The organism is Pseudoalteromonas luteoviolacea (assembly GCF_001696455.1).
Taxonomy (GTDB): Bacteria; Pseudomonadota; Gammaproteobacteria; order Enterobacterales; family Alteromonadaceae; genus Pseudoalteromonas; species Pseudoalteromonas luteoviolacea_C.
This window is the reverse complement of the sequence record NZ_MAUJ01000008.1, coordinates 2,501-59,993: the sequence shown is the minus strand read 5'-3', so window position 1 is coordinate 59,993 and position 57,493 is coordinate 2,501. Positions and strand designations below refer to the sequence as shown.

The 57,493-nt window shown below is 43.4% G+C and carries 60 protein-coding genes (2 of these 60 cut by a window edge); 46 read left to right on the top strand and 14 right to left on the bottom strand.

Features of this window, described 5'->3' with window-relative positions:
* The 6 genes from A7985_RS19640 to A7985_RS19615 form a co-directional block, all read left to right on the top strand.
* A protein-coding gene (locus tag A7985_RS19640) for an alpha/beta hydrolase (protein WP_065792192.1) crosses the window boundary here: on the top strand, positions 1-689 show its 3' portion. It extends 136 nt beyond the left edge of the window; 689 of the gene's 825 nt are visible here — the last part of the coding sequence; the start codon falls outside the window, past its left edge; its stop codon occupies positions 687-689.
* Positions 690-714: 25 nt separating this feature from the next.
* Entirely contained in the window at positions 715-1,935 is a 1,221-nt protein-coding gene (locus A7985_RS19635; RefSeq protein WP_081310646.1) for a serine hydrolase domain-containing protein, read from the top strand.
* 732 nt (positions 1,936-2,667) lie between these two features.
* On the top strand, positions 2,668-3,807 hold the full coding sequence (coxB, locus tag A7985_RS19630) for a cytochrome c oxidase subunit II (RefSeq protein WP_065792191.1): 1,140 nt from the start codon (positions 2,668-2,670) through the stop codon (positions 3,805-3,807).
* Positions 3,807-5,396, top strand: coding sequence for a cytochrome c oxidase subunit I (gene ctaD, locus A7985_RS19625; RefSeq protein WP_065792190.1), 1,590 nt, complete (start codon positions 3,807-3,809; stop codon positions 5,394-5,396). The genes coxB and ctaD overlap by 1 nt, the downstream gene beginning before the upstream one ends.
* Positions 5,396-5,995 (top strand): cytochrome c oxidase assembly protein, encoded by a 600-nt coding sequence (locus A7985_RS19620; RefSeq protein ID WP_081310645.1) that lies wholly within the window; start codon positions 5,396-5,398, stop codon positions 5,993-5,995. Before ctaD ends, A7985_RS19620 begins: the two co-directional genes overlap by 1 nt.
* The gene (locus tag A7985_RS19615; protein ID WP_065792189.1) at positions 5,988-6,863 is read left to right on the top strand and encodes a cytochrome c oxidase subunit 3; all 876 of its coding nucleotides are present in this window, start codon (positions 5,988-5,990) and stop codon (positions 6,861-6,863) included. Before A7985_RS19620 ends, A7985_RS19615 begins: the two co-directional genes overlap by 8 nt.
* Here A7985_RS19615 and A7985_RS25850 read toward each other — a convergent pair.
* A complete protein-coding gene (locus A7985_RS25850) occupies positions 6,769-7,071 on the bottom strand; it encodes a DUF2909 domain-containing protein (protein ID WP_081310644.1) in 303 nt (100 codons plus the stop codon). The two genes, A7985_RS19615 and A7985_RS25850, sit on opposite strands and share 95 nt — an antisense overlap.
* 60 nt (positions 7,072-7,131) lie before the next feature.
* Between A7985_RS25850 and A7985_RS19610 the strand changes: the two genes are divergently transcribed.
* From A7985_RS19610 to A7985_RS19550, 13 genes are all read left to right on the top strand, one after another.
* The gene (locus A7985_RS19610) at positions 7,132-7,812 is read left to right on the top strand and encodes an SURF1 family protein (RefSeq protein ID WP_256096815.1); all 681 of its coding nucleotides are present in this window, start codon (positions 7,132-7,134) and stop codon (positions 7,810-7,812) included.
* Positions 7,805-8,281 carry a hypothetical protein gene (locus tag A7985_RS19605; protein WP_065792187.1) on the top strand — a complete coding sequence of 159 codons (477 nt, stop codon included), beginning with the start codon at positions 7,805-7,807 and terminating at the stop codon, positions 8,279-8,281. Before A7985_RS19610 ends, A7985_RS19605 begins: the two co-directional genes overlap by 8 nt.
* A 9-nt stretch (positions 8,282-8,290) precedes the next feature.
* Positions 8,291-9,286, top strand: a complete 996-nt coding sequence (locus tag A7985_RS19600; protein ID WP_065792186.1) for a COX15/CtaA family protein — start codon at positions 8,291-8,293, stop codon at positions 9,284-9,286.
* Positions 9,283-10,188, top strand: a complete 906-nt coding sequence (gene cyoE, locus A7985_RS19595; protein ID WP_065792185.1) for a heme o synthase — start codon at positions 9,283-9,285, stop codon at positions 10,186-10,188. Before A7985_RS19600 ends, cyoE begins: the two co-directional genes overlap by 4 nt.
* Positions 10,188-10,790: an SCO family protein gene (locus tag A7985_RS19590; RefSeq protein WP_065792184.1), complete on the top strand. Its 603-nt coding sequence runs from the start codon at positions 10,188-10,190 to the stop codon at positions 10,788-10,790. The genes cyoE and A7985_RS19590 overlap by 1 nt, the downstream gene beginning before the upstream one ends.
* Before the next feature lie 131 nt (positions 10,791-10,921).
* On the top strand, positions 10,922-11,194 hold the full coding sequence (locus A7985_RS19585; RefSeq protein WP_065792183.1) for an STAS domain-containing protein: 273 nt from the start codon (positions 10,922-10,924) through the stop codon (positions 11,192-11,194).
* Between the two features lie 9 nt (positions 11,195-11,203).
* Positions 11,204-11,566, top strand: coding sequence for a response regulator (locus A7985_RS19580; RefSeq protein ID WP_039607675.1), 363 nt, complete (start codon positions 11,204-11,206; stop codon positions 11,564-11,566).
* Between the two features lie 18 nt (positions 11,567-11,584).
* A complete protein-coding gene (locus A7985_RS19575) occupies positions 11,585-13,762 on the top strand; it encodes a chemotaxis protein CheA (RefSeq protein WP_065792182.1) in 2,178 nt (725 codons plus the stop codon).
* Positions 13,759-14,265, top strand: a complete 507-nt coding sequence (locus tag A7985_RS19570; protein WP_063373349.1) for a chemotaxis protein CheW — start codon at positions 13,759-13,761, stop codon at positions 14,263-14,265. The genes A7985_RS19575 and A7985_RS19570 overlap by 4 nt, the downstream gene beginning before the upstream one ends.
* A 12-nt stretch (positions 14,266-14,277) precedes the next feature.
* A complete protein-coding gene (locus A7985_RS19565) occupies positions 14,278-17,001 on the top strand; it encodes a methyl-accepting chemotaxis protein (RefSeq protein ID WP_065792181.1) in 2,724 nt (907 codons plus the stop codon).
* 114 nt (positions 17,002-17,115) lie between these two features.
* Positions 17,116-17,940, top strand: a complete 825-nt coding sequence (locus tag A7985_RS19560; RefSeq protein WP_065792180.1) for a CheR family methyltransferase — start codon at positions 17,116-17,118, stop codon at positions 17,938-17,940.
* Positions 17,937-18,560: a chemoreceptor glutamine deamidase CheD gene (cheD, locus tag A7985_RS19555; RefSeq protein WP_065792179.1), complete on the top strand. Its 624-nt coding sequence runs from the start codon at positions 17,937-17,939 to the stop codon at positions 18,558-18,560. The genes A7985_RS19560 and cheD overlap by 4 nt, the downstream gene beginning before the upstream one ends.
* An 11-nt stretch (positions 18,561-18,571) precedes the next feature.
* Entirely contained in the window at positions 18,572-19,600 is a 1,029-nt protein-coding gene (locus A7985_RS19550; RefSeq protein ID WP_065792178.1) for a protein-glutamate methylesterase/protein-glutamine glutaminase, read from the top strand.
* 9 nt (positions 19,601-19,609) lie between these two features.
* On the opposite strand, the gene A7985_RS19545 is transcribed toward A7985_RS19550, so the two are convergent.
* A complete protein-coding gene (locus tag A7985_RS19545) occupies positions 19,610-20,650 on the bottom strand; it encodes a polysaccharide deacetylase family protein (RefSeq protein ID WP_065792177.1) in 1,041 nt (346 codons plus the stop codon).
* Between A7985_RS19545 and dinF the strand changes: the two genes are divergently transcribed.
* On the top strand, positions 20,615-21,946 hold the full coding sequence (gene dinF, locus A7985_RS19540) for an MATE family efflux transporter DinF (RefSeq protein WP_081310643.1): 1,332 nt from the start codon (positions 20,615-20,617) through the stop codon (positions 21,944-21,946). The two genes, A7985_RS19545 and dinF, sit on opposite strands and share 36 nt — an antisense overlap.
* Here the strand turns inward: dinF and A7985_RS19535 are convergent.
* Positions 21,891-22,166 carry a hypothetical protein gene (locus A7985_RS19535; RefSeq protein ID WP_065792176.1) on the bottom strand — a complete coding sequence of 92 codons (276 nt, stop codon included), beginning with the start codon at positions 22,164-22,166 and terminating at the stop codon, positions 21,891-21,893. The genes dinF and A7985_RS19535 overlap by 56 nt on opposite strands.
* A gap of 9 nt (positions 22,167-22,175) precedes the next feature.
* Positions 22,176-22,751, bottom strand: a complete 576-nt coding sequence (gene nfuA / locus A7985_RS19530; RefSeq protein ID WP_065792175.1) for a Fe-S biogenesis protein NfuA — start codon at positions 22,749-22,751, stop codon at positions 22,176-22,178.
* Positions 22,752-22,895: 144 nt separating this feature from the next.
* Between nfuA and A7985_RS19525 the strand changes: the two genes are divergently transcribed.
* A complete protein-coding gene (locus A7985_RS19525; RefSeq protein WP_065792174.1) occupies positions 22,896-25,430 on the top strand; it encodes a M14 family zinc carboxypeptidase in 2,535 nt (844 codons plus the stop codon).
* Positions 25,431-25,432: 2 nt separating this feature from the next.
* Here the strand turns inward: A7985_RS19525 and A7985_RS19520 are convergent, their stop codons facing one another.
* A complete protein-coding gene (locus A7985_RS19520) occupies positions 25,433-26,110 on the bottom strand; it encodes a ComF family protein (protein ID WP_065792320.1) in 678 nt (225 codons plus the stop codon).
* Between the two features lie 57 nt (positions 26,111-26,167).
* On the opposite strand from A7985_RS19520, the gene bioH reads away from it, so the two are divergent.
* The 3 genes from bioH (at position 26,168) to A7985_RS19505 (ending at position 28,231) form a co-directional block, all read left to right on the top strand.
* Entirely contained in the window at positions 26,168-26,905 is a 738-nt protein-coding gene (gene bioH, locus A7985_RS19515; RefSeq protein ID WP_065792173.1) for a pimeloyl-ACP methyl ester esterase BioH, read from the top strand.
* A gap of 103 nt (positions 26,906-27,008) precedes the next feature.
* The gene (locus A7985_RS19510) at positions 27,009-27,317 is read left to right on the top strand and encodes a hypothetical protein (protein WP_065792172.1); all 309 of its coding nucleotides are present in this window, start codon (positions 27,009-27,011) and stop codon (positions 27,315-27,317) included.
* 2 nt (positions 27,318-27,319) lie between these two features.
* A complete protein-coding gene (locus tag A7985_RS19505; protein WP_065792171.1) occupies positions 27,320-28,231 on the top strand; it encodes a putative metalloprotease CJM1_0395 family protein in 912 nt (303 codons plus the stop codon).
* 51 nt (positions 28,232-28,282) lie between these two features.
* On the opposite strand, the gene A7985_RS19500 is transcribed toward A7985_RS19505, so the two are convergent.
* Positions 28,283-30,616 (bottom strand): Tex family protein, encoded by a 2,334-nt coding sequence (locus A7985_RS19500; RefSeq protein WP_065792170.1) that lies wholly within the window; start codon positions 30,614-30,616, stop codon positions 28,283-28,285.
* Between the two features lie 86 nt (positions 30,617-30,702).
* Positions 30,703-31,176, bottom strand: a complete 474-nt coding sequence (gene greB, locus A7985_RS19495) for a transcription elongation factor GreB (protein ID WP_065792169.1) — start codon at positions 31,174-31,176, stop codon at positions 30,703-30,705.
* Between the two features lie 149 nt (positions 31,177-31,325).
* Here greB and ompR point away from each other — a divergent pair, with 149 nt between their 5' ends.
* From ompR to A7985_RS19480, 3 genes are all read left to right on the top strand, one after another.
* On the top strand, positions 31,326-32,045 hold the full coding sequence (ompR, locus tag A7985_RS19490) for an osmolarity response regulator transcription factor OmpR (RefSeq protein ID WP_063373335.1): 720 nt from the start codon (positions 31,326-31,328) through the stop codon (positions 32,043-32,045).
* A complete protein-coding gene (gene envZ / locus A7985_RS19485) occupies positions 32,045-33,346 on the top strand; it encodes a two-component system sensor histidine kinase EnvZ (RefSeq protein WP_065792168.1) in 1,302 nt (433 codons plus the stop codon). The genes ompR and envZ overlap by 1 nt, the downstream gene beginning before the upstream one ends.
* Positions 33,347-33,607: 261 nt before the next feature.
* On the top strand, positions 33,608-33,976 hold the full coding sequence (locus A7985_RS19480) for a hypothetical protein (protein ID WP_065792167.1): 369 nt from the start codon (positions 33,608-33,610) through the stop codon (positions 33,974-33,976).
* A 130-nt stretch (positions 33,977-34,106) separates the two neighbouring features.
* Here the strand turns inward: A7985_RS19480 and A7985_RS19475 are convergent, their stop codons facing one another.
* The 3 genes from A7985_RS19475 to hslR all read right to left on the bottom strand — a co-directional run bounded on the left by A7985_RS19475 (position 34,107) and on the right by hslR (position 37,173).
* Complete coding sequence (locus tag A7985_RS19475) at positions 34,107-35,645, bottom strand: phosphoenolpyruvate carboxykinase (protein WP_065792166.1); 1,539 nt, start codon at positions 35,643-35,645, stop codon at positions 34,107-34,109.
* Between the two features lie 261 nt (positions 35,646-35,906).
* The gene (gene hslO, locus A7985_RS19470) at positions 35,907-36,752 is read right to left on the bottom strand and encodes an Hsp33 family molecular chaperone HslO (protein WP_065792165.1); all 846 of its coding nucleotides are present in this window, start codon (positions 36,750-36,752) and stop codon (positions 35,907-35,909) included.
* Between the two features lie 10 nt (positions 36,753-36,762).
* Positions 36,763-37,173 (bottom strand): ribosome-associated heat shock protein Hsp15, encoded by a 411-nt coding sequence (hslR, locus tag A7985_RS19465; protein ID WP_065792164.1) that lies wholly within the window; start codon positions 37,171-37,173, stop codon positions 36,763-36,765.
* A 264-nt stretch (positions 37,174-37,437) separates the two neighbouring features.
* Here hslR and gspC point away from each other — a divergent pair, with 264 nt between their 5' ends.
* From gspC to A7985_RS19400, 13 genes are all read left to right on the top strand, one after another.
* Positions 37,438-38,334 (top strand): type II secretion system protein GspC, encoded by an 897-nt coding sequence (gspC, locus tag A7985_RS19460; RefSeq protein WP_065792163.1) that lies wholly within the window; start codon positions 37,438-37,440, stop codon positions 38,332-38,334.
* 28 nt (positions 38,335-38,362) lie between these two features.
* The gene (gene gspD, locus A7985_RS19455) at positions 38,363-40,423 is read left to right on the top strand and encodes a type II secretion system secretin GspD (protein WP_065792162.1); all 2,061 of its coding nucleotides are present in this window, start codon (positions 38,363-38,365) and stop codon (positions 40,421-40,423) included.
* Complete coding sequence (gene gspE, locus A7985_RS19450) at positions 40,416-41,972, top strand: type II secretion system ATPase GspE (RefSeq protein WP_141685405.1); 1,557 nt, start codon at positions 40,416-40,418, stop codon at positions 41,970-41,972. The genes gspD and gspE overlap by 8 nt, the downstream gene beginning before the upstream one ends.
* Complete coding sequence (gene gspF / locus A7985_RS19445) at positions 41,972-43,198, top strand: type II secretion system inner membrane protein GspF (RefSeq protein WP_065792161.1); 1,227 nt, start codon at positions 41,972-41,974, stop codon at positions 43,196-43,198. Before gspE ends, gspF begins: the two co-directional genes overlap by 1 nt.
* Positions 43,199-43,276: 78 nt before the next feature.
* Positions 43,277-43,702 (top strand): type II secretion system major pseudopilin GspG, encoded by a 426-nt coding sequence (gene gspG, locus A7985_RS19440; RefSeq protein ID WP_063359140.1) that lies wholly within the window; start codon positions 43,277-43,279, stop codon positions 43,700-43,702.
* Entirely contained in the window at positions 43,702-44,298 is a 597-nt protein-coding gene (gene gspH / locus A7985_RS19435) for a type II secretion system minor pseudopilin GspH (RefSeq protein WP_065792160.1), read from the top strand. The genes gspG and gspH overlap by 1 nt, the downstream gene beginning before the upstream one ends.
* On the top strand, positions 44,295-44,684 hold the full coding sequence (gspI, locus tag A7985_RS19430) for a type II secretion system minor pseudopilin GspI (RefSeq protein ID WP_065792158.1): 390 nt from the start codon (positions 44,295-44,297) through the stop codon (positions 44,682-44,684). The genes gspH and gspI overlap by 4 nt, the downstream gene beginning before the upstream one ends.
* Positions 44,684-45,448 carry a type II secretion system minor pseudopilin GspJ gene (gene gspJ / locus A7985_RS19425; protein WP_065792156.1) on the top strand — a complete coding sequence of 255 codons (765 nt, stop codon included), beginning with the start codon at positions 44,684-44,686 and terminating at the stop codon, positions 45,446-45,448. Before gspI ends, gspJ begins: the two co-directional genes overlap by 1 nt.
* The gene (gene gspK / locus A7985_RS19420; RefSeq protein WP_065792154.1) at positions 45,445-46,431 is read left to right on the top strand and encodes a type II secretion system minor pseudopilin GspK; all 987 of its coding nucleotides are present in this window, start codon (positions 45,445-45,447) and stop codon (positions 46,429-46,431) included. Before gspJ ends, gspK begins: the two co-directional genes overlap by 4 nt.
* Positions 46,428-47,636, top strand: coding sequence for a type II secretion system protein GspL (gene gspL / locus A7985_RS19415; protein WP_065792152.1), 1,209 nt, complete (start codon positions 46,428-46,430; stop codon positions 47,634-47,636). The genes gspK and gspL overlap by 4 nt, the downstream gene beginning before the upstream one ends.
* Positions 47,633-48,109, top strand: a complete 477-nt coding sequence (gene gspM / locus A7985_RS19410; protein ID WP_065792150.1) for a type II secretion system protein GspM — start codon at positions 47,633-47,635, stop codon at positions 48,107-48,109. The genes gspL and gspM overlap by 4 nt, the downstream gene beginning before the upstream one ends.
* A gap of 2 nt (positions 48,110-48,111) precedes the next feature.
* A complete protein-coding gene (locus A7985_RS19405) occupies positions 48,112-48,870 on the top strand; it encodes a type II secretion system protein N (RefSeq protein ID WP_065792149.1) in 759 nt (252 codons plus the stop codon).
* Positions 48,871-48,873: 3 nt separating this feature from the next.
* Positions 48,874-49,455, top strand: coding sequence for a YecA/YgfB family protein (locus A7985_RS19400; RefSeq protein ID WP_065792147.1), 582 nt, complete (start codon positions 48,874-48,876; stop codon positions 49,453-49,455).
* A gap of 41 nt (positions 49,456-49,496) precedes the next feature.
* On the opposite strand, the gene A7985_RS19395 is transcribed toward A7985_RS19400, so the two are convergent.
* Both A7985_RS19395 and A7985_RS19390 read right to left on the bottom strand, forming a co-directional pair.
* Positions 49,497-49,700, bottom strand: a complete 204-nt coding sequence (locus A7985_RS19395; RefSeq protein WP_065792145.1) for a hypothetical protein — start codon at positions 49,698-49,700, stop codon at positions 49,497-49,499.
* Positions 49,700-50,056: a hypothetical protein gene (locus A7985_RS19390; RefSeq protein ID WP_065792144.1), complete on the bottom strand. Its 357-nt coding sequence runs from the start codon at positions 50,054-50,056 to the stop codon at positions 49,700-49,702. Before A7985_RS19390 ends, A7985_RS19395 begins: the two co-directional genes overlap by 1 nt.
* A gap of 215 nt (positions 50,057-50,271) precedes the next feature.
* On the opposite strand from A7985_RS19390, the gene ccoG reads away from it, so the two are divergent.
* The 4 genes from ccoG (at position 50,272) to A7985_RS19370 (ending at position 54,122) form a co-directional block, all read left to right on the top strand.
* Complete coding sequence (gene ccoG / locus A7985_RS19385; protein WP_065792142.1) at positions 50,272-51,699, top strand: cytochrome c oxidase accessory protein CcoG; 1,428 nt, start codon at positions 50,272-50,274, stop codon at positions 51,697-51,699.
* A 157-nt stretch (positions 51,700-51,856) separates the two neighbouring features.
* Positions 51,857-52,831 (top strand): serine/threonine protein kinase, encoded by a 975-nt coding sequence (locus A7985_RS19380; RefSeq protein WP_065792140.1) that lies wholly within the window; start codon positions 51,857-51,859, stop codon positions 52,829-52,831.
* Between the two features lie 18 nt (positions 52,832-52,849).
* A complete protein-coding gene (locus A7985_RS19375) occupies positions 52,850-53,476 on the top strand; it encodes a thiol:disulfide interchange protein DsbA/DsbL (protein ID WP_063373314.1) in 627 nt (208 codons plus the stop codon).
* A gap of 13 nt (positions 53,477-53,489) precedes the next feature.
* Positions 53,490-54,122 (top strand): thiol:disulfide interchange protein DsbA/DsbL, encoded by a 633-nt coding sequence (locus A7985_RS19370; RefSeq protein ID WP_065792138.1) that lies wholly within the window; start codon positions 53,490-53,492, stop codon positions 54,120-54,122.
* A 58-nt stretch (positions 54,123-54,180) separates the two neighbouring features.
* Here A7985_RS19370 and trmA read toward each other — a convergent pair whose 3' ends face one another.
* A complete protein-coding gene (trmA, locus tag A7985_RS19365; protein WP_065792136.1) occupies positions 54,181-55,278 on the bottom strand; it encodes a tRNA (uridine(54)-C5)-methyltransferase TrmA in 1,098 nt (365 codons plus the stop codon).
* Positions 55,279-55,439: 161 nt separating this feature from the next.
* Here trmA and A7985_RS19360 point away from each other — a divergent pair, with 161 nt between their 5' ends.
* Together A7985_RS19360 and murI are read left to right on the top strand one after the other, a co-directional pair.
* On the top strand, positions 55,440-56,552 hold the full coding sequence (locus A7985_RS19360; protein WP_065792134.1) for a DUF5610 domain-containing protein: 1,113 nt from the start codon (positions 55,440-55,442) through the stop codon (positions 56,550-56,552).
* Between the two features lie 74 nt (positions 56,553-56,626).
* On the top strand, positions 56,627-57,400 hold the full coding sequence (gene murI, locus A7985_RS19355) for a glutamate racemase (protein ID WP_065792132.1): 774 nt from the start codon (positions 56,627-56,629) through the stop codon (positions 57,398-57,400).
* On the opposite strand, the gene A7985_RS19350 is transcribed toward murI, so the two are convergent.
* Positions 57,384-57,493, bottom strand: partial view of an RNA recognition motif domain-containing protein gene (locus A7985_RS19350; protein WP_065792130.1) — the end only. Its footprint extends 364 nt past the window's final position; 110 of the gene's 474 nt are visible here — the last part of the coding sequence; its start codon lies off the right edge, out of view; it ends in the stop codon at positions 57,384-57,386. The two genes, murI and A7985_RS19350, sit on opposite strands and share 17 nt — an antisense overlap.

Genomic DNA, 57,493 nt, shown 5'->3' with positions numbered 1-57,493 from the left:
AATTACTAGTTAAACTGCCTGAAGGGTATGTAGATAATCCTAAGCAGCACTACCCCGTGATTTATTATACTGATGCGGTGTGGCAGATTGACCTGTTGTCAGCAGCGACCACGTTTCTTATGGAAGATGTCATTTTAGTTGGGATCTCTTGGCAAAAAGACATGGGCAAGCTCAAGGGATCGAGTGCGCATATCAGCCGCTTTCGAGACTATACCGTAACCCCTTCTAAAGATGAAAAACGTCAAGCTAAGTACCAATTTGGTAAAGCGAGTGAGCATTTGGCATTCATCCGCCAAGACGTCATTAAGTTAGTAGAGACGCGCTACCGTACAGTGCCAGAGCAGCGTGCATATTTTGGCTACTCTTTGGGGGGGCAATTTGGTTTGTATGCCTTACTTGCACATCCTGACACTTTTAAAAACTATATTTTGGGTAGTCCAGCCATTGGTGGCAGTATTGATTACTTGAGCGCACTTTTAGCAAAGAAAAACACCATCAATGCCAATGTATTTATCTCATATGGCGATAATGAAGCTCGCTTGAGCAAGAATGTGGACACCTTTCTCAAGGTGCTTAAATCACATCAGAAAAGTCAATTAGCACTGACTCATGAAGTGATGAAAGGTGATCACTCTCAAGCGGTTCCGATGACTGCTGCACGCGGCGTTGCTTGGTTATCGCAGCTCTAAACATGCACCATGCGAGGAAAGTGAGATGCTAAATGACATCAATGATATGTTAAGAAGTGCAGCATTGATAATGTGCTGTATATGCTTTTATACACATGCCCATTCTAGTTTGGTCGATTACTCTGACAATGCGCCCTACGCATCAGAGGCTGAAAAAAGCATGCCGTTTGGGGAACTCCCTTACTTGAAAAAGCCATTTATAGATTTATCACCTGAGAGTAAAAACGATTTAATTACGATTGGAGAATTTGGCAAAGATGGGGGAGATCCTAAGAAGTTACAGAAGTTGATTAATGGGTTGGAGAAGCAAGCGCTGGGTCGTTATGACAGTATGTTGATTGCTCACCATGGCAAACTGGTTTTTGAATCATATTATTTGCGAGGACGTGCAGATCTACCACATCGACAAGCGTCAACAACAAAAGCCTATTTGAGCTTTGCTGTTGGTCGTGCGATTCAGTTAGGCTATTTGAATATGTCGGATTTAAATAAGCCTATTGCAAGCTTCTTTAAAGGGTTGAAGCCAGCTAAATTCGCAGCAGGGGTTGAAAATATTACATTACATTTGGCAATGACGATGCGTTCAGGTTTGCGAATTAGCAAAGAGCAAATGACTTCATTGAAAAGTAATCCCATTAATTTGAAAGGAAAAAATCAGGTTCAAGCGTTTTTTGAGACTACGGCACCTATTTCTAATCAGCAGCAAACCTTTCATTATCAAAGTCTTGACCCAATCCTCGTGATGCAGGTGTTAAATGTGGTTACGCCGAACGGTGCTAGGGCATTTATACGATCTGAATTACTAAATAAGTTGGGCATAGTAAATTTTGAGTGGAGAGACGATATCAGTGGGTTGCCTATGGGGGCATATGCTTCAAGTATGCTTTCTCGTGACATGTTGAAGTTCGCTTTGCTCACTGTAAATAATGGAATGTGGCAAGGAGTGCAATTGATCCCGAAAGCGTTTGTTGAGAAGGCAACGCAAAAAATTGTGCCACAAAAAGACAGAGACATATTCTTTACTGGAGACACGGTCTCGAATGCAAGTTATGGATATTACTGGTGGCAAGCTGACATGAAAGTTGGCAATAAATCTTACTCAACTCGCTCGGCTCAAGGTGGTGGAGGGCAATATGTTGTGTTGATTGATGAGCTCGATTTAATTGTTGTCACAACGGCACATGAACGAAATGATCAAACAATGAAAGTCATCGCCGAAAAAGTGTTACCAATATTTAGCTCGTGATGAAAATAATAATTTAATACAAGCATTTAAATCTATGTAAGCAGAATTTTAGTGAGTTAGATAGACTTGCTCATTCCATGGCCAATTACGCAGATTTAAATGCTGTTTAATGACGGGGTGTTGAGTTTTTACCTAAATTTGCGGTCTTTATGATTTCAAAAGAGGGTATTAAAGCGCAGTTTTAATTGCAATCGCCGTGTCATACAAACTCAAGGTGCTCAAATATGGTTTGGTGGTGTGCGCCTTGGCCGTCAAGTTTTAAAGTTGCCCAAGAGGGGGCTTTGGCGAAATATCCGCTTCACATCACTGTTATTTGAGCGCACTTTATTCGATGTACACTATGCGTGATAAGTGTTTAGACTCCTTGTTAAAAAAATGTTTTTTCGTCCCGTTTATGTTCGGGAAAAACACGCCTCTGATTTTAAAGATTACTAAATATTCTAAATTTGCAATTAATATATATTGTTTTGATTAATCAATATGATATGCACCATGCTACCCCTTCTATATCGATCTTAGTATCAAACAGGTGGGTTTTTTGTCCCCTAATGGGAACGGAATATTTTACCTAAATAAAACGCAATATTTACAGTGATAAAACTTGCAAGCTGGTTATTTCTTGACTAGTTGTTAAAGGAGTCATGCGGTAATGGCAATAAATTATGCCTTTTGACAGTCACCCAATAATAAAAATCCTTTGAGCACAGCTTGATAGGAAAGCGGAGACGCCACATGCATCTTTCTAAATTACAAGTTTTTGTTTATTCATTGTTTTTCAGTGTAAGTGCGATAGCCAGTGACTACAACTTGCGTCAGGGTGTGACTGATGTGAGTCATGAGGTCTACGAGCTTCACATGACCATTTTCCTGATATGTTGCGTTATCGGCGTAATCGTGTTTTCTGTGATGTTTTGGGCTTTGATACATCATCGAAAATCTAAAGGCGTCGAACCTGCACAGTTTCATGAGAGTACCAAGGTTGAGATATTCTGGACTGCGGTGCCTTTTCTTATTTTGGTGGTTATGGCAATTCCTGCGACGAAAACACTCATCGCCATGGAAGACACCAGTAAGTCTGATTTGACTATCAAAGTAACCGGATCTCAGTGGAAATGGCATTACGAGTATATGGGTCATGATGTCGACTTTTTCTCAGTTTTGTCCACGCCAAGAGAGCAAATCCAAAACCTCGAAGCCAAGCAAGAGCACTATCTACTAGAGGTAGATAAGCCACTCGTTATTCCCACTGATCGTAAGGTCCGGTTTTTACTGACATCTGATGATGTTATTCACTCTTGGTGGGTGCCAGACTTTGCGGTGAAAAAAGACGCAAACCCCGGGTTTATAAACGAAGCTTGGACACGGGTTAACGAAGAAGGTATTTACCGGGGTCAATGCGCTGAGTTGTGTGGCAAAGATCACGGCTTTATGCCGGTTGTGGTGGATGCGCGTAACCCGGAAGAGTTTGATGTATGGCTTGCCCAAGCGAAACAGGCTAAACAGCAAGCCGCGGCAGCTGAAGCGGCTTCTGCCAGTGCGACCTTGTCAAAAGATGAATTAATGGCTGAAGGAGAAAGGGTGTACATGGCCTATTGTGCGGCATGTCATCAGCCAACTGGCATGGGACTACCTGGTGTTTTTCCTGCGATGAAAGGAAGCCCGGTCGTAAAGGGTGAGTTAAATGCACACATTGATATTCTAATTAATGGTCGGCCTGGTACTGCTATGCAAGCATTTGGCAAGCAGCTTACTTTGACAGAAATCGCGGGGGTTATTACCTACAAGAGAAATAGTTGGGGAAATGATACTGGGGAAGTAATTCAACCAGGACAAATTCAAGCCTTTATCGATGCGACTGAGGAGAAAGAGTAATGTCTATTGCTGCAGAAGAACAACAAGCATCGCACGAGCATTCTCACGGCGCTCCTTCGGGATTAAAGCGTTGGTTATATACCACAAACCACAAAGATATTGGATCACTCTATTTGCTGTTTTCGCTGTTGATGTTTTTAACTGGCGGAGCCATGGCAATGGTGATACGTGCGGAGCTGTTTCAACCGGGCATGCAATTAGTCGATCCGCATTTTTTCAATCAAATGACAACAGTACATGGCCTTGTCATGGTATTTGGTGCTGTCATGCCTGCGTTTACAGGTTTAGCAAACTGGATGATCCCGATGATGATTGGTGCGCCTGATATGGCGTTGCCAAGAATGAATAACTGGAGCTTTTGGATCTTACCTTTTGCGTTCGCGATTTTATTGATGTCGTTATTTATGGAAGGTGGTGGCCCTGCATTTGGATGGACGTTCTATGCACCGCTTTCCACAACCTACAGTAATGACAATACGGCACTTTTTGTTTTTGCCGTACATATCATGGGGATCAGCTCTATCATGGGTGCGATTAATGTCATTGTGACTATCGTGAATATGCGCGCACCGGGTATGACATGGATGAAGCTGCCACTTTTTGTTTGGACATGGCTAATCACAGCGTTTCTACTGATTGCCGTGATGCCAGTGTTGGCGGGCGCAGTCACCATGGTGTTAACTGATAAATATTTTGGCACCAGTTTTTTTGACGCCGCCGGTGGTGGTGATCCTGTGATGTTCCAACATATTTTCTGGTTCTTCGGTCACCCTGAAGTGTACATCATGATTCTTCCTGCATTTGGTATTATCTCTACAATTGTTCCAACATTCTCCCGCAAAAAGCTATTTGGTTATGCGTCTATGGTTTACGCGACGTCGTCAATCGCCTTGCTGTCTTTTGTTGTGTGGGCTCACCATATGTTTACGACAGGGATGCCGCTAGCAGGCGAACTCTTCTTTATGTATGCCACGATGTTGATTTCAGTGCCTACTGGCGTAAAAGTGTTTAACTGGGTTGCCACAATGTGGCGCGGCGCCATCAGTTTTGAAATTCCAATGATGTTTGCTATTGCATTCATTGTCCTATTTACTTTAGGTGGCTTTTCCGGACTCATGTTGGCGATCACGCCCGCTGACTTTCAGTATCACGATACTTACTTTGTCGTTGCTCATTTTCACTATGTACTCGTCACTGGCGCTGTGTTTTCTATTATGGCAGCTGCCTATTATTGGTTACCTAAATGGACGGGCAATATGTACAGCGAAAAGCTAGCGCAGTGGCATTTTTGGATGTCACTCATTAGTGTGAATGTGCTGTTCTTTCCTATGCACTTTGTTGGCTTAGCTGGCATGCCAAGGCGTATTCCCGATTATGCATTACAGTTCGCTGATTTTAACGCCATCATAAGCGTAGGTGGGTTTGTATTTGGACTGTCTCAACTTCTATTTGTCGCCGTTGTATTCAAGTGCATTCGCGGTGGTGAGTCTGTACCCAATAAAGTCTGGGATGGCGCTGAAGGTTTAGAGTGGGAGGTTGCCTCACCCGCGCCATATCACACGTTTTCTAAGCCACCTAAGGTAGACTAATGCATACGCCATTAATTAAAAAACTCGTCTTAGCGGTACTTGGTATGTTTGCCTTTGCGTTTGCGCTGGTACCGCTATATGACGTGTTTTGTGATATCACTGGGCTGAATGGCAAAGTTGATCTGGTTGTTGCTGAACAAAGCGAAAGCGTCGATGCGTCTAGAGTCGTCGATGTCAGTTTTACAACACATGCTAAAAGTAGTGCGCCATTTAGTGTTGAAGCTCAGCAGTATTCTGTCACTGTGCAACCGGGCAAGTTATCAGAAGTAGAGTTTGTCGCCCGCAATCTGAGCGATAGTGCTCGAATTATGCAAGCCATTCCCTCCGTCTCTCCTGGCCAAGCGGCAAAATACTTACATAAGCTAGCCTGTTTCTGCTTCGATCAACAAAGTTTACAGGCAAATCAAACGGTGAAGTTTACGCTGCGCTTTTATGTCGATACAGAACTGCCTGCGGACGTACAAGAGTTAACGTTGTCCTACACTTTGTATGACATTACAGACAGCATAGCCACTTCAAATCTAAAGCAAAAAAATGCGCCTGATCAGCTGGTGCACATAGCTGAACACGTTTACCTGCGAGGTCACGAAAATGGATAAGAGTTATCAAACTTATTATGTGCCAGAGCAAAGCCCATGGCCAATTGTAGGCGCTATCGCCATGTTTCTTATTGCGGTAGGGGCAGGCCTTACTGTCATGCAGTTAAATAGTGAATCCAGTTATGGCGCTTGGGTATTATTTGCCGGTATTGGGGTACTCATAGCAATGATTGTCGGGTGGTTTAGGCATGTAATTGATGAGTCTATGAGTGGTTTATACTCCGAACAGATGGACCGCTCGTTTAGACAGGGGATGGGGTGGTTTATATTCTCCGAAGTGATGTTTTTTGCGGCATTCTTTGGTGCGCTGTTTTACGTTCGAATGTTTGCGGTACCTTGGCTTGGCGGCAGTAGTAACAATTTAATGACCAACGAAGTTTTATGGCCCAGTTTTGAAGCTGTTTGGCCGTTATTGGTTACGCCAAACGGCGATGTCACTCAGGCCATGCCTTGGCATGGTCTACCGCTGATCAACACGATCATTCTACTCACTTCTTCTGTCACCTTGCACTTTGCACACACTGCTATTGAGCGCGATGAGCGCACTAAACTGACAGTATTTTTGGGCGTTACGATTTTGTTAGGCTTCATCTTTCTTGGCTTGCAAGTCGAAGAGTATATTCATGCTTATCAGGAATTAGGGCTCAAACTCAACTCCGGAATTTATGGTAATACCTTCTTTATGCTGACTGGCTTTCATGGCATGCATGTGACACTTGGCGCAATAATTTTGTTGATCGTTTGGCTACGCATTATCAGAGGCCATTTAGACTCTAATCAACACTTTGCGTTTCAGGCTGCTGCTTGGTACTGGCATTTTGTTGATGTGGTATGGCTGTGTTTGTTTGTGTTTGTGTACGTATTGTAGAGGAGTCGAAGCGGTTGGGTTTTATCAGTCCAAATTGGCTGGATAGTGAGATGAATAAAACAACCGCTAATGAAAAGAGTACGCGCTTGCCAAGCATTTTTGACATGTTTTTGGAGGTTTCTTGCCCTTTTAGCATGGCGAAAAGGGCTCTAAATAAGTGGTAGAGAATAATAAGAAGTAGTGCAGTAATAATCCATTTTATTAGCATGAGGGTTCTGTCATCCGCCTGTTTAAAAAAAAGACTAGTACAGTTCTGACTATTTTGGCAGTGACAATTGTGGTTTCTGTGTGTTTTAGGTTGTCATATTGGCAATGGCAGCGAGCTCAGGAAAAACAGGGATATTTGACACAAATTGCCATGCGTAGTGACAGCCAGTGGTGGGGAGCAGCTACTGAACCAGAATTGTTGCAAGGCGCTAATGCCACGGTAAGTGGGCATATTGATAGCACAAGATGGTGGCTATTAGACAACCAAGTGGTTGAAGGCAAAGTGGGTTACGATCTGATTGTATTATTTTTACCCGAAGGGCGTACTGAGTTTCACGCGCTTAACTTGGGCTTTATCGCAGGCGGTCAAGACCGTAAGCAGTTACCTGTTTTTGAATTACCTACAGGCAAAATCACGGTAAATGTAGAGTTTAAAATAGGTGAGTGGTCAGGCTTTACGCTGGCGACGACACCAAATCAAAGCGCACATCATGACAATGTTTTGCAGTATCTAGATCATGCATTTTTTAGTCTAGATGCAGGGTATCAGATTTCTCCGTTGCTAATGATTGCAAAGCAAGCCGTTTTCTCGGCCGTGGAGCCACATTACCAAGCGGTTGTAATGAGTCCTGATAAACATCGAGCCTATGCATTGCAATGGTTACTGATTGGCATTTCAGCTGGTGTAATCGCATTTTTTGCTTGTCGACATAAAAATCTGGGGAGTAGTCATTATGAATAAAACATTAGGGTTGTTTATAGGGTGCTTTCTCTTACCTGTAGCTGCCGCAATTGCTGTCTTGAAATTTGATTTAGCGCCTACGTCAACGACTAATCACGGCCGCTTTTTGGAGCAAGAAGTCGTACTGCCTATCAAAGCAGACGATAAAATGTGGAGTATTGTGCTTAATTTACCTGAACAGTGCGATACCTCTTGTGAGGTACAAAGAAAAAATGCGGAGCAATTGAAAGTCGCCTTGGGTAAACACAGCCAAAAAGTATCCGTTGTCCTGTTCGAAAATGAAGCCGCGCCTTCAAAACACCATGGTAGGCAGTCCAAGTTAGTGCCTGCTGCTTTTTACTTAGTTGATAAACATGGCCTTGTTGTCCTTGAGTATCTATATCAACCGGATCCTGAATCAAATCGTTTGGTACTTAAGGGTTTGCTAAAGGATATGAAGAAACTTCTTAACTATGCACGTTCAAAATAAGGAGGGAGTATGTCGCATGTATTTCACCGCGCGATCACATTTGCCTGCATATTGGCGATGTGTGTTGTTGTTCTAGGAGCTTATACTCGGTTGAGTAATGCTGGACTTGGCTGTCCAGATTGGCCCGGTTGCTATGGCTTTTTAACTGTTCCTAATGAGTTACACGAGATAACAGCAGCGAAAATCGAGTTTCCAAGCAGTAATCTCGAGCCAAGAAAAGCATGGATAGAAATGATCCATCGCTATTTTGCAGGGGGGTTAGCCCTTGTTGTGTTATTCATCTTCGTCGTGATTGTCCGCTCGAATCAGCGTCATGCTCCCAAATTACTGGCTGCAAGCTTGTTACTCATGATTTGCTTTCAAGCGCTTTTGGGCATGTGGACAGTCACATTAAACTTGCAACCCTTCGTGGTGATGGGGCACCTCCTAGGGGGGTTTACAATTTTGTCCCTACTGACATTAATCTATCTAAGGACTGAAAGGAAAGACATTGGCTATGAAAACACTGCCCCGACTTGTTTAAAAGCTGGGATTGCCTGTTTATGTGTGCTGATTTTTCAAATTGCCTTGGGAGGGTGGCTTGCTGCAAATTATGCAGCACCACATTGCACAGGGTTACCACTTTGCTCAAACGGCGAGTTATTCTCTTGGAGCAGCTTATTGAAAATACCAGAGCCGGCGAGTACGTACGAATATGGAGTGTTGCCTTTTGAAACGCGCTTGTCTATTCATCTGGTGCATCGTATTTGGGCTGCGGTCACTGTTTTGGCAATTGTCATGTTTGCGTTTTTAGTCCACGTAAAGATACAACAATTGATGATTCGTCGCGCAGCGAACCTAGTTATGGCGTTGGTACTGATACAAGTGGCTATTGGTGCCATTATTGTTCATTTTAAATTTCCCATTCTTTTAACTTTATTTCATAACTTAATGGCAGCATTGCTGTTACTTGCGTTAGTTCGAGTTTGCTATTTTCTTGGTCGAGCGAAAAAGGTGTTGTTATGAGCATTCAGGGGGAGAAATATTTCACTTTGGTATCCGAACTGCCTAAGAGTATCGAAGCTTACTTAGGTATTTGTAAACTGAAAGTCGTGTTTATGCTGGTACTGACAGCATGGGTGGGCATTATCTTAGCGCCCGATGCAGGGCGTACTGCCGTCACTCAATTTTTTAGTTTGCTCGGAATTGGACTCGTTTCTGCGGCGGCAGCAGCAATTAACCATGTTGTTGACCAAGAGCGAGATCAGAAAATGGCACGAACGCGGCATCGGCCTCTGGTGCAACAGCAATTAACCTCATTTCAAGCGTCTATCTTTGCCGCATGTATTGGCCTGAGTGGGGTTGGTCTATTACTTATATTTAGCAACTGGTTATGTGCAGCGCTGACAGTCAGCGCATTATTTGGATATGCGGTAGTTTATTCAGTGTTTTTAAAACACATGACACCGCAAAATATTGTTATTGGTGGGTTGGCGGGCGCAATGCCGCCTTTACTTGGCTGGGTAAGTGAATCAGGTGTCATGAGCGCAGAACCGTGGTTGTTGGTGATGATTATATTCACATGGACCCCCCCACATTTTTGGGCGCTTGCGATAGCCAGGAAAAAAGACTACGAGCGAGCGCACATTCCAATGTTACCTGTCACCCATGGCGTGAAGTTTACTAAGCTATGTATGCTCATTTATGCAGCTTTGTTAATGCTAGTGTGTTTACTGCCGTTTTTAATAGGTATGTCTAGCTGGGTATATTTGATTATATCTAGTTTGTTAAATGTATTTTTTGTGCAAAAAATAATCTACTTATATTTTGAATCAAAGTCAGAGTCTGCAATGCAAGTTTTTCGTTTTTCGATTACCTATTTACTGTTACTCTTTGTTGTATTATTCGTCGATAAGCTGGTTTTGTAATGCGTTTGATATTACTGTTTATTCTCGTTGGTATATTGGCGGCTTGTAGGTCTGAGGAAGCGGTTTCGGAATTGACGGTCCACTACCCAGAGCCGAAGATACTTAAGCCGTTTGAACTGCTTGACCAGCACGATAGAATCGTTTCCAACAAGGATTTGTTAGGGCGCTGGAACCTACTGTTTCTCGGCTACACCAGCTGCCCAGATATCTGTCCAATGACACTTTCAAAACTTACCCATATAAATACTAAAATCAGTGAATTGGCAGATTCTCAGGTGTGGTTTGTATCCGTGGATCCACATCGAGATACCAGCGAAAAGCGTCTGGATTATGTCAGTTATTTTGACAAGGCTTTTATAGCCGCAACTCAACAGCATAAGCAGCTATTTCCGTTTGTCAGGGATATCGGGCTAATCTATGCGATCAATGACCGAGGAGGTGCGGATTATTACGTTGATCATAGTGCTTCAATCGCATTAATTAATCCATTAGGAAAGCTCGAAGCTATATTTAAACCAGAGTTTAAACAAGGCCAGGTACCGAATATCAACGCTGAGAAAATGGTGCAAGACTTTAAAATAATATTGGAACAAAGCAAGTAATTACACAGAAACGCAAGATCCTATTCTAAATACATAATCTTTTTATTTCTTTTGCTAAGATTTTTGGCAATTTCATCATCAACGACTAATCTATTCTTATCTATAACTTTTACAGGGAATGTGCCAAGCGCATGATTAAACTTCCTTCAGAGTTAGCAATTAACAAAGTTGAAGAACTGCATCAGCAGTTTGTTCAAGAGTTAGAAACGGGGCAGCCAATTTGTATCGACATCAATGATGTCAGCAAAGTAGATACAGCGACTATTCAAATGCTATGTGCGCTGCAAAAACGTTTAATTAATTCAGATCAACAGATAACTTGGCATGGTGAAAGCCCGGTCTTATTTGAGTCTGTTGAGCAACTTGGTTTAACCGATATTTTATCCTTTAGCAGTAAGATTTAAGAGGTCAATATGAAAAAGATTTTAGCTGTGGATGATTCTGCTTCGATGAGACAAATGGTTGGGTTTACTCTTAAAAAAGCAGGGTTTGATGTCACAGAGGCAAAGGACGGTAGCGAAGCGCTAAACCTTGCAAAGCAGCAAGGATTCGACGCCGTGATCTCAGATGTAAACATGCCTGTGATGGATGGGATTACCCTAATAAGAGAGCTGCGTAACCTACCAAACTACAAATTTACGCCTTTGCTAATGTTAACGACCGAATCAGGTCTTGATAAAAAAAGCGAAGGGAAAGCCGCTGGTGCAACTGGTTGGATAGTGAAACCCTTCAACCCGGATCAATTATTAGCTGTATTGAAAAAAGTCATCCGCTAGTACCAAAGAGGTATAGGCATGAGTATAGATTTAAGTCAGTTTTTTGATGTGTTCTTCGAAGAGAGCTTTGAAGGCTTGGATGCCATGGAGGCAGAACTTCTTAATCTTGAACCAGGTAAAGAAGACTCTGAAACCATTAACACCATATTTAGAGCTGCTCACTCTATCAAAGGCGGCAGTGGAACATTTGGGTTTGTGTCTGTTTCTGATTTTACTCATGTACTAGAAACACTACTTGACCAAATTCGTGATGGGCAGAGAGTTTTAACGGCTGAGCACGTTAATTTGTTACTTAAATCGGTAGATTGTGTACGTGGTCTGCTCAGTGCTTTGCAAGCAGAAGAGGAGCCTGATTTAAGTGAATCACATGAACTCAAAGCACGGTTTGAAGCGATATTAGGGGGAGAAGAATCTCCTGTTGAAGAGGTGGCCGCCACGGTAGTTGAAAGTGAGGCATTGCAGAGTACAACCTATCAGATTGAGTTCAAGCCAGAGCCTCATTTATTCAAAACCGGAAATGAGCCACTTTACATGTTTTCAGAGTTGGCTGAATTGGGCGAACTAGAAGTCAGTGCGTTCCATGATGCAATTCCTGATTTCTTGGAGTTCGACCCTGAAGACTGTTTCCTGCATTGGCGTTTCTTTTTAACAACTACTCGAGAAGAGCAGGCGATAGCCGAGATTTTTGAATGGGTTGAAGATGATGCTGAAATCAAAATAGAAGCTTGTGGCGGTTTGTTCGATGACGAACCCGTGCAAACACCTGCTGCTCAACACGGAAGTAATGAAGGCAACTCGAGCCAAAATGACAGTTCGGCCGAAATCGCTGGTGAAAGTTCTGGCGCTACTGAAGTAACAAAGCCCGATGCTGAGGCGGAAAAAGCGCAACAAACATTGGCCTCAGTTCAACAAAAAGTTGAAACCGTTAAAAGTACCAAGGCTGAGAGCAGAAAGTCGAGTGATTCTGGCGCAACTTCCATAAGGGTGGGAATTGATAAGGTCGACTCACTAATAAATATGGTGGGTGAGTTAGTAATTACGCAAGCGATGTTAAGCCAAATTGGCGATCAAGATATTACTGAATCCAGTATTGCGGCATTACAGGAAGGACTTACCCAGCTGGCCCATAACACGCGCGATCTGCAAGAGAATGTAATGCGGATCAGGATGCTTCCGATAAGCTTCGTATTTAGCCGCTTCCCTCGTTTGGTGAGAGACACATCCCAAAAATTAAATAAGCAAGTCGAACTAAAACTTGTCGGGGAGCAAACTGAGCTGGATAAAACCGTTATGGAAAAGCTCTCGGATCCTATGGTGCACTTGGTGAGAAACTCGCTCGATCATGGACTCGAAACCCCCGAAGATAGAATTGCCAATGGCAAAGATCCGGTAGGGACCGTGACACTTAATGCATTTCATCAAGGCGGAAATATTGTCATAGAAATCATGGATGACGGAAAAGGGTTAGATACAGATAAAATTCGTAGCAAGGCGATTGCGAACGGGTTAATTCAAGAGTCCGATGAGCTCAGCGTAGAAGAAATTAATGAGCTCATTTTTATGCCTGGCTTTTCGACCGCCGACAGTGTTAGTGATATTTCAGGTCGTGGTGTAGGAATGGATGTTGTAAGGCGAAACATCCAAGCATTGAACGGTTCTGTTGAAGTGACATCCAAGCAAGGCGTCGGCTCCACATTTACTATTCGCTTGCCATTAACACTCGCTATATTAGATGGCCAATTGGTTCAAGTGGCTGCGCATACTTATATTATTCCGCTGATTTCTATTGTCGAATCGCTGCAAATTGATATTTCAAAGGTGAGTAAAGTCGGCAAAGGATTAGAAGTGTTACGGCTACGGGATGAATACATCCCTATTCTGCGATTGTACGATATTTTTAGTCATCAAGGCGCGAGAGAAGAGTTAGATAAAACGCTGTTAGTTGTTGTTGAAAGTGATAATTACAAAATTGGCTTATTGGTTGACGACCTATTGGCACAGCAGCAAGTGGTTATTAAGAGTTTAGAGGCAAATTATCAGAAAGTTGATGGCATTTCTGGTGCAACTATTTTGGGAGACGGCACCGTTTCTCTGATCATTGATATTAGTGGCTTAATCAAGTTAAGTGGATTGCGCCGCCCGGGATCTACAGAGCTGTTAGTGGATTTGAAAGGCGAGGAGGCTGAACCTGCATGATTGATCAAGTAGGCGTAAATCAACAGTTGATGTTCGATGGAGAGTCGGACGAAAAGCAGTTTTTAACTTTTATGATGCATGATGAAGAGTACGGCATGGACATACTAGCCGTGCAAGAAATAAGGGGCTGGGAACCAGTTACTACGATCCCCAACTCCCCTAACTTTGTGCGTGGTGCAATGAATTTACGAGGCACCATAGTGCCGATCATTGATTTGCGCATGCGGTTTGGCATTGACGCGATTGAGTATGGACCGCTCACCGTCGTGATTGTCGTTTCGGTGCAAATAAAAGATCAGCAAAAAATAATGGGGCTAGTAGTGGATGCTGTATCAGATGTATATAGCATTGCCGAAGAGAAAGCGAAGGATGTACCCGACTTTCAAGATTCTGACAATGCATACTTTGTTCATGGTCTAGTCAATGTAGGGCAAAAAATGGTTGTGCTTTTAAATCTAGAAAAGGTTTTAGATTTGAGTGATAAGAGTGGACTCAAAGGCTAATTGGGGGTCGAAATGAGTGAACAGAGTATCCAAAGCAGTATTAATAACAAGATCTTAATTACCGGGGTCATACTGGTTGTTAGTGTCATTCTTGGTGCTCAGCTGGGACAGGCTGAATCCGAACAAATGCGTATGTTATCTTTCGTTGTGCCTTTGCTAGGCATTGCAGCGGCGTTGATATTTATGAAACAAGGGTTGTCTGCCTTTACTCTGCAATTAGCTACTGTTTACAGTGCTTTACCCATCATTCAGGCTCGCAGTGAAGAGCAGCTCGGGCAAGTGGATTTTTCGGGGTTTCCGCAACTATTTAGAGCTTTGTCTACTCGTGAAAGCGAGGAAGTTCATCAAGATGATCATACCCAGAGTTTGTTGCTGGCGTTAAAAGGGTGTCAAGCCAATATTATGGTTGCGGACAGTGAGCATAATATTGTTTATATGAATGACTCGGTGACCAGCATGCTTCGGAAGAACGAACATCAACTCCGTCAAGAGTTACCAAACTTCAATGTGGCAACCACAATTGGTACTAACATCGACATGTTCCATGCGAACCCAAGTCACCAACGCAATTTGTTAGCTAATTTGCGCGATGTGTACAAGACACAAATCACGGTCGCTGGGCTAACTTTTGATCTTATCGCCACACCGGTATTTGACGAAGATAATAATCGTATCGCAACGCTGGTTGAGTGGGGAGACCTGACTCAGCAACTCGCCATTGAGAAAAAGCAAAAAGATGAAGCTGCGAAAAATGCACGTATCTCCAGTGCATTGAATGTATGCCAAGCTAACGTCATGTTGGCGGACGATGATTATAACATCGTCTACATAAATGAATCTGTTACCCAGATGCTCAGAAAAAATCAGGCCAAGCTGCAAGAGGCCCTCCCGCGTTTTAATGTGGATGATCTCATTGGTCAAAATATCGATATATTCCATGCAAACCCCGCACATCAAAGAAATTTACTTAACAGCATGACTGGTACGTACAATACCGATATTCAAGTCGCTGGATTTACTTTTGGATTAATTGCTACGCCGGTGCAAGACTCTGAGGGCCGTCGTATAGGGACAGTGGTTGAATGGGAAGATAAAACCGAGCGGTTAGAACGGGAGCGAGAAGCGCAGTCAGCTGCCAACGAAAACCTCAGAGTACGTAGAGCTTTAGACAACGTGGCAACCAATACCATGATTGCTGACTCGCACTTCAATATCGTCTATATGAATGAATCTGTTGTAGAGATGATGAAAAATGCGGAACGAGACATTCGTCAGGACTTGCCTAACTTTGATTGCGGCAAGCTGATGGGGGCGAACATTGATGTGTTCCACAAAAACCCCGCGCATCAACGCAATATGGTGACCAATTTAACCAGTACCTATAAGACAGAGATTCAAGTGGGTGGCCGTACCTTTGGCTTGGTTGCTAACCCGATTATCGCTGCAGATGGTGAGCGTATTGGTACGGTTGTGGAGTGGGAAGATAGAACCGATGAAGTGGCCATTGAATCTGAGGTGAATGAGCTCGTAGAGTCTGCTCGTTCAGGTAATTTATCAGCAAGATTGAACGAAAATGATAAAGAAGGATTTTATTTACGCTTAGCCCAAGGGTTAAATGGCCTTGTGTCTATTGTTGACGATGCTGTGTCAGACACCGTAAATATGCTTGACGCCCTAGCGAATGGCGATTTAACGCAGCGTATTAATGCAAACTACAACGGTGCATTTGATAAGCTCAAACAAGATGCGAATACCACTGCTGATAAGCTAACTGAGGTGCTAAACCGGATCAGTTCTTCGGCTGCTATGGTTGCCAGTGGTGCTGAGGAGATTTCTCAAGGCAATGCTGACTTGAGCCAAAGAACAGAAGAGCAGGCGTCGTCACTTGAAGAAACAGCTTCAAGTATGGAAGAAATGACAAGCACAGTAAGGCAAAATGCAGACAATGCGAAAGTCGCCAATGAACTGGCCTCAGAGACCAGTGAAAAAGCTGTGGCTGGAGGCGAGGTTGTTAACCGAGCTGTTGCAAGCATGTCTGAGATCAATGAATCAAGTAAGAAAATAGCCGATATTATTAGTGTCATTGATGAAATTGCATTTCAAACTAACCTACTTGCGCTCAATGCTGCTGTTGAGGCTGCAAGAGCGGGCGAGCAAGGTCGAGGTTTTGCCGTTGTAGCAGGTGAGGTACGGAATTTGGCGCAGCGCTCAGCGGGTGCGGCAAAAGAAATCAAAGACTTGATCAGAGACAGTGTGGGCAAAGTAGAAGATGGCACATTATTGGTTAATGAATCTGGCTCGACACTAAAAGAAATTGTCGAAGCGGTAAAACGTGTGACGGAGATGATTTCGGATATAGCAGAGGCGTCTGAAGAGCAGAGCTCGGGTATTGAGCAAGTGAATAAAGCGGTTGCTCAAATGGATGAAATGACTCAGCAAAATGCAGCATTAGTAGAAGAGGCTTCTGCGGCTGGGGAGTCTATGGCCGAGCAAGCGAATGATATGAGAAGGCTGTTGAATTTCTTCAATGTGGGTGAATCTAGTGGCAGTAGTGGACTTTCTGAAGTGGCGAGTATATCCACTGAGCGCTTAAGTAAACCGCAACCGCCATCTAGCAATACTGCGAGCATTAAGCTGCCGAGTGCCTCGTCTAATGGCGCAGTAGATATGGGTCGTAGCAAGTCAGAAGCCGCGAATCGTTTTGCGGATGATTCAGATGAATGGGAAGAGTTCTAGAGTCCACATATAAAGTGATGAGAGAGGGAAGTGCTCACTTCCCTTTAACTTTGCAGTTAAGCGCTCGTTATCAATTCCTGATTATAAAGTGAACTATTTTAAAAGTGTGCTCGTATGAAAGAATTTCCATTCACGGATAAGGACTTTCAGAATATTTCTGACAGAGTTTATAACGCCTGCGGTATTGTCCTTGGGCCCCACAAGCGAGAAATGGTGTATTCGCGCTTAGCTAGGCGCATAAGAGCAAACGGACTACGCACCTTTGAAGAATATTTAAGTTATTTAGATAATAGTGGCGAGCAAGAGTTCAGTCACTTTATTAATGCAATTACAACTAACCTTACGTCATTCTTTAGAGAGGCCCACCATTTCGAATTTTTAAAGACTGGGTTGGTCGAGCGCATAAAGTCTGACAATCGGATGTCAAAGCGTGTCAGAATTTGGTCAGCAGGCTGCTCTACAGGGGAGGAGCCTTATAGTATAGCAATGACAATTGCGGATGAATTCCCGAGTGATTGGGATGTTAAGGTACTCGCCACAGACTTAGACTCGAATGTGTTGCAAAAAGCGTCGGAAGGCACATACAACAGCACGTCGGTCACCGGGTTAGAAGAGAGTCACTTAAGAAAGTGGTTTTTAAAAAGCAGTGATGGCAGCCAATATCGTGTGAAAGACAAATTAAAAGAAATTATTTATTTCAAGCGCTTAAATTTACTAGAGCCTTGGCCAATGCGAGGCCCTTTTGATTTGATATTTTGTAGAAATGTGCTGATTTATTTCGATAAAGAAACGAAAGATAACCTTTTCAAGGGATACCACGATTTACTCGATAAAACACATGGGCACCTTTTTATCGGCCACTCAGAAACAATGAGTAAAGAGCGGACTGATTTTAAGAATTTAGGCAAAACAATGTATAAGAGGATCGATGCAGCATGAATCAGTTTAGACCGGTGATCCGGGGCTTTGAGCATGTTAAACGGTTTTGGGATGCAGGTCGTAGCAAAGTAGTCGCAAAAGTGCTGCCAGGTGAGTTTTACGTGTCTAAAAACGATGAGCTTATTTCTACTGTATTGGGGTCGTGTATTGCAGCCTGTGTGTACGATGAAAAACTGGGTATTGGCGGCATGAACCATTTTATGTTGCCAGGTGCACAAAATATGAAGGAAATAACAAACGTACATACTGATGACTTTAATTGCCGATATGGGAACTGGGCAATGGAGTATTTGATAAACGAAGTTCTGAAAAATGGGGCGAGTAGAGACAACCTAAAGGTCAAGCTATTCGGCGGTGGGAAGATAATCAGCGCGATGACTGACATTGGCGTTGGTAATATCCGTTTTGCTCACGCTTATGTAGAAGAAGAAAATCTGAACTTAGTCTCTCATGATGTTGGCGGGCCTTGGCCTCGCAAGGTCGTTTTTCACCCTCAATCGGGCACCGCCAAAGTGAAAAAGCTACGGCAAATGCACAATGATACAATTGAAAAGCGCGAAGTTAAGTACCTCCATGACATCGAAATGCAAGATGCCCAAACTGACATTGAATTATTTTAGAGTAATGGCACATGATTAAGGTACTTATCGTCGATGATTCTCCTTTACTGCGAGCGGTGCTTAAAGCCGTGTTAGAACAAGCAGGAGATATACAAGTTGTAGGGGCTGCAAAAGATCCCTACGAAGCGAGAGATATGATTAAAGTGACTCAACCCGATGTGTTGACGCTTGATATCGAAATGCCAAAAATGAATGGCTTAAGCTTCCTAAAGAACTTAATGAGGTTAAGGCCAATGCCAGTCGTGATGTTGTCGACGCTCACTCAAAAAGGCTCGCCTGAAACACTTGAGGCTTTAGAGGTTGGGGCCGTTGACTTTATTGCAAAGCCCATGACAAATGTTGCCGAGCAACTCGAAGCCTATGCGGATATTTTATACCAAAAAATCCGCACGGCGAGTCGTGCCCGAGTCAGAGCATTTAAACCTGCTAAAGAGAATGCCGAAAAAGCGGCCAGTGGAGACACTAAATACAAAAGCAATAATATCATTGCGATAGGAGCCTCTACTGGGGGCACTGAAGCATTACGAGAAGTGCTCACAAAGATGCCTAGCAACTGTCCGCCAGTGGTGATCACTCAGCATATCCCCCCCGTATTTAGCGCATCCTTTGCACAGCGAATGGACAGGTGTTGCTCAGTGTCTGTGAAAGAAGCTGAAGATGGAGATGTGCTTGGTGAAGGAAGAGTGTTTATTGCGCCCGGGGATAAGCATTTACTTGTTGCTCAACAAGGTGGCAAGTTAGTATGCCAGCTGAATGATGGGGACAAAGTTAATCGTCATAAGCCAGCAGTAGATGTACTATTTGATTCTCTGTTGCCTGTAGCAAAACAGGTGCATGCGGCGCTACTCACAGGTATGGGCAGCGATGGTGCACAAGGTCTTCTGAGACTAAAAGAAGGCGGTGCTAACACCTTTGCGCAAGACGAGGCATCTTGCGTAGTGTGGGGAATGCCTCGTGCTGCGGTTGAATTGAATGCAGCCAACAAAGTGGTGTCTTTGGATAATATGGCAATTAACTTGCTGAAATCAGCAAGCCGTTGACCTGCTATGTTATTGAATGACCCAAGGCTGTGAAAACCAGTAAAAGTGGCCCTTATGGGTTTTGGATGGTGCTGTACAGTTATACCTAGAGCGTCCATTGGGCAACGCCTTTGGGGAGGTCACTTGTACTTCTGTTTTGTTCTTCCAAGTTAGCGTCGCTCTACCCACACCTGAAACAAAACATGCAAACTGACTTTGATAGAAATCCATCTCTTTGAATGAGAGAGTAAATGATGGTGTGCGTTCGGTTGTGACCGAGTTTATATAACTCAATTTATCAATCGCAAAAGGCAGTGATTTAATTTTCACCTTCAAGGTCTTTAAATTGCTATAAATGCCAGATGCAGGAAAGCGCGGTACACGCGTAAAGTCAGTGGTTACACCTACTGCACCAGAGTGCTGTCCAATACCAACTAACCCCAATTCTTTAACAAGTGCCTGTACCGAGTTGTCGAATTCTCCATATGGATATGCGATATAGGGGTAGTTATGACCGACTTCAGCAGCAATTCGCTGTTGTGACCAGGTTAGATCCGTTTTAACTCTCTCTTTCCATTGTGCTTGTGATTCGCCTTGTTGGCGAAGGTGCAAGTAATCATGTTTAGCACTGTGGTTGGCAATGAGTGCCCCTCGTTTTGACAGGGCTCTGAGTTCAGCCCAAGTCATTACATAATTTTGCCCCTCATCAATGAGTTTAGGATTAACAAAAATCGTATAGGGGAAATTATAAGCTTCAAGAAGCGGCGCGGCGGCCTCAATATTGTTGTCATAGCCATCATCAAAGGTGATAGCAACGGTGTTAATGGGTAAAGGTTTACCGGCTCTTAATTGTTCAATAAATTTGTCTAGCGCAATGACGTTATAGTTGCCTGATTTTAAATACTCCAAATGAGATTTAAATGTATCGGCGCTGACACTTGTCACCGGTGGGAGTTTCTCACTGACGTGATGATACTGTAATATAGTCGCACTTTGCGCCGAGGCGCTGACTAACCCAATTAACAGAACTAAATTATGAAGCTTTTTCATTACCTGCGTACACCTTATCATATTCCACTACTTACTCTCGCAGCGCCGATGATTTTATCAAATATTTCGGTTCCACTGTTAGGGTTAGTTGATACTGCTGTTATTGGACACTTAAGTCACGCTCATTTTCTCGCTGGTATTGCTCTTGGTTCTGGGAGTATCGCACTGTTATTCTGGCTCGCGAGCTTTTTACGCATGAGTACGACAGGAGAAATTGCCCAAGCTTATGGTGAAAGAAATCAGACAAGGGCATTACAATCGTTGTTTGCAAGTCTTACTCTCGCGCTGATTTTCGCGTTAACTCTCGTTGTCTTATCTCCCTTACTATTGCAGCTTATAGAGCAATTGGCTAACCCAACACCGCAAGTAATGGAGCAAGCGAGCATTTACTTTTCGACTCGAATCTACAGTGCACCAGCGGCAATGATGAATCTGGTATTGTTGGGGTTTATGTTGGGTCTACAATACGGCAAAGGACCATTTTATGTTGTTTTGTTTACCAACTTAGTCAACATTGTGCTGGATTTAATTTTTGTGATTGGCTTCGAGTGGGGAGTGGCTGGGGCCGCTTGGGCCTCGGTTATTGCCGATTACAGTGCGCTCATATTGGCATGTGTACTGACTTTACAATTGCTTCGACGAAAAGGCTGGCAATTTTCAATATTAACCCCAGATCGAACGCAGGTTTTGCATTTGCTGTCACTGAACAAAGATATTTTTATTCGCTCTTTGGTTTTGCAACTCTGCTTTAGCTTTATGACGTTTTATGGTGCGCGGTTGGGTGACAATACATTGGCCGCTAACGCAGTTCTACTTAACTTTTTAATGCTAGTGAGCTTTGCTTTGGATGGTATCGCGTATGCTGCTGAAGCAAAAGTGGGTCAATCCAAAGGCGAGAAAAATGTCACTAAACTTAAGGCATGGGTTAATGTAAGTGTATTTTGGGGAAGTGTATTTGCGCTACTTTACTGCGTGATTTTCGCAGTATTTGGAGAGTTAATAATTACTTCATTGACGAGTATCCCGAGTGTGATCGAAACGGCGACCAGCTATCTACCTTGGCTTGTTGTCTTGCCCATTATTGCGATGAGTTGCTTCTTGTTTGATGGCGTTTTTGTCGGACTAACAAGAGCAAGAGAAATGCGCAATAGCATGATAATCTCAGCGGTATGCGGGTTTTTCTTGCCCTTTTTAATCATGAAAGATCTTGGTAATCACGCGTTGTGGCTGTCTATGACCTGTTTTATGGCGTTGCGTGGTATTACTTTGATTTATCGTTATCGAAAGCTCGTCGGGCAGCAAGCCTTGCTGAAATAACTTGCGAAAAGCGATTTGCAAAGATACCGAGATAACCATATCCAGCGATGCCTAATGCCGGAAATAGCACAGCTAAACCAGCCATTCGCCAAGCTGGATCATGGTAATTACTCAGCGCAAATAGCCCCATTGCACATACAAAAAGACCAATGCCGGTGAAAAAAAACTTCAGGCTGCGCTTGGGGTTTGAGCCCAAGCGATAAACTAATTGTGTGAACATCTCAAAATCTTAATAATAAGAGTGGTCGCCACGCGCGTGCTCAGTGATATCACGTACGCCAGTAATTTCTTCAAACTTGGCAACCATTTCTTTTTCGATGCCTTCTTTTAGCGTGACGTCGATCATTGAGCAGCCGTTACAACCCCCACCAAACTGCAGTACTGCGATGCCCTCATCCGTGATTTCTACAAGACTTACCTGACCACCATGGTTTGCCAGTTGTGGATTGACATCAGTCACTAGCATGTGTTCAACACGCTCTTCTAGTGAAGCATCATCTTTAAGTTTTTTCGCTTTTGCATTCGGTGCCTTCAAAGTCAGTTGGCTACCCATTTTGTCCGTTACAAAATCGATTTCAGCTTCATCTAAAAATGGTGCGCTCTCTTCGTCAACAATGGCATCAAATCCATTAAAGTTAAATCTAAGATCTGTGTCTTCAACCGCATCGGCAGGGCAATACGATACGCCACACTCAGCTTGTGCAGTTCCTGGGTTGACAACAAATACTCGAATACTGGTGCCCTCAGCTTGATCGCTGAGAAGTTTCGCAAAATGTGTTTGTGCGGTTTCTGAAATTGTGATCATAATCTGGCTATACTTGACTAAATTACTCGGTTACTCCCTATGATACCCCCCTCATCTTATTGTAGCTAGTGTTGGGCGTAAAAATTTGCTGCTAAACAGTGCGTCTTGGTAGCGTAAGGGTAAGATTAAAAAGACGGAGTTGATATGAGAATCACCTTGTTCTTACTTGGGTTTTTGATATTTCAAAGCCAAGCTAAGCCACTAAGTTACTATTTTTCTGCGGACATCGAATTTGATCAAAGCATCACAAAACCGAGTGAAGTACTTGGGTATGAAGTGGGTGAATGGCATGTTAGGCATGATCAGCTGGTAAGTTACCTGACATTGCTTGCACAACAAAGTCCTAGAATGAGCATTTCAACAATTGGCTTTAGCCATGAACGTCGACCTTTGCTATTACTTGCTGTCACCACTGCTAAAAACCAAGATAAGCTAGAACAAATACGGCAAGACCATCTAGCGAGCCTAAGCGTCAGTAAGGATCGCAGTGCAGCGCCCAATATTATTTGGATGGGATACAGTGTTCATGGTAATGAACCGTCAGGGAGTAATGCCGCATTGTTGTTGGCTTACTACTTAGCCGCAGCACAAGGCGATGAGATCAATAACCTGTTAGAGAACAACGTTATCCTACTAGACCCAGCATTAAACCCTGATGGGTTAGCTAGGTTTGCCCACTGGGCGAACAGTAACAGAGGGAAGACGTTATCTGCAGATCCGGCCAGCCGTGAACATGTTGAGGCATGGCCATCGTCACGTACCAATCACTATTGGTTTGACCTTAATCGTGATTGGTTGTTACTTCAACACCCAGAATCCAAAGCGCGTGTGGCGCAGTTTCACCATTGGAAGCCAACGGTGTTGACAGATTTTCATGAAATGGGTACCAACAGTAGCTACTTCTTTCAACCCGGTATTCCCAGTCGGACTCACCCAATTACACCACCACAAAACCAAGCATTAACCCATAAATTAGCCGAGTATCATGCAGAGATACTGGACAGAGAAAAGCAATTATATTTCACTCAAGAAAGTTTTGATGACTTTTATGTCGGCAAAGGGTCAACGTATCCCGATATTAATGGGGCAGTTGGGATTCTATTCGAACAAGCGAGTAGTCGGGGTCATGTACAAGAGTCAATCAATGGAGACTTACACTTCCACCGCACGATAAAAAACCAGCTGCTGACGTCTTTATCCACATTCAAAGGGGCATTGAAGCATAAAGAGGCATTACTGGATTACCAACAAACATTTTACCTTGATGCGCTCAAGCTTGCTGACAAAGAGGATGTGAAAGGGTATGTGGTCGCCAAAGGTAACGATATATCTCGGTTTGAATCATTTGTTAAGTTATTAAGCCACCACCAAATAAATGCTTACGAGATAACAAAAGCAGTGAAAGTGGCCGGCAGAACTTATCAAATTGGTGATATTTTTGTGCCTTTAACACAGTCTCAGTATCGCCTTATTAAAGCCGTTTTTTCAACGCAGACAAACTTTGAAGACAATACTTTCTACGACGTATCTGGGTGGACTTTACCTCATGCATTTGATTTAAGTTTTGCGCCCATCAAAAGTCGTTGGGGACTAAAAGTTGCGACAAATCCAATAAAAATAGAACCGCCAACGCTTAATAAAGCAGTCCAAACAGGGGCATACGCCTATGCATTTTCTTGGGACGACTATTTGGCACCAAAGCTGTTAAATCGGCTGCTTGGAGCCGGCATTGAGGCGCGGGTGGCTTTGCAGTCATTCTCAGCGCGAACGCACCAAGGCGAACTAACTTTTTCATCAGGCACGGTGGTTATTCCAGCTGGTGTGCAAAGTAATAAAAATTGGCCGAGTGTGTTAATTGAGATAGTGACGCAATCGTCGATAGATGTGTTTGCGATTCGCAGCGGCTTAACCGCTCAGGGCATTGATTTGGGTTCAAGATTAATGATGCCATTGAAACAGCCGAAGGTGCTGCTGGTGGGGGGAGAAGGAACCAGTCAGTATGAAGTGGGGGAAATGTGGTACCACCTAGATAGGCACGTCGGTATCGCACCAACTCTCATTGAGCAGCGCCGTCTATCAAGAGCCAACTTGGCTCGATACACACACATAATTATGGTAGATGGCAACTACCGAGGTTTGAGTAAGGCGACTAAGGCTGCTGTTTTATCCTGGGTGAAAAAAGGAGGCGTGATCTGGGGACACAAGCGCGGTGCACAGTGGTTAATTGATCAGCAGATACTGAATGTTGAAACAATTTCTAAAAAGGAAATGCGAGCGCAATTTGAGACACAAGGCATGCCATTTTCAGCGCGTGAAGAGCTTGCTGCTAAACAGCGTATTGCAGGTGCGATATTCAACACACGTGCAGACCTTTCTCACCCACTCGCATTTGGTCTGGAAGATGAAATCTTACCTGTTTTCAAAAATAGTACTTGGGTGATGAAGCAAACTGGTCGGCCATTTACAAGTGTTCTAAAGTATACGAGCAATCCCTTATTATCTGGATATGCAGATCAGCGCAATGTAAATCAGATAGCGGCCTCTAGTGTGTTAATTGCAGATGAGTACGGCAAAGGCGTGGTGATTGCTATGACCGATAACCCAGTTTTCAGGGGGTATTGGTACGGTACGAGCAAGCTAATTAACAACGCTTTGTTTTTTGCCCATGCGGTAAAGTAAGCTTAAGTTTCCGTCAAGCAGGTTGTGAATGCCCACACTTGGGACGCGCCTGCTTCTTTGCACAGTGCTGATATGTGATTGAGGGTTGCCCCCGTTGTCATCACATCGTCAATAAGAAGAATGCGTTTGTGCATCAAGCTGTGTTTGAGGTAGTAAGCCTTTTTGGCGCTTTGTTTTCTTGCCTGTTTTCGCATTGTTACTTGTGAAGGAGCTGCGTGCTTTCCTAGTACATTGATAATCGGTAAGTGTGCCCGTTCAAGTAATGGTGCCCAAGTTTGGTAGACCTGATTATACCCTCTAAAGATGAGTCGGGTTTTTGCTACGGGCACCAGTATGCAAGCATCTATACCGACTTTGTTTACAAAGTCTAAGTGATGCCAATGTTTTGCAATAACTTGGCGAAGTATCTTCATGGCCACTCGGCTGTTGTTGTATTTTACCTGTTTTAACCACCCTGCTAACGCGCCTTGATACCAGCCGCATGCGGATAATCCGTCGCAATGTGGTAAGTGAAACATGCGACTAATGTCCGGTCGGGAAAATAAGTTAGTTTCTGAGTGGGTGAACAGTGGTAATGATGCGTGGCAAATATGGCATAACCCAGTTTCGTCAATGGGTGTTTGGCACATTTGGCAGTGTGTTGGAAACAGTCCCTTTCTTAAAGTGAGTCGTAGTGACATTGCTTTCATTCCCTGAATCGCTATCATAGCGCTAATTTTGGCTCTAGGTTTAAAAATATGCAAAATGAAGTTGTGCTGTTGCACGGTTGGGGAATGAACAAGCAAGTTTGGCAATTAATAGAAACAGAGCTTGCCGCAGAACTAAAGCGACCAGTACGAGCTTTAAATCTCCCAGGGTTTGGTGGTGAGGCATTGCCGGAAACACATTATGATTTGGATGCCATTGTTGAAAGTATCGATACATTTATTCAACCCAATAGTATCGTGATTGGGTGGTCGCTAGGTGGATTAGTTGCGACAAGACTGGCTGCAACGAGGCCAGATAAAGTGGCACACCTTGTTTTAGTCGCCTCAAATGTTCAGTTCTGTGAGTCAGACATATGGCCGGGCATTAAGCCTGACGTGCTCGCACAATTTAAAGTCCAGCTAGCCAAAGATAGCCGTAAAACAATCGAACGTTTTTTAGCGATACAAGCAATGGGCAGCGAACATGCCAAAGCAGACATCAAACAAATTAAGGCGCTTTTACTGCAAGCACCAGAGCCAGCAGGTACGGCATTGAGTGCAGGGTTAGATATTTTACAAAGCACCGATCTAAGGCATGAATTTAGTAAACTAACATGTCCAATAACCGGTGTTTTCGGCCGACTGGATGCCCTTGTTCCCGCACAAGTTGTGGACGAATTGAGCTGGCTAAATGGCGCTTTTACGCATAAAATTCTACCAAAAGCATCACATGCACCGTTTATTTCCCATCGTCAGGAATTTATTACTTACCTAAAATCAGTCCTTTAAAAGTTAATCCGGTAAAAGGCGGCAATTTTTTGCCGCCTTGACTTTATTTTGGACATATTATGAGCAATAATTACCTTAGTGAAATTGTAATTAGGAGTACGTTATGCCTATCGGAGACGTTCTTAACGCTGGCGTTGAAGGCTTTAATCGAGCGCAACAAAATATTGAGCGAGCGACAGCTGATATAAACCGTGCCACCGTTGATCAGCAAAGCGATGAGCAATTAGCTCAGCAACGTCAACTACAGGCAGCGCGACCTGAAGAAGCGGTTACAGCACCAGTGTCTCAGCCTCCCAGAATTGACGAATCATTGGTGAATTTGAGAGTTGAAGAGTTCAACGCGAAAGCAAACGCACAAACTATTCAGACAGCAGATGAAGTGCTTGGTACTTTAGTTGATATCAAAGTGTAGGAATGAATATAGTTACGCCACAACCGGCGATAAACTTAAACACTGCAAACGTCTATACCGAAACGGCTAGGCGCGATAACGAGCTGCGTGAGGTTATCCCAAAACCTGCGGCAGTTGCGCCTCCAGCTACAGAAAACAAATCCCTTCAAGATAATGACAAGTCTCGTAGTACGCAAGACGACAGTCAAGATACCTATGACTCAACAGGCCAGCTCAAAGAAAATAAAACCATAAAAGAAGGTAACGAAGAGGAAACCGCAGAGCAGCAAGGCCAAGAGCGCAACGAAGAAGAAGTTGACGAGCGAGAACAGGCCCAACAAGAGCAAGACGAGCAACAAATCATGGAGCTCAAAGACAGGGATCGTGAGGTACGCTTACATGAGCAAGCCCATGCAAGGGTTGGGGGTCAATATGCAGGCGCGCCGAGCTATGAATACCAACGCGGACCTGATGGTAATAACTATGCGGTAGGCGGTCAGGTAATGATTGATGTGGCGCCCATTGAAGGGGATCCACAGCAAACCATCGAAAAAATGCAAACAGTCAGAGCGGCGGCGTTAGCACCAGCAGAGCCTTCAGGCGCAGATCGTGCCATTGCTGCTGATGCCACCTCAAAAATAGCGACAGCGCAAGCGGAACTCGCGAAGCAATCTATTAGTGGCGATGAAGAAAGTAGTGATTCTCCAAGACGAGTGCAAGGATTTCAAAATCGTCGATTAACAGAAGAAGGCACAGCGCAATCTGAACAGCCCGTTTTAGAACGAAAACGCCTTCAACAGGAAGCTGACCCATTTGCTGTGGCTTTACCGATAGAGAGAGATCCTGAAATTGAGTCAAGGGCATTAAGAGTTGAAGGCTTTTATAATCAAGTAGCCTCCCCTACGAGTGTTGCACAGCTGTCAGTGACGGTCTGACTCGTAGTTAATTAAAAAGGAAGGCGAGCCTTCCTTTTTCACGTCAGATGTTTATTTTTTCAATTTAGCAAATGCTTCAGCAAATGCATTTCCCATCGCAGCATTGCCTTGATCACGGCGATTACCTTTATTTTCTCGGCGATCTTGTTTTCGGCCTTGGTTACTCGGCGATTTTGCTTGAGGTTTGCTGCCAGAACTTTGCTCCGAGTGTGAGGGTGCAGCATCATTTAAGCGCATGGTAAAGCTGATACGCTTTCTGTTCACATCGACTTCAATGACTTTAACTTTAACAATATCACCCGCTTTAACCACTTCGCGAGGATCTGAAATAAACTTATCTGTAATGGCTGAAATATGGACTAAGCCATCTTGATGAACACCAACATCGACAAAAGCACCAAAGTTCGCAACATTTGAGACCACCCCTTCTAAGATCATCCCGACTTTCAAATCTGAAATCTTTTCGACGCCAGCCTTGAATTGCGCAGTTTTGAACTCTGGGCGTGGATCTCTACCTGGCTTATCAAGTTCGCCGATAATATCGGTGACAGTCGGTAAACCAAACTTATCATTTACATAGTCACTCGGTGTGAGCTGCTTTAACACATCACTATTACCGATAAGGTTTTGAACTTCAAGCTCTTTCGACTGAGAAATCAACTTCACTACAGGGTAAGCTTCAGGGTGAACTGCGGAAGCATCTAGTGGATCTTCACCATTTTGAATACGTAAGAAACCAGCGGCCTGTTCAAATGCCTTTGGACCTAAGCGTTCTACTTTTTTCAGTTGCTTACGGTTTGCAAAAGAGCCATTGCTATCACGATACTTGACGATATTGCTGGCAAGCGTTTTATTCAAACCAGACACGCGTGTTAAAAGCGGCACTGACGCCGTGTTGACGTCGACGCCTACAGAGTTTACACAATCTTCGACAACAGCTGTCAGTGCTAGGCCTAATTGGCTTTGAGACACGTCGTGTTGGTACTGGCCAACACCGATTGACTTAGGTTCAATTTTCACAAGCTCTGCCAGCGGATCTTGCAGTCGTCTAGCAATCGAAACAGCACCACGTAAAGAAACATCCAAATCTGGAAATTCATTGGCTGCAAACTCAGAAGCAGAGTATACCGAAGCCCCAGCTTCGCTGACCATGATTTTGGTGAGGTGTAGGTCGGATGCTGCTTTGAGTACTTCTGCGGCGAGCTTGTCTGTTTCGCGAGAAGCGGTACCATTACCAATCGCAATAAGTTGTACTTTATGTTGGCGGCTCAACTGCTCAATGGTGCGGATTGATTTATCCCAATGATTTTGAGGCGCATGCGGATAGATCGTGGTTGTAGATAACAGCTTTCCTGTTGCATCAACAATTGCAATCTTACATCCAGTTCTCAGACCTGGGTCGATACCCATGGTGACTTTCGGACCAGCGGGTGCAGCCATGAGTAGATCTTTTAAGTTTTTAGCAAAAACGTCAATTGCGCCATTTTCTGCTTTTTCTCTTAACGTTCCTAGAAACTCGTTCTCTAAATGAAGAGAAAGCTTAATCTTCCATGCCCACTGAACAACAGTCATTAGCCAGTCACTGGCTGGAGCACCGGACACAACTAAGCGGTAGTGATCGGCGATCATCTGGGCGCAAAATTGTTGGTGGTCTTCTGCCGTAGGTTCAGGATTGATGGCCAGTTGTAAAATTCCTTCATTACGTGCACGTAGCATAGCGAGCGCACGATGTGATGGTACTTTACTTAGGAGTTCATTGTGCTCAAAATAGTCTCTGTATTTACTGCCATTGTCTTCTTGGCCTGCAATTATCGTACTTTGTAACTGAGCATTGTCTGTGATGTGACGTCTAAACTTAGCGAGTAACTTTGCATCTTCAGCAAAGCGTTCCATCAGAATAAATTTGGCGCCTTCTAAGACGCTTTTCGTATCTGCAAAACCTGCATCCGCGTTAATAAAATCTTCAGCCAGCTGACTAGGATTTAAATTCGGATCTGCAAATAATTGATCTGCCAATGATTCAAGTCCCGCTTCTATGGCAATTTGGCCTTTGGTGCGGCGTTTTGGCTTGTACGGCAGGTATAAATCTTCAAGTTCAGTTTTGCTTTCGGCTGAGGCGATATCGTTTGACAGCTGAGCTGTGAGCTTGCCTTGTTCTTCGATGGTTTTAACGATGAAGGCGCGTCGCTCTTCTAGCTCGCGAAGGTAAGAAAGTCTTTGTTCAAGCAAACGTAGTTGCGAGTCATCTAATCCACCGGTCACTTCTTTACGATATCGGGCGATAAACGGTACAGTTGCGCCCTCATCTAACAATGTGGTGGCTGCCAGCACTTGCTGCTCTGAGGCATTTAGCTCCTGGGCTAAACGAGCTGAGATGTTGCTCATGCAAAATCCTTATAATGTTCAATTAGCTACGCTAAAAATTCAATTAAGCTTTAGGACCATATCATATCATATTTGAGTACGTATGATCAGGCCTGATATTCAATTCGATTGACATACCATAGGGCTTCGCCTTGAGGTGTGTTAACAGTGAAGTCGTCGTCAACGGCCTTCCCCAATAAGGCTCTCGCCATCGGAGAATCTATAGAAATATAGTCATTACGCTCGTATATTTCATCAGGGCCAACGATTCTAAAGCGTTTAGTTTCACCGTCGTCATTTTCAATTTCGACCCAAGCGCCAAAATACACTTTGCCAGCTTGTTGGGGATTATATTCGATTACTTTTAAATCAGGTAAGCGTTTGCGTAAATACCTAACTCGTCTATCTATTTGTCTTAGTAGTCGTTTGTTAAATGTATAATCCGCGTTTTCTGAACGGTCGCCAAGGCTCGCCGCCCAATTCACGATTTTAGTTATTTCAGGGCGCTTTTCGAACCACAGATGGTCGTGCTCTTGCTGTAATTTTCGATAACCTTCAGGCGTGATCAAGTTAGTTTTCATAGTGTATCGTATTTATAATCCCGCTTTGGGTACATATGTTTCGGATAATTGTAACTTTCAGTAACAATCTTATCTGTATGTTATGGTGTCTAAGCTGCTAGATTTCAATTATATTTAAACAATACGATAAAGATAAAAAGAAGAATCATATGGGAAATGAAACAACTAAAGTGCTCGTAGTTGATGATGATATGAGATTACGAAGTTTGTTGGAGCGCTATCTTGTTGAGCAGGGCTTTATTGTTAGAAGTGCTGCGAATGCAGAGCAAATGGATAGGCTGCTAGAACGAGAAAACTTCCATTTGATGGTACTGGATTTAATGTTACCAGGTGAAGACGGTTTGTCTATTTGTCGGCGCTTACGTCAAAAAGAAAATGAAATACCGATTGTAATGCTTACCGCGAAAGGGGATGAGGTCGATCGCATTATTGGCCTCGAGCTAGGCGCGGATGACTACTTACCAAAACCATTTAACCCAAGAGAGTTACTTGCTCGTATTAAAGCTGTTTTAAGAAGAAAAACCAAAGAAGTTCCCGGTGCACCTGCGACGCAAGAAAATGAAGTGGAGTTTGGTATTTTCCGGTTGAATTTAGCGACCCGTGAGATGCAAAAAGGAGATGAAACCATCGCATTAACCAGTGGTGAGTTTGCTGTTCTTAAAGCGTTGGTGAGTCACCCGAGAGAACCTTTGAGTCGAGATAAACTAATGAACTTGGCTCGCGGAAGGGACTATAGCGCGCTAGAGCGAAGCATAGACGTACAAGTGTCGAGGCTGCGCAGAATGATTGAAGAAGATGCTTCAAACCCGAGATATATACAAACAGTTTGGGGTCTGGGTTACGTATTTGTGCCCGATGGCGAGAAGTAATGAGCATTTTTCCGCGTAGTGCATTTGGACAAACGGTTTTTTTTGTCGCGGCTTTACTGTTGATCAACCAGATTGTCTCGTACATTACAGTGACTTTGTATGTTTTTAAACCAACCTTTGAACAAGTAAACTTGATGTTGGCAAAACAAGTTAAAACGGTGTTTATTGATTGGGAAGAAGGGGTTGAAGTCGACTCAGAGTTATCGAAAAAATTTTTTGAAATCACCGGTATTGACGTGATGTCTCAAAAAGAGGCTTATCGCCACGGTCTGGGTCAAGCACGAGAGTATAGCTTGCTGTCACGGAGTATGTCAGAGCAGCTCAATGGCTCCGCAAGAGTTCGCATTAGCCAGGGAGATCCTGTGGTGTATTGGGTGGAAGCACCTCAAGCACCGGGCTATTGGGTTAGGGTACCGCTGTCTGGCTTTTCAGAAACTAAACTCGAGTTCTTAGTATTTTACCTGTCTAGCATCGGTTTTTTGAGTGTACTGGGGGGGTGGTTGTTTGCCCGCCATTTAAACCGACCTTTGAGGGCGCTTCAAACCGCAGCCAGTCGGGTTGGCGCTGGGGATTTCTCATTGCGTTTGGTTGAGCAAGGGTCGACAGAAGTGATTGAAGTAACCAGAGCCTTCAACCAAATGTCCAAAGGGATCGCGGCATTGGAAAGCGACAGACGCTTGATCATGGCTGGCGTATCGCACGATCTACGAACGCCTTTAACTCGAATAAGACTTGCGACTGAAATGATGTCTGATGAAGAAGATTACCTCAAAGAAGGGATCATCGATGACATCGAAGATATGAATGCCATTATTGATCAGTTTATCGAGTATCTTCGCCATCATAGCAGTGGTGAAATGAACTTGGACGATGTGAATGCTTTAGTAGAAGAAGTGGTTCATGCCGAGCAGCAGCACAAGCGGGTCATCAACTTTACAATGGCGCCTAGTCTTCCTCCTATTTTGATGAATACCGTGGCACTCAAGCGAGTTATTACCAATATGATTGAGAATGCAATTCGCTACTCAAATGAAGACATTGAGGTAGTGAGTTTGCTGGATAAAAAGTGGGTTTTGATACAAGTGAAAGACAGAGGACCGGGCATACCCGAGTCTGAACTCGAGTCCGTATTTGAGCCTTTTAAGCAAGGAGATCAAGCTCGAGGTTCTGAGGGCAGTGGTTTGGGTCTCGCAATTATAAAACGTATTGTCACGACGCACGGCGGTCAAGTCACACTTTCTAATCGTAAAGATGGCGGATTATGTGCTGAAGTTCGCTTACCTGTCGCTAAGAAAAGCTAAATCTACTTCCTTCATCTATACAGCACTGTGTGGTTTGCAGTGCTGTCATCTATAAACCCCTGGATTCTCTATATTTACTTTTTACTTTGTGTGCTACGTACAATTGCACGGATTATTAATTGCTATGATAAATTTTGACATACAGTAACTAGATATACATATATTCAAATAAATGATAATGAGTATCATTTGACTTTAGTGTTCGTTAAAGGTACATTATTTGTGCAATTACTTTAATTTGAATAATCATAAGGAGATATTATGAAGAAGTTAGTTGCAATCGCCGCAATGGCGGTCAGTGCCTTAAGTTTTAATGCTGTTTCAAAAGATGTTGAGCCACTTAGTCAAGTGGGTGAATTTGGAGAGATAGTATTTTCTTTAGAGGACCAGTTTACGACAGCAGGTATGTCTGTCCCTGAATACAAGAAATACTTCCGCTATATTTTAAGAACGGACGAAGTAGCGAATATCACCAATAAATGTCGCATCCTAACTTATGTGTATCATGACATTGACTACAACACTATCATTCCTGTTGACTTCAGAATTGAAGCTTATTCCAAAACTAAGCTTCATAGGGAATATCGTGGTTTGAGAGGCCGCTTTGCGTCAGCACAAAGGCTTTGTTAATTAGACCGCATGAAGTGTAGCGCAAGCTGCACTTCTACAGCTAACCATGGTCGAAAATATAGCGATTAACTTACGGGCACAAAAAAACGCCCAACGAGGGGCGCCTTTGATAAAGGAATTGGTTCAGCTATTAACCGCGAGGACCTGCTGACTTAATTGCGTCAGATACGTCATATTTCTCGAAGTTAGCTTTGAAGTCCGCCGCTAGTTTTGCTGCGTACTCGTTATACTTGTCTTTATCTTCCCAAGTGTTAATTGGGTTAAGAAGTTTTTCATCCACACCTTCTACAGCAACTGGCACATCTAAGTTAAGTGCTTCAATGTGTTGAGTCTCTACGCCTTCTAATGTGTCGTTAACGATAGCGTCAATAACTGCACGTGTAGTTGGGATATCGAAACGTTTACCTACGCCGTAAGGGCCACCAGTCCAACCTGTATTTACAAGGTAAACTTTTGCGCCAAACTCACGTACACGCTTCATTAGAAGCTCTGCGTAAACGCCTGCTGGGCGTGGGAAGAAAGGTGCGCCGAAACAGGTTGAGAATGTTGATTCGATGTCAGACGTTGAGCCAATTTCTGTTGAACCTACTTTTGCAGTGTAACCACTTAGGAAGTGATAAGCCGCGGCTTCTTCTGACAAGATAGAAACTGGAGGTAAAACACCACTCACGTCACATGTTAAGAAGACAACAGCGCGAGGCTCGCCTGCACGGTTTTCAACTTTACGCTTTTCAACGTGCTCAAGCGGGTATGCTGCACGTGTATTTTGCGTTAGGCTCGTGTCTGCGAAGTCAGGTACACGGTTTTCATCAAGTACAACGTTTTCTAGAATTGTTCCGAACTTAATTGCATTCCAGATAACTGGCTCATTCTTTTGAGATAAGTCGATACATTTAGCGTAACAACCACCTTCAATATTGAATACGCTGCCAGGTGCCCAACCGTGCTCATCATCACCGATAAGGAAACGTTTAGGGTCTGCAGAAAGGGTCGTTTTACCAGTACCAGAAAGGCCGAAGAATAATGTTGTATCACCTTCTTCACCAACGTTTGCACTACAGTGCATCGGTAATACACCTTTAGCTGGTAGTAGGAAGTTCTGTACAGAGAACATTGATTTCTTCATTTCACCGGCGTAATGCATACCTGCGATTAGCACTTTGCGCTCTGCAAAGTTGATAATAACTGTGCCATCACTGTTTGTGCCATCACGCTCAGGGTCACATACAAATGAAGGTACATTCATTACCTGCCATTGGGGTAAATCAGCAGCATTATATTTGTTAGGTTCGATAAACATGTTCTTCGCAAAGATATGATGCCAAGCTGTTTCAGTTGTCACAACAACTGGTAGATAATGCTCTGGATCTGAACCAACTTCTAAGTGAGAGACAAAGTGGTCGTTGCTGTGTACGTGTGCTTCTACACGTGCCCATAGCGCATCAAACTTTTCTGCATCGAATGGGCGGTTAACGTTGCCCCATTGGATATCATTTTCAGTGCTTTGCTCTTTAACGATAAAACGATCGTTTGGAGAACGACCTGTACGGCGGCCTGTTTTTGCTACAAAAGCTCCATTAGCTGCTAAAGTTCCTTCACCACGCGAAATAGCGTGTTCGACAAGTTCAGCTGCAGTTAAATCGACAAAACGAGTAGCGCTTGAAGTCATGTTTTTACCTAAATGTGAGAATTGAACGGGATAGCTCTGGTTATTTAGTACCTAAAGCTTGATTTCATACTAACAGAAGCATTTGTGATATTCGAGCCCTAAAGGGGGGAGAAATTGCAATTTTTTGTCAAAAAAAGTGAATAATTTCAATGATACCGGTGTCATAAAAAGTTACTTTTAAATGACACCGGTATCATATTTTTGCAATAAAAAAACCGCCAAAATGGCGGCTTTCATTTAATTAAATAAGATGTACCTTATTTAATTAAAAATTGACTTGATGTCTTGTTCAGAAAAGCGGTAATCAGTGAGACAGTAATGACAACTAAGTTTGACTTCACCGTGTTGCGCTATATCTTCTAATAATGCGGCTTGACCAACATTCACTAAGGCACTGATGGTCTTTTCTCTACTACACCCACACACAAAGTTGACTGCTTGAGGTTCAAATAGTTTCGGGTTGTCTTCGTGATATAAGCGCGTTAATACCGTTTGAGCATCTAGTTCTAGCAGCTCTTCATCCTTGATGGTGTCACTGATTGCCTCTAAATGCTCAAAGTCACTTTGTGATTTGTCCTTGTTGACAGGCAATACTTGCAGAAATAGACCAGCCGCTTTGACTGACTCTTCATTTATATCAGTGGCAAACCACAAACGTGTTTGTAATTGCTCTGACTGAACAAAGTAATCTTCAAGACATTTTGCTAAAGAGTCAGAAGTCAATGGCACGACGCCCTGATATCGCTCTCCCTTCTCTGGCGAGATAGTGATGATCATATGACCTTTGCCGATTAGGTCGCTGATACCAGAACCCGTAATAGGCCCTTCAACACGCGCAATACCACGCATATTTTGCTGATGGTTACCATTGATAACGGCATATTTTACCGGTCCGTCTCCTTGAAGTTGAACGGCGATGTCACCTTCAAACTTTAATGTTGCTGTTAATAGGCTTGATGCGACTAATAACTCACCAAGTAAAGTTTGAACTTCTGCCGGGTAATTGTGGCCGGCAACGATGTCTTTCAGTGTGTGCTCGATCTGTACCAGTTCGCCTCGTACATCGAGATCATCAAAAATATAGCGATGAAGTAAATCTTGTTTCATCTAAGAGACCCTAATTTGATTTCAGTTTAAGCAACTCTCGGCGTTGCTTTTTATCTGGCTTATGCTCCGGACGTGGGGCAAAGAAACTATTGTTTTTCCTAGCTATGGCATTTTGCGCACGTTTCTCGATACTCTCTGCTGATTCTTCATAAAGAGTTTGAGCAATCGGCGCGGCTTGACGTTTTTCCATTAACTTCAAAACGGTGATGTGTTTTTCATCGTGACCCTGTGCCAGTTCAATCTTGGCACCAATATCGACGGTACGGCTCGGTTTGCACCGCTGGCCGTTATATCTAACTTTACCACCTTGGATCATTTCGCGGGCAATTGTGCGCGTCTTATAAAATCGCGCGGCCCAAAGCCACTTGTCCAATCTGACTTTCAAATCATCTTGGTTGTTTTCTGGGTTGACTTTTGTCACAATTCGTTAACTATGTTGGCATATTGCTAAGCGGAGAAATTTATCATATTTTGACCGCCAAAAAAAGCATAGCTCTATAGGAAGCAAGGAAGGCGCTTCACAGAAGTTTGAACAAACGGTTAATGTTGTGTTCATTTGCTTCGTGTCATACCTTGTACCGATTTAAATTAAAGTTTCATATTTGGGCGCTTGTTGAATCGAGGTTGAAACGGTACACTGAGGCGCTCAATAGAATAAGAAAAAGTCTCATTAAAGAAATTTTATATGGAATTACAGATACAACAGTTACAGAAAATAATACAAGGCTTGCCCCACGCGAAACTCAGTCGTGCGGTGGTATTTTTGGCTGTTGTATATATTGCTTTTCTTCTTTCACAGCTCTTTTGGTTGCTCTGGCCTAAACCTGAAACGAAGCTACTTTCAACTAACCCAATCCACACTCAAAACGCACAGCAAACCGTTAACAGCAGTTCGATTTTAGCGCAAAATATCTTCGGTAAAGCCAATGAAAAACCTAAGGCAGAAAGCAAGCCTAAGCCTGTCATTTCTAATGCGCCAGAGACTCAGTTAAATGTAAGACTGACAGGGATTGTGGCTGTAAGCCAGAATGATGTTGCAGGTCTTGCGATTATTGAATCACAGGGCAGACAAGAGACTTACTTAGTACAGGATGCCATAAAAGGTACGCGCGCAAAATTGGCACAAGTATTACCTGATCGCGTTATTTTGGATGTCAGCGGCCGTTTTGAAACTTTGATGTTAGATGGCATAGATTTTACTCAGCAAGTTGCGATGCCGACGGCACCAAAGCGCAACCCTGAAACAAATAAGCGCAAAATCAGCGACAACGCGCGGTCAGAATTAGCGCAGCGTCGTCAAGAGCTACTTAACGAACCAGGTAAGCTGTTCGATTACATTAGAATTTCGCCAGAGCGTCGCAATGGTCAATTAGTTGGCTACCGTTTACGCCCAGGTAAAGATCCTGAACTTTTCAAAAAGATGGGACTAAAAAATAACGATCTAGCCATTGCTATTAATGGTTACCAACTCACGGATATGAAACAGGCTATGACGGCAATGAATGAGCTCAGAGAGAGCACTGATGCTAACATAACTATTGAACGCGATGGTCGCATCTTAGATGTGCAATTTAGCCTGTAAAAGACACTAATTTTGGAGTTTAAGAATAATGGGTAGAAAGCTACACCTCACAAGAATCAGAAAAGGGTTAGCTAAATATGCAGCTCTGTTGTTTGCGGCTGGTTTGTCATTGTCTGTTTCTGCTGTTGAGTATGCGGCCAACTTCAAGGGTACCGATATAAACGAGTTTATCCTCATCGTGGGTAAAACACTCAATAAAACAATCATCATCGACCCTAATGTACGCGGCAATATCAATGTTCGTAGTTTCGAACTGATGGACGAAGAGCTGTATTATCAGTTTTTCTTAAGTGTGTTAGAAGTTTACGGTTACTCTGTCGTAGAAATGCCAAATGGCATCATGAAAGTTGTACGTAGTTCTGATGCGAAAAAGTCAAATGTTCCCTTAGTTAACGATAACAGCGAAGGTGACGGCGATGTCATGATCACACGTGTTGTTGAAGTTAAAAACGTTTCAGTACAAGAACTCGGCCCTCTTATCCGTCAATTCAGTGACCAAAAAGATGGCGGTCACGTGACCAACTTTAACTCAGCAAACGTGATGATGCTGACCGGCCATGCCGCATCAGTAAACCGTCTCGTTAACATTATCCAGTCAGTTGACCAAGCTGGTGACCAGCGTGTAGATATCGTTAGATTAAAGCATGCGACCGCAGATGATGTGGTTCAGGTCGTTGAAAAGATTTATAAAGACACGGGCAAAGGCCGTGTACCAGAATTCCTCATTCCTAAAATCGTCGCAGATGGCCGTACGAACAGTGTTGTTGTCAGCGGTGAAAGCCAAGCACGTACTAAAGCGATTGAACTGATAAAACGTCTTGACGATGAGCTTGAAAACCAAGGTAATACTCAAGTGTTTTATCTTGACTATGCCAAAGCTGAAGACTTAGTCAAAGTGCTTCAGGGGGTTAGTAAAACACTTCAAGAAGAAGCGCAAGGCAGCGGTAAATCAACGCGTTCGCGCAGTAGTAACCGTAATGAAACCAGTATCGAAGCGCACGCGGATTCGAACTCGTTAGTTATCACAGCACAACCCGACACGATGCGTTCATTGGCGAACGTGATTGAAAAGCTAGATGTGCGTCGCGCACAGGTATTGGTTGAGGCAATTGTGGTTGAAGTATTGGAAGGCGATGGCATCAACTTTGGCTTGCAGTGGATCACTGAACAAGGCGGCATGTTGCAATTCAACAACGGGACTACCGTCCCCGTTGGCGCATTGGCCGTTGCAGCAGAGCAAGCCCGTGACAAAACCATTAAAAGAACCGTTACCGGTGATGATGCACAGTTAAACGACTTCGAAGAAACTGTTGAAGGTGATTTAAATGCATTAGGTCAGCTGTTAGGTGGTGTGAATGGCTTGGCAGCGGGTGTCGTTAAAAACGACTGGGGTGCAATCATTCAAGCGGTTTCTACGGATACCAACTCAAACATCCTAGCAACGCCGTCTGTCACAACCATGGATAACGAAGAAGCGTCTATGATTGTGGGTCAAGAGGTACCGATTATCACAGGCTCAGCTGCGGGTGATAACAATTCTAATCCATTCCAGACTGTGGACCGCCAAGAGGTGGGTATTAAGCTGAAAGTGACTCCTCAAATTAATGATGGCACTGCGGTTCAGTTAACGATTGAACAAGAAGTTTCAAGCGTCAGTGGTGCTACTTCTGTTGATATTTCAGTGAACAAACGTGCGATTAACACAACGGTAATTGCAGATGACGGCGGTATGGTTATTCTTGGTGGCCTAATTGATGAAGACGTACAAGAAAGTGTGTCGAAGGTGCCACTACTCGGTGATATACCTATCTTGGGTCACTTGTTTAAGTCAACAAACACCAGTAAGCGTAAACGTAACTTATTAGTGTTCATTCGTCCGACCATTGTTCGTGATAGCCGCAGCATGAACGAATTAAGCCATGCTAAGTATAAGTTCATCCGTAACGAACAGCTTAAAAAGCATGATGATGGTATTGATTTAATGCCATTTGAAGATGCGCCTGTACTACCTGAGTGGAATGATGCGATGGTGCTACCACCTACGTATGAAGAATTCTTACAGCAACAAAACGAGAAGAAAGATGACTGATGCCAGTTTGAGTGTTGTAGAGGCGCCAGTCGAAAGTGAAGTGACAGCAGCGGCCGATGAAGAGCTCAATGAGGAGCAGGCGCAGCTTAGGCTTCCTTTCTCCTTTGCTCGCCGCGAAGGGGTGCTGCTAAGCGACGACCCTAAAGGGTTAAAAGTTTTCCATAAAGGGGATGTTTCTCTCGATGCATTACTGGAAGTTCGCCGTGTTGCTGGTTCGGGTTTTAGTATCGAAATCATAGATGAAGAAAAGTTTGAGCTGTTGTTAGAAGCCTCGTACCAACGAGACAGTTCTGAAACACAGCAAATGATGGAAGATATAGGTAACGAAGTGGATCTGTTTTCGTTGGCTGAAGAAATGCCACAAACAGAAGATCTGCTTGCCGCAGACGATGATGCGCCTATCATTAAACTGATCAACGCGATGTTGAGTGAAGCAATCAAAGAAGGTGCTTCGGATATACACATTGAAACGTTTGAAACACAGTTGGTAATTCGCTTTAGGGTTGATGGCGTCTTGAAAGAGGTGCTACAGCCGAATCGTAAATTGTCGTCACTATTGGTATCTCGTATTAAAGTCATGGCGAAGTTAGATATCGCCGAAAAACGTGTACCGCAAGATGGCCGTATTAGCTTGAGGATCGCAGGTCGCGCCGTTGATGTCCGTGTATCGACAATGCCATCAAGCTTTGGTGAGCGCGTTGTATTACGTCTATTAGATAAAAACAATGCGCGCTTGAACCTAGAAGATCTTGGGATGACAGAGCGCAACCGTGAACTGTTTTCTGAAATTATTGCAAAGCCACACGGAATTATCTTGGTAACCGGCCCAACCGGTTCCGGTAAAAGTACCACGTTGTATGCGGGGATGACCCAGATTAATTCTAAAGACCGTAATATTCTTACGGTTGAAGACCCAATCGAATATGAAATCCCAGGCATTGGTCAAACACAGGTTAACCCGAAGGTTGATATGACTTTTGCAAGGGGCCTTCGCGCTATCTTACGTCAAGACCCTGATGTGGTAATGGTTGGTGAGATCCGAGACTTAGAAACAGGTCAGATTGCTGTACAGGCTTCATTAACCGGTCACTTGGTTATGTCGACACTGCATACCAATACTGCATCTGGTGCGATCACTCGTATGGAAGATATGGGTGTCGAGCCATTCTTATTATCTTCATCTTTACTTGGGGTGTTATCACAGCGATTAGTACGTACATTGTGCCCTAGCTGTAAAGAGCCTCACTTGGCAGATGAGCGCGAATGCGAACTGCTGGGCGTTGATAAAGGTGCCAAAACCACCATATTCCGTGCGGTGGGTTGTGAAGAGTGTAACTTCAATGGCTACAAAGGCCGGACTGGTATCCACGAGTTATTAGTGGTAGACGAGCACATTCGCGAGCTTATCCACAATGGTAAGGGTGAGCAGGCGGTTGAAAAGTATATTCGCAAACATAGCCCAAGTATCCGCCAAGATGGTATTGCACGTGTATTAGACGGGCAAACAACACTTGAGGAAGTCATGCGAGTTACGCGTGAGGAAGGATAATGGCTGCATTTGAGTATCGCGCCTTAGACGCGAAGGGTAAGGAAAAGAAAGGAATTCTGGAAGCGGACACAGCCAAGCAAGTTAGGCAGATGCTCCGTGAAAAAGCGATGATGCCATTGGATGTAGAGCCAGCTGCTGAGAAAGAAAAATCTCAGGCCAGTGGGGGCTTTAGTCTATCAAGAGGTTATAAACCCTCGGTCAGTGATATTGCGCTTATTACCAGGCAGTTAGCCACATTAATACAGTCTTCTTTACCTGTAGAGGCCGCGGTGATGGCCGTCGCTGAACAGTGTGAAAAGCCACGTTTAAAACGAATGTTAATGGCTGTGCGCTCGAAGGTTGTTGAGGGTTATACCTTGGCTGATGGCATGTCCGAATTTCCCCATGTCTTTGACAACTTGTATCGCTCGATGGTTGCCGCTGGTGAAAAGTCAGGGCACTTGGACGAAGTTTTAAATCGTCTCGCTGATTACACAGAGCAACGCCAACATATGCGTAGCCAGATTACACAAGCGATGGTTTACCCAACGATTTTGGTTATCTTTGCAATTGCCATTGTGGCTGTTTTGTTGGGTACAGTAGTACCTGAAATCCTTAAAACCTTCGAAAAGTCTAATCAGGTCTTGCCTTGGACGACCGAATGGGTATTGGCTGCCAGTAACTTTGTACAAGATTATTGGATGCAGACGACAGTGGCTTTAGGCGGAGCAATTGTAGCTATTCAGCAAACGTTAAAGCGCCCTAAAGCACGCTTTTGGTATGACACAAAACTATTGCAAATGCCGGGGGTGGGTAAAATCAGCCGTGGTATTAATACGGCAAGATTTGCTAGAACATTAAGTATTTTGTCTTCAAGTGCAGTGCCGTTATTAGAGGGAATGAAAATCTCTGGGCAGGTACTTGAAAATGAGAAAATAAAAGCGGCAGTAGCTGAAGCTGCAACCCACGTGAGTGAAGGTGCAAGCCTCAAAGCCGCATTACATCAAACCAAGCTATTCCCACCCATGATGCTGCACATGATTGCCAGTGGTGAAAAGTCAGGTGAACTGGAACAAATGCTTGAAAGAGCCGCCAATAACCAAGACAGGGAATTCGAAAGTATGGTTAACGTTTCACTCAAACTACTCGAGCCAGCAATGATTGCCAGTATGGCACTTATTGTATTGTTCATCGTAATGGCGATTCTTCAGCCTATTATGGCGATGAACAAAGCGATTGGCCTGTAGTCCAATAATTTAAAGATAAACGCATGTAACACCAAGCAAACAGCGCGGTGCAGTGCAAACAGCATAGAGGTATAAATTGTGAAGAAACAATCCGGTTTTTCATTACTAGAGGTAATGGTAGTACTGGTGATTATCGGTATGATCATGTCTATCGTGGCACCTAACATTATGGGTAACCAAGAGCAGGCTGCAATTGATAAAGCAAATCTGGATATTACTCAGATTGAAAGTGCAATGAAGATTTACAAATTGCAAAATAAGCGTTACCCAACGACTGAGCAGGGCTTAGAAGCACTTGTTGAAAAAACCACGATTGACCCGGTACCAAAACGTTTTCCTGATGGCGGCTTTTTAAATGAACTGCCACTAGACCCTTGGGATAACCCTTACCAGCTAGTGAGCCCAGGTGAAATTGGTAAAATTGATATTTTCTCAATGGGCCCTGATGGTGAAGTAGGTACCGAAGATGACATCGGTAACTGGAGAGACGAAGAAGACCGCTAATGCAGTTATCAGTGAAGACGCCAGCCATAAATACATCAAGATCTCGCGGGTTCAGCCTGCTTGAGATCTTGGTCGTTATTCTGATAATCGGATTTTCCATCCAACTTGTGACATTCACAGTGGGTGAGAGTGATGAGCAGCTGCTAGAAAAAGAAGCGCTTAAGCTACATGGCATTATTAATTTAGCTTCTGAATTTGCGGTATTGAATCAGGTTGAGTTGGGTCTTCATTTAGATAAACAAAAGATAGAGTTTTTGGTCTTCGACGGTGAACAATGGACTACTTTCGAAGCCGAAGAGCTTTATAAGCCGATTGAGTACCCAAAAGAGTATAAAGTTGAGCTGAATTTAGATGATCTTTCTTGGTCTCAAGATAATTTGCTAGAGCAATCCAACTGGCAAGAAATTATGGGCTCTGGTGAAGAAGACAATTTGCTAGAGCTGAAAAAAAAGAAGATCCCACAAGTACTCATCTTATCTTCTGGTGAAGTGAGCGCCTTTCAAATATCGCTGGAGCTTACTGAGGAGCCTGAACCTGTCTATTTTATTGAGGGGGAGTTTATGGCACCGGTGAAATTAAGGCAGGAACCTGAATGATACGCACATCAAAGCAAGCTGGATTTACCTTACTCGAGGTGATGGTCGCTATGGGGATCTGCGCGGTTGCCGGTGTTGCAGCTTTGCAAGCAACGGGTGCGCATATCACCCATATGAGCACCATTGAGCAACAGACTTATGCTGCTTGGGTTGCTGAGAACCAAATGGTTATGGCTCGGGCTAAAGCCAGCGGTGGTAAATGGAGCGGTAAAAATACCGACAAAGGGGATGAAGAATTTGCTGGTCATACATGGTATTGGAGCCAGCAAGTTGAGAAAACGGAAGACCCGCAATTTGTTAAGTTAACCATCGAAGTGTTTGAAGATGAGCGTCGAGAGCACTCAGTTTACGACTTGACCACTTTTCTGCATAAGGGCAAAAAGTAATGTTCAAAGGTAAACGTTCGCAGGTAGGTTTTACACTAATAGAAGTGATGGTTGCACTGGTTATATTAGCCTTTATAGTAACCGCGTCTCACCAAATTTTAGATACCTCCATTAAAGCCAAAGAAGCCTCGGACGAGACTATCGCAGAGCTTGAGGGGTTACAAACCACCTTTCGTTTGATGGACCAAGACTTTAATCAAATGACCAAGCGTGAAGTGCGCAATGAAGCAGGGGACTTTAGTCCCACGTATATTATTCACGGTCGCTATTCACTTGAAAGCCAGTATGACGGCATTGCTTTCATTCGTGACGGTTGGACCAACCCTGTGAGCTTATTGCCTCGCTCAGAGTTACAAGCAGTTGGCTATCGAGTAAAAGACGATAACCTTGAGCGTGTTTATCGCGTTTATGTCGATGAATTAGATGGGTCAGAGCCAAGGGCACAAGTTTTACTTGAGAACGTAGAAGAATTGAAATTTGAGTTTCTGGATGACAAACAAAAATGGCAAGACAACTGGCAGATCAAGGCACTTCCGCTTGCTGTTGCAGTGACCATTCAACGTGAAGATACCGAGCCGATGAGACGCATATTCTTGACGCCGGGTGATGGTAAAATCGAGCAAGCCAAAACAGGACAAAGTGGCGGCAGAAATAGCCCTGGAGACAATGGGCTTGATAGTGCCGGCGATGGCCTAAACGGGAATAACAACTCAAACAACAATAACAGAAATGGTAATAACGACCAGCGAGGTGGCAGACCGTGAGAAATCAACAAGGCGCTGCACTAATTATTGTATTGTTTATTGTTGCACTTGCTGCCAGTTTAGCTGCGGAGATGTCTTCATCTCTCATGGTACAGGTACAGAAAGCTGCAAATATTCAAACTCATCAGCAGGCTAAGTGGTATAGCTATGGCGCAGAGGAACTAGTTAAGAAGGTATTGCTTGAAAGCCGCAAAGATGATCCTGATAAAGTACACCTTGGTCAGGCATGGGCGATTGATGAAGTGCCGTATCCAGTAGATCATGGTACCTTAAGTGGCAAGGTAACCGACTTACAAGCTTGCTTGAATTTAAATGCTTTAAGAGCGCCGAAAGATCAAAATGCAAAAGGCAGCAGAACAGCAACAAATCCAGCGCATAAAGCATTACTCGAGTTACTAAAAAATATTGAAGACTTGCCGTCACAAGAAAGTGAAGAGGCGATGGCGGACAGTGTGTATGACTGGCTTGATGAAGACAGTATAACGTTTCGCTCAGGTGCGGAAGAAGATGAATACATGTCACGTCAAATGCCATACATGACAGCGAATAATTTAATGGCGTCGGAAAGTGAACTCCGAGTCATAAAGGGATTTAATCCTTTGGTAATGGAAAAACTCTTACCATACGTATGTGTTATCCCTGGTAACACGGAATTGTCGATCAATGTTAACACCGTATTGCCTGAACAGGCGTTGTTAATTAGTGCGCTTATCGACGGGTTGGAGTTATCTGGTGCGGAGGCAGTAATTGCCGCGCGTCCAGAAGAAGGGTTTGATAACCTGCAAGACTTTATAACCGAAGCGAAGAATCAAGGTGCTCAGGATGTCAAAGATGCTGAGAAAATATTCACAATAACAAGCAATTATTTTAAGTTGCGTGCCAAGGCTTCATTTGATGAGCGGTTGTTTAAAATGACTTCAATACTCGAAATAAAAGAAAGTAAGGCAACTGTATTGGCACGTAAATTTGGAGGCGTTCAGTGACAGAAAAATTGTTGATCCGGGTAGGTCAGTCACAACAAGAGCCGGTCAACTGGTTAATATGGTCAGAGTCAGATACTCAGATTATTGCCAGTGGTGAGCTGGAACATAGTGGGTTAATCGGCGAGCTAACGGAAAAAGCGGCTTCGCGCAGCGTGGCACTGCTATTGCCAGCATCCAGTGTGCAGTTGAAGCAAGTTGAGTTACCCACTAAGTGGAGCCGTAAATTAGAACGCGCTTTACCTTTTATGTTGGAAGAGCAAGTTGCCAGTGACATTGATGAGCTTTTCATTGCAATTGGTGATCCTGCATCTGTCGATGATAAGCATTACATCAATATTGCGCTTTGCGATTTGCCGTGGTTAACAGCGTGGATGCAAGTACTTGGAGACTTTGATATTGAGCCTTCAGTCATTGTGCCCGATGCATTGTTGTTACCAAGCCCGGAAGAAAATACGCTAAGTGCCATTGAATTACAGCATCAATGGCTATTCAGAAGTGCTAATTGGCACATCAGTGGTGTGGAAGCAGATTGGGTTGCTGACTACTTGATGTTGGCACCAGAGTCAGAATTGGCACATTACAGTCCTGCCAATGATTTGGCGACGACTAAAAGCTTGCAAGCTAAAGAAGCTGAATATGACTTGCCACTCGCAATCTTTGCAAATGGGCTAAAGGAGTTACCTCTAAACTTACGCCAAGGGCCTTTTGCAGCGAAAAAGAAACAACCACAGTGGTGGCGTGACTGGAAAGCAGGAGTGATAGCAGCAAGTGTGGCCTTACTGGCATTTATCTCTGTTAAATCAGCGCAGTTAGTCATGCTACAAAATGAAGCTGATGAATATAAAGCGCAAGCCATGACGGTCTATAAACAGGCATTTCCTAATAAAGTTGTGCGCCCCCATCTTTTACGCAAGCAGATTCAAAATGAACTTGCAGCTTTGTCTGGTACAGAGAAAAGTGGCTTTTTGGAGCTTACTAATCATTTTGTGTCAATTTATGGTCAAGTGAGTGACTTTGCACCTGAAACATTCCGCTATGATAGAAAACGGAATGAACTTAGGGTTCGAGCAAAGGCGAAAGGCTTTCAGGTTTTCAGTCAGGTTAAATCTATCCTAGAACAGCGCGGCATGTCAGTACAGCAAGGTGCACTGAATAATGATGGCGATTATGTTATCGGCGAGATCAGAATTCGAGGTGCAGCATGAAGCAGCAAGTGATTAACTATTGGCAGTCATTAAAGGAACAGGAACAAAAGCTTCTCATTGTTGCTGGCGTCGTATTTGTTATCTTTGTTCTGGTGATGGGGGTGATTAAGCCCTTAAATGAAGGGGTTGAAGATGCACAAAAGGATTTACAAAAGCAGAAACAACTTCACGCGTGGGTCTCAAAAAGCGTAGCGCAACTCAAAGCCAGCGGTGGAAGTAAGGCTGTTTCAGGCAATCGTAACCTGACACAGTTGGTCAACAGAACTCGCGGTAGGCATGGTATTCAGATCAGCAAAATGCAGCCAAGGGACAACACATTACGCATAAATATCGACAATGTAGAGTTTAATAAACTGGTTAGTTGGATTGATGAATTAACGAATCAACATGGTGTAAAAATAGCTAATTTAGACTTGGGTGAAGAACAGCAGCAAGGATATGTGCGCGTTAGCCGATTGGTGTTAGAGATTTAAATATGAAAAATGCAGTGAGTATAACCTTAGTCTTTTTGTTTTCCTTTCTTGTTTTTACCGTTGTAACGATCCCGGCGTCGGTTGCGCTGCAACTTGTACAATCGCAAATTCCTAATAATGTCCGCTTAGGGGCTGTGTCAGGCTCTTTGTGGCAGGGACAGTTAAGTGGCGTAAATTATCAAAACTTACAGATTCACAATGTAAAGTGGGAGCTTAATGGCTGGGCGCTATTGTCAGGTCAGTTAAGTGGTAAGGTTAACTTTGGTAATGCACGTGATGCATCTGAAATCTCAGGCCGTAGCAACTTTGCTGTCTCTTTATTTGATAACAGTGTCGAGTTGAATCAGGCAAAGCTGCGCTTTAGTGTTGAACAAGCAATGAAGCAAGTGAATTTACCATTGCCGGTCGATGCAAGTGGTCGCGTGCTGCTTGAAGTGGCGCAGTACAATAGCGGAGAACCGTATTGCGAAGCGCTAAAGGGTGACATCAGCAGTCCTGAAATTAAAGTAAAGGGAATGTCTGGTTGGTTTAGTATTGGCGACCTAAGTGGTGCGCTTAGCTGTAAATCTGGTGACGTCGCCATTATGGTCGAGCCTGAAAACTTACTCGGGTTGCGTGCGGATGCAACGCTTGCTGCTAATATGCAGTTTCGTGTTGCGGGTAATATAAAACCTGACGCCTCTTTGCCAAAAGAAGTGCATGATGCCGTTAAGTTCTTGGGACGTCCTGACGCTGAGGGCCGTTATCCGGTGAGCATGTAAGCGATGATAGAATTTAATTTTCAACCATCGCATCAAGCACTATTAAATAATTACCTCGGTTCGCGCAGTAATGGCGTTGAGGCCATGACATTTGATGGCGTTCAGGGTTTTTTGTTTGCGGTAGTTTGTAGCCCCGATGGTATTGAACCAGAGCAGTGGTTGAGTGAAGTGACCAGCGCTGATGAAAATGTTACCGAAGAGGTGGTATTTGCATTTTTAGCACTGCACCATCATATTAGTGAGCAGGTTTTTACCAGCGGCTATACACTCCCTTTTAAAGAGAGTGCGCCTTGGTCTGTGATGCATCAATGGAGCCTTGGCTTTTTAAGAGGGTGTCAGGACTATTTGAGTACTTTGTCTCAAGCAAACATTTCAGAAGCGCATAAAGAAGCTTTGATCAGCACGACCGAACTATTGGGCTTCTTTAGCCTTGAACAAGAGCAAGTTGAATCATATTGCAGTACAACTGGAATTGAGCTGAGTGAGTTTTGCAAAGCGCAATATGAACTTGCTGCACAGGTCGTGCCTGCTTTTGCAGAGCTGATAGAACAGATCGCTGTGGCCAGTGGTTTGTACGAAGAGTAGAGCTTCTTTAAGACCTGATTACGGCTTAATCTACTGCTAGATTAAGCCACATCCAATTCGATATAAGTACAACCTTTTTGGCATTTTGCGTATGCCTTTTCACCTTCCTTCACAGCTACATTCAATGCAATTGCTTTATTACATGTTGGGCATAATACAGTTTGCCCTTTAGCAATTTTTTTAAGAAGGGATTTTTGATCGTTGAATGAACGTGCACGCAATTTATTAAACTTTGCTAAATCCATTAGATTTCTGCCTTTTTAATGGCTTTGGCTGCAGCATCACAAATTGTTTTTAATTTGGGGCCGTAAAAATACATGTTCAATTCATTCTCTTGGCAATAACGTAAATGGAAAATTTTAACTTTTTCATCCGTGGCTAATGCGGCTTTTAAATAGGATTGCTCTGATTCTGAAAGCTGAATTGATTGGCTGATGACCTGTCGAGCCTGCTTTGCCGCCAGACTATACTGGGTCTCGCTGGTTTCCCCTAACGTATCTACTCCCTGCTGGAGTAATTTATCTCTGGGTTCTTTGATCAATGGGTGATCTATGGTGAATAGCGCTAATACTATTAACACTAACAAAAGATATTTTTTCATAAAGCTCGCTAATTTGATCTATTCGACTCAATCAAATTCACAGTGTAATAAAATGCAAGAATCAAAAGCAAGCGAAATGCTCAGGAAATATTCGTAGTTTTTGTCTTCGTCGTGCGATTTTCGGCTCGCTAACAGCGCGCTGTTGCATATAATAACCTTAGTAAATATAAGGTCACTGTAGCAAGTAACCTGTCCAAAGCGCTTAAGGAGCTTTTATGGACAATAAAATCAAAGTAAAAAACATTCCCGTCGATGTAAAAATTCAACAGCCAGAAAACCTTCAGCCAGATAGGTTTAATCCGCGCAATCGGATTTATGTTCGGGCGGTCAAAGGAATGCACCAAATCCTTCGTCAGCGGATTGGTTTTTTAGGTATGCTCGCATTCATGGCGCTTCCCTGGCTTAATTACAATGACCAGCAAGCGGTGTTGTTTGATCTCTTCGAACAAAAATTTAATATATTTGGTCTGACGTTGTGGCCACAAGATCTGACAATATTAGCCTTCATATTGATGATAGCAGCATTTGCGCTATTTCTGGTGACAACCTTTTACGGTCGAGTATGGTGCGGCTATACCTGCCCACAAACGGTTTGGACATTTATCTTTATCTGGTTTGAAGAAAAATGTGAGGGCACAGCAAACCAACGTAAAAAGCTTGATCAAAGGCCCATGGATATAGATAAATTAATGCGTAAAAGCGCGAAGCATTTGTGCTGGGCGCTTTTTTCTTTCTATACCGCAATCACTTTCGTTGGATACTTTACGCCTATCCAAGACCTATTGCCTGATTTACTGAGCTTTTCAGCCAGTGGGTATGCGGCTCTCAGTGTTGTCGTATTTGCCGTGTGTACTTATGGCAATGCGGGCTGGATGAGAGAAATTATGTGCCTTCACATCTGCCCATATTCTCGCTTTCAGTCTGCCATGTTCGATAAAGATACTTTTACTGTCAGTTATGATGGTAAACGTGGTGAGAATCGAGGTCCGCGGGGTCGGAAACAAAACCCGAAAGAGGTTGGTTTGGGCGATTGCATTGATTGCAAGCTATGTGTTCAGGTATGTCCTACTGGTATCGACATCCGCAATGGCCTTCAGTATGAATGCATTAATTGTGGTGCCTGTATCGATGCTTGCGATGGGGTGATGGATAAAATGAACTATCAACGCGGCTTAATTTCATACACCACAGAACGCAACCTTGAAACCGCTCAGAAAGCGACAAAGCCTGTTAGAGCCAAGCTAATAGGATATGTCATGATTTTAGTTCTATTAAGCGGCGCTTTGGTCATCAATATTGCTATGCGCAAAACGTTTGAACTCGATATTATCAGAGATCGAAATCAGCTATATCGTGTGAATTATGACGGTCTGGTTGAAAATACATATACGCTCAAGCTTATTAATAAAGCACAGGTCCCACAGACTTTCTCTATTTCAGTAAATGGCCTAGAGCGTTTTCAGCTCATCGGAAAGCAAAAAGTAACCGTTTCTGCTGGTTCAACAATTGATGTGCCCGTTTCAATTGCTATGGACCCCTATGATTTGAAGAAGTTGGTGACAGAGTTTAACTTTGTACTCACCAGCAATGAAGGAGCGCAAGCACAAATCGCACAGCCAACTAATTTCTTTAAAGGTCGTTAGCAACGCCTTTCTAATCGCAGCCACATACTTGTGGCTGCCCACTTAATGTCACAATAACCTTTGCGTCAATGCACTGTTCCCTTTATCCTAGGCTGTCAAAACGTTTACGGCAGATAAGGTCGCTATCAGACCTTTACTATATAAATGGATACCTGTAATGAGTGATTTTAGTTATCAAAATCTTACCCCAGATCTGATTTTGGATGCCATTGAGAGCATAGGCATTTATCCTGAATCTGGACTTCTGCCACTGAACAGTTACGAGAATCGAGTTTATCAATTTCGCAGTGATGATACGAAACGCTATGTCGCAAAATTCTATCGACCAAATCGTTGGTTAGATGCGCAGATAAAAGAGGAGCATGCATTTTCATTTGAACTGGCCAATGCTGAAGTGCCGGTTGTTTGCCCTCTGAAGCGTGATGCGGAGAGCTTATTTGAATATCAAGGTTATCGGTTTGCTCTTTTTCCAAGTGTAGGCGGTCGACAATTTGAAATGGATAACTTAGATCAATTGGAAGTTTTAGGTCGATACGTCGGTCGTCTACATAGTGTTGCCAAACAATATAATTTTGCCCATCGTCCAAGTGTTGATACGTATAGTTATCTGGTTCAGGCAAGTGAGGATATTTTAGCAAGTGAGTGCCTGCCAACTTCTTTGCAACTTGCGTTCTCGACCGTGTTAGAACAAGTTGTTAAGAAAACTAAAGAAAAGTTTAGAGTAAATGATACGATCAGATTGCATGGCGATTGTCATGCTGGCAATATTCTGTGGTCTCAAGAGCAACTTATGATCGTCGATTTAGACGACTGCCGACAAGGCCCTGCAATTCAGGACTTGTGGATGATGTTAAACGGCGACCGTCAAAACCAAGCTCTGCAACTAGACACTTTACTGGGCGGGTACGAAGAGTTCAGTGAATTAGATATGAGTCAGCTTCAGCTAATTGAACCACTAAGAGCAATGCGCATGGTTCATTATATGGGCTGGTTAGCTAAGCGCTGGGAAGACCCTGCGTTTCCAAGGAACTTTTCTTGGTTCGCAACAGACAAATATTGGGAACAGCAGATCTTGGCATTAAAAGAACAATTGGCTGCGCTTGATGAGCCAGCATTAAGTATTTATCCATAAAAATTAAGAGAGAAGCACATGTTAAAATCCATTAAAGTAGCAATTTTGGCACTTTGTATGCCACTTGCTGCCATGGCTGCAGAGTACAAGGAAAATGTTCATTACGAGACGTTGACAGTGGAAAAAAGTAAAACGCCACGCGTTTTGGAATTCTTTTCTTTCTATTGTCCCCATTGTTTTAAATTTGAAGGCCCCGCCCGAGCGCTTGAGGCAAGTCTTCCAGCGGAAGTACCTTTCGTTAAGAGCCACGTGAATTTTATGCGCGGGTTGCCACCTGAAGCGCAATCTTACTTAAGTTATGGCTATCTAATTGCGAAGCAACACGGTGTTGACTCGCAAGTGGTTGATGAAATCTTTAAAACAATCCATGTTCAGCAAAGCCAATTTAGAACTATGGATGATGTCAAAAAGTTACTCGCAGCCCATGGCGTTTCTGCTGAAAAATTTGACGCTGCGTTAGCGAGTATGCCGATTATTAGCGCAGAGAAAGCGATGCAAGATGAGCAAAAGCGCTTTAGCGAAGCAGGCGCATTAAAAGGCGTGCCTAGTTTTATCATTAATGATAAGTACATTGTTAAGATTAGTTCACTTTCTAGTCAGGCTGACTTTAATAACCTAGTAAAATATCTATTAGAAAAAGAATAGTACGGAGAGACATATGTTAAAAATGATTAAAGCGGCACTTGTAGCCCTGATGTTGCCTGTAGCAGCAAGTGCTATGACCTTCGAAGAAGGGAAGCACTATGAGGTTATTGCCGAGCGTGGAACTAAAAAGCCTGAAGTAACAGAGTACTTTTCTTTTTACTGCCCTGCTTGTAATAACTTTGAAGGCCTAATTGACCAATTTAAGCCTAAACTAGATGATGGTGTAAAGTTCAAGAAAAGCCATGTAGATTTTGTGGGCATCAGAGATCCTAAGCATCAAAAGATGATTGCGACCGCTTTAGCTACTGCTAGCGTATTGCCACAGAAAGACGCGATTGTTTCAGCGATGTTTACGCATATTCACACTAAGCGTGCCAAATTTAATGAATTGGCAGATATCAAAGATGTTTTCGTCGCTGCGGGTGTGGATGGTGCGAAGTTTGACAAAATGTATAAGAGCTTTTCTGTTCGAACTAAAGCGTCAAAAATGGCAAGACAGCAAAAGCAGCTACAAGAAAAAGGGGCATTGTCTAGCGTGCCTACGTTCGTCGTAAATGGTAAATATAAATTAATTCTTAGTAGAGAGTCTGGTGTAACTAATCCAGATGATATTGCAAAGCTAATCAACCATCTAGCAAGCAAATAAACAAATTAATATAAGAAAGCCCTGCAATAATGCGGGGCTTTTTTGTTTTTACAGTTAATTATTTGCGCGTTAAAAACACACCCGATTCTACGTGGTGGGTATAGGGGAATTGATCAAAAATAGCGATACGCGCGATATTATGTGTTTTGCTAAGTGTTTCTAAGTCTCTTTCCAATGTATCTGGGTTACACGAAATATAGATGATGTTGTCGTAGTTACTAACTAGTTGGCAGGTTAGCTCATCCATACCAGCCCTCGGTGGGTCAACTAGAATGGTTTGGCAATTGTATGACTTTAAGTCGATGCCATTAAGTCGAGAAAATTGACGCTTACCTTGCATTGCATCGGTAAATTCCTCGCTCGACATTCGAATGATATCTAAATTTTCAACTTTGTTTGCTGCGATATTGAATTGGGCTGAGTGTACAGATGATTTTGAAATCTCAGTTGCCAACACACGATCAAAATGCTCAGCCAGAGCGATAGAAAAGTTGCCATTACCACAATATAATTCTAGTAAATCATTAGATAATTCTCGTGAGATAGACTTAGCCCAAGAAAGCATCTTTTCATTGACCTTTGCATTGGGCTGAGTGAAGCTATTTTCTACCTGCTGGTAGATATATTCATTACCGTCTACTGAAAGCTTTTCTGTGACGTAATCGTTGCCGAATACGACCTTTTGTTTGCGCGCTCGTCCGATAAAGTCGATCTTGTAGGTTTTTTGCAGATCGGCTCTTAATTGACTCATTTCTGCTTGCCAGCTTTCGTCCAATGGTTTGTGGTAAAGCAAACTAATTAAAATCTCCCCGCTCAGCGTCGACAAGTAATCGATTTGGAATAATTTGCGACGTAGTAATTCATTGTGGCGTAACTTGTCCATCATTACTTGCATGAGCTCGTTAACTAGAGGTGCGCCAGGACCAAATTCATCAACACGAATTTTCTCTTTGCTTTGCTGATCAAACATGATGTGATAAAGATCTTCACCATCGTGCCACACACGAAATTCGCAACGCTGTCTATAATGCTGCTTTTCCGAGTCATATACTTCTAGAGTGGGTGCATTGAAGCGGGCAAACTGTGCGCTAATACGCTTTTGCTTCTCTTCTAGTTGTTGTTCGTACTGAGCGGTATCAATGGTGATCACGGCCATGCTAAAACTACCTTTAAATATTGCGAGGAGGCGCTATTTTAGGGGGCGTAGAACATTTGTCCAGTGTTCGCTACTAAAATTGCACTTTTATTGTACAAAATAACTTTAGCTTTGGCGCAGATGGCCGATAATTAACTGATAGAGTATAGCGGAGAGCAATCATGAAAATCGGACAGTTGAATCAGCTGTTAAATCCAGCGATGCAGCACAAAGGGGCGCAAGCCAAATCGCCGATCCCAAATATATCTATAAACACTGACCAGTATCAAGGCAACAAGTCTCAAGTTGCTGCCAAAATCCTTGATGATAAATTAGCTGAAGCGTTAGGTATAGAGAAAAAAGAGGAGCCAAAGAAACCGCTTTTTGACTTTGAAGAGATAGTTAAAAATGTACTCGGTTTTGTTCAAGGTGCAATTAATAAAGCCAAAGCTGATGGCAAAGATGACGATACATTAAAGAGTATGCTGGAACAGGCACGTAAGGGTGTGCAAACTGGTATAGATGACGCGACGGATGAGCTGTCAGAGTCCGGACTCTTTAATGATGAGATTAAAGATGGCATTGAAAAATCCAAAGAAGGGATATTTAAAGGCTTAGATGATTTTGAGAAAGAGCTTTTTGACCCCAGTCCGCAACATGTATCTTTAAGTGCAGCTCAGTTTGCAAGCTTATCTAATAAAGCTGAGTATGCGTTTACGACCGCAGAAGGTGATGAGGTTGTGATATCTTTCAATGATGCATATAGCAAAAGCAGCGCTGCGAGTTATTATCAAGATGGCGATAACCAAGGCTTTGCATATGGCGAAAGTCAAAAGAGAGAAGTCAATTTCTCGATTAGTGTTAATGGCGAGCTTAATGAAGAAGAGCAAGAAGCCATTAATGCAATGATGGAAGATATCCGAGATGTGAGTGATTCTTTCTTTGCTGGAGAATATGATGACGCTTTTGAACTGGCGCAAGGGTTGAGCCTCAACAGCGATCAGATCACCAACTTCACGATGGATCTTAGGCAAAGTAAGACTTCTGCTGCAATAGCACAATATCAGCAAAGTAATCCGATGAAAGAGCTTGAACAGGCTTTTGCACCGCTTGATAAGCGTTTAGAGGGGATCAATGAAGAGGGCAGAGCTTTAGGCATTGAGTCTCAATTACCAGATATCATGGCATGGATGAATGAAGGACAGCAGCGTTTAAATCAGTTCTTGGATTATGCCCAAAGCTATTTTAGCGCATTGAATGACAAGTCTGAGTCACAAAACGACCAAATAGGTTAGATTACAGAGCTGTCTGTTTATTTTAGCAATCCGCCGTGGCAAACTGCTGCTCTTAAGAAAGGGGAGGGTGTAGTTTGCCACATGTGTTAGTTTTTGATTCCGGTATTGGTGGAACCAGTGTGCTTTCGCATCTGAAATGTGCCATGCCGATGGTTCAATATACTTATGTTATGGATAATGAACTCTTGCCTTATGGTCTTCAGTCGCAAGAGACCATAAAAAGTCGTCTGACTGCATTACTAAATTGGATTGAACGAAGCGCCAAGCAAGTGGATGTTATAGTGATTGCGTGTAATACCGCTTCAACCTATGCTCTAGAAACGGCTAGGCAGCATACGAACATACCTATTGTTGGCGTGGTGCCCGCGATTAAGCCTGCTGCAGAAACTACGCTGAAAAAACATATTGGACTCCTTGCCACACCTGCTACTTCGAAAAATACATACACTGCAAATTTAATAAGTACTTTTGCAAGTGAGTGTCAAGTAGACATATACCATTCAACTACCCTAGTTAATATTGCGGAACACTACTACTGGCATAACGAGATGCAAGCAGAACTGCTTCAAACAGAATTGCAAAGACTCAATATTTGCAACGAATTAGATAGGTTGGTATTAGGTTGCACACATTTCCCTATCATAAAAAACCATCTTCAGAATTACTTTTCCCACAAAGTGGAGTTGGTTGATTCTGGCGCTGCGATAGCAAGGCGTGTTCAACATTTGTTGAAAAATAAATTGGATCAAAGTGGCAATGTGGAAGCGAGGCTGGTGCATTGGTATGCAACAGCCTCTGATAAAATAGAACAAGCGGCCGGGGTTAAGTCACTTAAGCTGGTGAGCTAGACTCCGACTCTTCTTGCTTTTGTTTAGCTTCGCGTACTTTTAATGTACGTTGTTGGAACTCCATTTCGTTTAAGTCTTTGATTGCTTTATTAG

Coding starts and splice junctions, on each gene's coding strand:
- A7985_RS19635 (WP_081310646.1), top strand. CDS start 715: ATGCTAAATGACATCAATGATATGTTAAGAAGTGCAGCATTGATAATG.
- coxB (WP_065792191.1), top strand. CDS start 2,668: ATGCATCTTTCTAAATTACAAGTTTTTGTTTATTCATTGTTTTTCAGT.
- ctaD (WP_065792190.1), top strand. CDS start 3,807: ATGTCTATTGCTGCAGAAGAACAACAAGCATCGCACGAGCATTCTCAC.
- A7985_RS19620 (WP_081310645.1), top strand. CDS start 5,396: ATGCATACGCCATTAATTAAAAAACTCGTCTTAGCGGTACTTGGTATG.
- A7985_RS19615 (WP_065792189.1), top strand. CDS start 5,988: ATGGATAAGAGTTATCAAACTTATTATGTGCCAGAGCAAAGCCCATGG.
- A7985_RS25850 (WP_081310644.1), bottom strand. CDS start 7,071: ATGCTAATAAAATGGATTATTACTGCACTACTTCTTATTATTCTCTAC.
- A7985_RS19605 (WP_065792187.1), top strand. CDS start 7,805: ATGAATAAAACATTAGGGTTGTTTATAGGGTGCTTTCTCTTACCTGTA.
- A7985_RS19600 (WP_065792186.1), top strand. CDS start 8,291: ATGTCGCATGTATTTCACCGCGCGATCACATTTGCCTGCATATTGGCG.
- cyoE (WP_065792185.1), top strand. CDS start 9,283: ATGAGCATTCAGGGGGAGAAATATTTCACTTTGGTATCCGAACTGCCT.
- A7985_RS19590 (WP_065792184.1), top strand. CDS start 10,188: ATGCGTTTGATATTACTGTTTATTCTCGTTGGTATATTGGCGGCTTGT.
- A7985_RS19585 (WP_065792183.1), top strand. CDS start 10,922: ATGATTAAACTTCCTTCAGAGTTAGCAATTAACAAAGTTGAAGAACTG.
- A7985_RS19580 (WP_039607675.1), top strand. CDS start 11,204: ATGAAAAAGATTTTAGCTGTGGATGATTCTGCTTCGATGAGACAAATG.
- A7985_RS19575 (WP_065792182.1), top strand. CDS start 11,585: ATGAGTATAGATTTAAGTCAGTTTTTTGATGTGTTCTTCGAAGAGAGC.
- A7985_RS19570 (WP_063373349.1), top strand. CDS start 13,759: ATGATTGATCAAGTAGGCGTAAATCAACAGTTGATGTTCGATGGAGAG.
- A7985_RS19565 (WP_065792181.1), top strand. CDS start 14,278: ATGAGTGAACAGAGTATCCAAAGCAGTATTAATAACAAGATCTTAATT.
- A7985_RS19560 (WP_065792180.1), top strand. CDS start 17,116: ATGAAAGAATTTCCATTCACGGATAAGGACTTTCAGAATATTTCTGAC.
- cheD (WP_065792179.1), top strand. CDS start 17,937: ATGAATCAGTTTAGACCGGTGATCCGGGGCTTTGAGCATGTTAAACGG.
- A7985_RS19550 (WP_065792178.1), top strand. CDS start 18,572: ATGATTAAGGTACTTATCGTCGATGATTCTCCTTTACTGCGAGCGGTG.
- dinF (WP_081310643.1), top strand. CDS start 20,615: ATGAAGCTTTTTCATTACCTGCGTACACCTTATCATATTCCACTACTT.
- A7985_RS19545 (WP_065792177.1), bottom strand. CDS start 20,650: ATGATAAGGTGTACGCAGGTAATGAAAAAGCTTCATAATTTAGTTCTG.
- A7985_RS19535 (WP_065792176.1), bottom strand. CDS start 22,166: ATGTTCACACAATTAGTTTATCGCTTGGGCTCAAACCCCAAGCGCAGC.
- nfuA (WP_065792175.1), bottom strand. CDS start 22,751: ATGATCACAATTTCAGAAACCGCACAAACACATTTTGCGAAACTTCTC.
- A7985_RS19525 (WP_065792174.1), top strand. CDS start 22,896: ATGAGAATCACCTTGTTCTTACTTGGGTTTTTGATATTTCAAAGCCAA.
- A7985_RS19520 (WP_065792320.1), bottom strand. CDS start 26,110: ATGTCACTACGACTCACTTTAAGAAAGGGACTGTTTCCAACACACTGC.
- bioH (WP_065792173.1), top strand. CDS start 26,168: ATGCAAAATGAAGTTGTGCTGTTGCACGGTTGGGGAATGAACAAGCAA.
- A7985_RS19510 (WP_065792172.1), top strand. CDS start 27,009: ATGCCTATCGGAGACGTTCTTAACGCTGGCGTTGAAGGCTTTAATCGA.
- A7985_RS19505 (WP_065792171.1), top strand. CDS start 27,320: ATGAATATAGTTACGCCACAACCGGCGATAAACTTAAACACTGCAAAC.
- A7985_RS19500 (WP_065792170.1), bottom strand. CDS start 30,616: ATGAGCAACATCTCAGCTCGTTTAGCCCAGGAGCTAAATGCCTCAGAG.
- greB (WP_065792169.1), bottom strand. CDS start 31,176: ATGAAAACTAACTTGATCACGCCTGAAGGTTATCGAAAATTACAGCAA.
- ompR (WP_063373335.1), top strand. CDS start 31,326: ATGGGAAATGAAACAACTAAAGTGCTCGTAGTTGATGATGATATGAGA.
- envZ (WP_065792168.1), top strand. CDS start 32,045: ATGAGCATTTTTCCGCGTAGTGCATTTGGACAAACGGTTTTTTTTGTC.
- A7985_RS19480 (WP_065792167.1), top strand. CDS start 33,608: ATGAAGAAGTTAGTTGCAATCGCCGCAATGGCGGTCAGTGCCTTAAGT.
- A7985_RS19475 (WP_065792166.1), bottom strand. CDS start 35,645: ATGACTTCAAGCGCTACTCGTTTTGTCGATTTAACTGCAGCTGAACTT.
- hslO (WP_065792165.1), bottom strand. CDS start 36,752: ATGAAACAAGATTTACTTCATCGCTATATTTTTGATGATCTCGATGTA.
- gspC (WP_065792163.1), top strand. CDS start 37,438: ATGGAATTACAGATACAACAGTTACAGAAAATAATACAAGGCTTGCCC.
- gspD (WP_065792162.1), top strand. CDS start 38,363: ATGGGTAGAAAGCTACACCTCACAAGAATCAGAAAAGGGTTAGCTAAA.
- gspE (WP_141685405.1), top strand. CDS start 40,416: ATGACTGATGCCAGTTTGAGTGTTGTAGAGGCGCCAGTCGAAAGTGAA.
- gspF (WP_065792161.1), top strand. CDS start 41,972: ATGGCTGCATTTGAGTATCGCGCCTTAGACGCGAAGGGTAAGGAAAAG.
- gspH (WP_065792160.1), top strand. CDS start 43,702: ATGCAGTTATCAGTGAAGACGCCAGCCATAAATACATCAAGATCTCGC.
- gspI (WP_065792158.1), top strand. CDS start 44,295: ATGATACGCACATCAAAGCAAGCTGGATTTACCTTACTCGAGGTGATG.
- gspJ (WP_065792156.1), top strand. CDS start 44,684: ATGTTCAAAGGTAAACGTTCGCAGGTAGGTTTTACACTAATAGAAGTG.
- gspM (WP_065792150.1), top strand. CDS start 47,633: ATGAAGCAGCAAGTGATTAACTATTGGCAGTCATTAAAGGAACAGGAA.
- A7985_RS19405 (WP_065792149.1), top strand. CDS start 48,112: ATGAAAAATGCAGTGAGTATAACCTTAGTCTTTTTGTTTTCCTTTCTT.
- A7985_RS19400 (WP_065792147.1), top strand. CDS start 48,874: ATGATAGAATTTAATTTTCAACCATCGCATCAAGCACTATTAAATAAT.
- A7985_RS19395 (WP_065792145.1), bottom strand. CDS start 49,700: ATGGATTTAGCAAAGTTTAATAAATTGCGTGCACGTTCATTCAACGAT.
- A7985_RS19390 (WP_065792144.1), bottom strand. CDS start 50,056: ATGAAAAAATATCTTTTGTTAGTGTTAATAGTATTAGCGCTATTCACC.
- ccoG (WP_065792142.1), top strand. CDS start 50,272: ATGGACAATAAAATCAAAGTAAAAAACATTCCCGTCGATGTAAAAATT.
- A7985_RS19380 (WP_065792140.1), top strand. CDS start 51,857: ATGAGTGATTTTAGTTATCAAAATCTTACCCCAGATCTGATTTTGGAT.
- A7985_RS19375 (WP_063373314.1), top strand. CDS start 52,850: ATGTTAAAATCCATTAAAGTAGCAATTTTGGCACTTTGTATGCCACTT.
- A7985_RS19370 (WP_065792138.1), top strand. CDS start 53,490: ATGTTAAAAATGATTAAAGCGGCACTTGTAGCCCTGATGTTGCCTGTA.
- trmA (WP_065792136.1), bottom strand. CDS start 55,278: ATGGCCGTGATCACCATTGATACCGCTCAGTACGAACAACAACTAGAA.
- A7985_RS19360 (WP_065792134.1), top strand. CDS start 55,440: ATGAAAATCGGACAGTTGAATCAGCTGTTAAATCCAGCGATGCAGCAC.